We start from the raw sequence: 55,511 nt of genomic DNA on the forward strand, positions 1-55,511 counted from the left end.
CTTCGACCAGGACGATTCCCCGGTTGAGCGCCCTGTGACACGCACGGTCATGTCCGGCGCCATGATCGGTAAGGGCTCGTACCGGCACTTCATGCAGAAGGAAATCTTCGAGCAGCCGGTTGTCATAGGGGACACGCTGCAAAGCTATGTGGATCCCTTGAGTCGCCGGGTCACCCTGCCGGAGTTGCCCTTTGACTTTGCCCGGATTCCCCGCCTGACGGCCAGTGCCTGCGGAACCGCATTCTATGCGGGCATGGTCGGCAGGTACTGGTTCGAACAGGTCGCGCGCCTGCCCATGGATATCGATATTGCAAGCGAGTTCCGTTATCGCGAGGCGCCGCTGCCCGAGAACGGCGCCGCACTTTTCATCTCCCAGTCAGGCGAGACCATCGATACCCTCTCGGCCCTGCGCTACACGCGCACCCAGAAGCAGCATATCCTGTCCATCGTCAATCAGCAGGAAAGTGCAATTGCACGGGAATCCGACGCGGTCATGAAGACCCTGGCCGGACCCGAGATCGGGGTGGCCTCGACCAAGGCCTTTACCACGCAGCTTGTGGTCCTGGCCTGCCTGGCCCTGGCCGCCGGGCGCGCGCGGGGCTGCCTGTCGGCCGAGGCGGAGGCCGAGTTGACCTCGGCGCTCATCGAGGTGCCGGCGCAGGCTTCCTATTTCCTGGAACGTGAAGCCCAGCTGATCGACATTGCGAACGAGATGGCCGAGGCCAGCGATATTCTCTATATGGGCCGCGGCAGCATGTATCCTCTGGCGCTCGAAGGAGCGCTGAAGTTCAAGGAGATCAGTTACCTGCATGCCGAGGGCTATGCTGCCGGCGAATTGAAGCACGGGGCCATGGCGCTGATCGACGAGCATGTCCCCATCGTGGTCTGTGCGTCGAGCGGACCCCTGTTCGACAAAACGGCCGGCAACATCCAGGAGGTGATTGCCCGCGGCGGGCGCGTGGTTCTGATTTCTGACGAGCAGGGCATCGACGCCATCGGCGAAGGCGTGACCCATGCGGTTCAGGTGCCGGAGGTGTCGCCCTTCGTGGCCCCGATCCTCTATGCCCTGCCGCTGCAGCTGCTGGCCTATCACACGGCCGTCATCAAGGGCACGGACGTGGACCAGCCGCGTAACCTGGCCAAGAGTGTGACGGTGGAATGAGGTCGGGTTACAGGTGTGGGCATTGCTGCCTGGCAGCAACGTGGTAAAACCACCTCCGAATATTGAGTGCCGACTATCCGGAGAATACAGATGTCCGCTGGCGAAGAAACGCGTATCGAAACCGATTCCATGGGTGAGCTGGCCGTTCCGGCCGACCGCTACTGGGGAGCGCAGACGCAGCGTTCGCTCCAGAATTTCCGTATCGGAGGTGAGAGGATGCCCGAAGGTGTCGTGCGCGCCTTCGGAATCCAGAAGCTGGCCGCAGCCCGCACCAACATGAAGCTGGGGGTGATGGATGCTAAGATCGGCGAGGCGCTCTGCCAGGCGGCGGAGGAGGTTGCAGCCGGCAAGCTGATGGATCACTTCCCGCTGGTGGTCTGGCAGACCGGGTCGGGTACCCAGACCAACATGAACAGCAACGAGGTGATCGCAGGCCGCGCCAACGAGATCCTGACCGGCAAGCGTGGCGGCAAGGAACCTGTGCATCCCAACGACCATGTGAACATGGGGCAGTCTTCCAACGACTCCTTCCCGACGGTCATGCACATTGCCGGCGTCATGGCGTTGGTCGACACGACCCTGCCCAAGCTGCGCCGCCTGCAGGAGGGCCTGGAAGCCAAGTCGAAGGCCTTTGATCAGGTTATCAAGATCGGCCGTACGCACCTGATGGATGCAACACCGCTGACCCTGGGCCAGGAGTTTTCCGGCTATGCACAGCAGGTGAAGTACACCATCGCGCGTATCGAGGGCACGCTGGATCGCTTACTGGAACTGGCGCAAGGCGGCACGGCCGTTGGCACCGGCCTGAACTCCATCGAAGGCTTTGCTGAATCATTCGCTTCAGAAGTGGCTTCGATCACGGGGCAGCCTTTCGTCACGGCGGCCAACAAGTTCGAGGCTCTGGCCGCTCATGACGCCGTGGTCGAGGCGTCCGGAGCGCTCAACTCGGCAGCTGTCTCGCTGATGAAGATCGCCAACGACATTCGCATGCTGGGCTCGGGCCCACGCTGCGGGTTTGCCGAATTGCTGCTGCCGGCCAACGAGCCTGGCTCCTCCATTATGCCGGGCAAGGTCAACCCCACCCAGGCCGAGGCGCTCACCATGGTCTGTGCCCAGGTGATGGGCAACCACACCACGGCCAGCGTGGCGGGGTCGAACGGCCACTTCGAATTGAACGTCTTCAAGCCGGTCCTGATCTACAGCCTGCTTCAATCGGCACAGCTGATCGGAGACGGCGCCGAATCCTTCCTGGACAACTGCATTGCCGGCATCGAGGCGGACGAAAAGCGCATCGAGGACCTGATGTACCAGTCCCTGATGCTGGTGACGGCCTTGAATCCGCACATCGGTTACGACAATGCCGCCAAGGTGGCCAAGAAGGCCTATGCCGAGAACAAGACTCTAAAGGACGCCACTGTCGAACTGGACATGCTGACGGCCGAGCAGTTCGACGAATGGGTGCGACCCGAGAACATGATCGGCCCCCGCCAAGCCTGATCCGGACGTTCCCAGATCTGGCCAGACGCTCCATGAGGCGTACAGATGTGAGACGCACGGATGGATGAAGACGGTGGCATTCGGAAGCGTTCGGTGACCTTGGCGGGTCACCGGACCTCCATCTCGCTCGAGGAGATCTTCTGGCGTCAACTCAAACAGGCGGCGGAAGACGAGGGAGTTTCTCTGGCGGCATTGGTGGCGCGTATAGACCTGCAGCGCCTGGAGGGGGAACAAGCCGAGTCCAATGCCGATGCATCACGCCGGCCGGCCGTTGGCCTGTCGTCTGCCCTGCGGGTTTACGTGGTCCAGCGGCTCTGCCGGCAAATGAGGGAGAGGACCGGCGAGGGGACGTGAAGGCGCATCACTGCGTTGCGTTAGCAGCCTCGTTCTGAATCGTATTACCTCTGAGATTCTGCCCGAACCTCTCCCAACTGTGGTCAGGTGCACCTAGCGGGCCGGTGATCTCCAGCTCTGAGGCGGGTGTATCCTCACCTTTCTCATAGAGTTGGGCCAGCGCCTGTATCCGGCGGCGTGGGAGGTCGGCCAGCAGGCCACTCAACGCAAGGCGTCGCCGTGGTCCCTGGAATTGTAGATTGTCACTGGTCAGGCGGCCTGATTCGATGCGGATCTGACCGTCCACTGAAGCCGGCAGTTCCACGAGACGGAACAGACGTTCCATCCCGCCTGCTTGCCCTTCAGGTTCGGGGTCCGTGCCATTATTTTGCGACTTATCCTGTGGCAGGCGACCGGAGAGCTCCATTTCCCCCGAAAGGTTACGCACCATGCGAGAGATGGATTCCCCCTCCGTTGTCAGGGACAGGGGCAGGTCGAATGTGCCGTCGGCGGGAAAGCTGCCCAGCAGGGCCTTGGCGAAATACCCCATCGGCATATCCTTGAGCGCGCCATTCAAGCTGGCCTGATAGCTGCCGATGGCGTCGCCTATCAGGCTGCCATTTGCCGCGAAGGTTCCGCCCAGTACGCGGCCTCCCAGGGCCTCGACCTGCAGTTCGCTGTCCTCCAGAGCCATTGAAAGGGTCAGGTTTTCAAGAGACTCCCAAGCCGTGTCCAGGTGATCCAGGGACAGATCGAGGCGCCCTTGGAGTGCCCTCGTGAAAGTCAGGGGCAAGGGGCGCTCGTAGGTGTCATTCCCGGAAGGCAGGAAGGCGCCCAGATCTCCCAGGGAAAGTCGTTGTCCCCGCACTTCGAGGTTCATCTCGGGGCGCCGGCGAGAGAAGATCCATTCGCCTGCCAGATCCAGCGGATCTCCAGCCAGGGAGAGTTGGCCTTCCGGTAGCTCGATGGCACGTGGCGAGGCCGTGGCCTGACCACTTGCCAGCAGTGACGGCAAGTTCTTGTCTGGCTGGCCCAGCAGTCCTGGCAGGACTGCTGACTCCTGTGGGTGCTGGAAGTCGAACCGAAACTCGGTTACCGGGTAGCCGATATCGAGATCCTCGGTCGTGCCTTCCAATTCCAGTTGCGCTCCGGCGCTTTCCAGTCGCGTGTCGTATGCCCAGGTCCCCTGGTTGAGAGAAAAGTCACTGGTGGCATGCAGTTCAGGCAGGCGGCGCAGGACATCGTCCTCTGACAGGTCCAGCCAATCGCCAAGCTGTGGTCCCGAGAGCCCGTCCAGGTCCAGCTTGCCATTGGACAGCCCCATGCCGGTTTCGTCCTTAGTCACCAGTCCTGCCAGGAAAAGCGAGGCATTTGCCAGATCCATGTCGCTGTTGACGGAAAGGGAATTCAGTGGGCCGTCAAGTATCCCGCTGGCATGAACAGGCCCCAGCCTCTGGAAATAGGCTGTGAAGGGCAGGTCCATTCGGCCGGCAAAGCGTCCAGGGTTCTGCAAGGTCAGATCAAACTGCATGCCGATCAGCTGGGGCGTGGACTCCAGCCTGTCCATACGGCCCGACAAGCTGGCTTCCAGGCTGTTGAGGTTGCCAACCTCAAGTCTGTCGAGGGTCAACTCACCCCCTTGGAGGCGACCGCTGAGTTGCAGTCCGGATAGCCGTTGGCCCAAATAGGTCAGGCGCTGTGCCTTCAGATCAAGATTGGCGTCGAAGCGCGTGAGCATTTGTCCGAGCGAAGACAGCTCCTCCAGCGCGCCACGGTTTGTATCACCTTCGCGATCCGGAGACCCATTGCGGGACAGGTAGCCATCAAGGTTCAGGCGGTCGACTTCCAGACCCAACCCCAGACCGAGGCGTTCCCGCAGGGCAATGGCAACACCACCCGTAAAACTGCTGACATCCAGATCAAGTTCCAGATCGGTCAATTGAAGCAGATCATTGCTGTATTGGAAGCCAGAGTTCAGCTTGGCGTGGCGCAGGCGTTCCCCAGGCACGGAATCGGTATCCAGTGACAGCCAGTTCAGGAACTGGCGCAGATTGCCGGTCTCCCCCTGGATGTTCCCATCAAATCCCACGCCCTGTTCGCCGGGGGCCAGCGTACCGCTCAAGTGAAGGCGGGTGCCTCCCGGAGCCGAGGCCTGCAAGCGCTCGACCAGGGCGGAACCGGGGGCCAGCGTTGCGTCCAAACGCAGATCCTGGACCAGATCATCCCTCATGCCGAGACTGTCCAGATTGATGCGAACCCGCCCGTCAATGTTCCGTTCCAGGAGTCCAGCCAGCAGTTCCCGCCCGCGCCCCTCAAGCCTTTCCTGCCAGGCCGGAAACTCTATGCGCCGGATGTCCAGCTGCAGGTCTACGGCAGGAATTGCTGAAAACCGGATCTGTGCCTGGCCCGTGGCATCCACGCCTGCCAGGCGCAGGCGCCCGTCCGTCACCTCCATCTCGACGAAATCGCTTTCGATCCTGCTTTCCAGATTAAATGGTAAGTCGGCGCTGCTGTCCGGAGGCGCACTTCCAAGCAAGCCTTCCAGGCTGTTGCCCTGCAGGTTCAGTTGCGCGGACAGGCGTGTCTCGTTGTCGGCAAAGGTGGCATTGCCGCGAAGGCGTCCCTCGGATTCTCCAAGCCCGGCACTGGACCAGGACAGATCAAAGGCGCGTTGCTGTCCCGTGCTGGCTGCGCCGATTGCAAGAGATGCCTGGTGGCTGTGCTCTTGCCAGCGGCCTTCGCCCTCGAAGCGCAAAGGTGTGCCGCCTTCCGGAACGCGTGTCGTCATGTGGATTTGGTCGGCCAGTATGTATGGTTCTTCCTCGGAACCCACCAGCAGGATTTCGCCTTGCGATATCTCGAGCTGGAGCGGAGCCAGGCTTTCAAGCTTGTTCAGCCAGGTTTCGGTGTTGGCCAGATCCTGCCCGACTTTACCGGTTTCGGGTGAGACCAGGATCAGGCGCGGCTGGCTGAGGGAGGCCCGTTCCAGACCGGATTCACCGGATATCAGGGCCGTCAGCGAGATGTCCAGCTGGGCGCTGGGAATGTCCATGCGTGGGTGACTTTCCGGGCCGCCCTGGGTTGGATCGATTCGCACATCTGCCAGCTGCAGGCTAGGCCTTGGCAGCAACGAGAAGGAAACGTCCCCGGATATGGTGACGCCTGCATCCAAGTTCTCTGCCAGCTCGGCCGCGATGGCCTGCTTGCGCGCCTCTTCATCAATCACGAAAGGTGCCGCTACGGCGCCCGCCAGCACAAGGCCGCCGATGACCGCAAGACACCACAAGACAGTCTTCAAGTTCCTATTCCCGTAATCCCCCTCAGCCCCGTCAACCGGGCCCCCAATGCGGCACAGGGTAGTGTTTCCCCCTGTTCGAGGCAAACGCAAGCATGCGTGAAGCCTGTCCTTTTCAGTCTGGAAGCTTTTGCTTAAGAAATTGCTGCGGCGTTTTGGAAAGGGGAGCTCAGAATGAATAAATTGGCTGAGAGGATCAGGCTGGATGTACTGACAGGTGATGACCTTGAACGGCATCTCTGGGATCTGGCCCAGTTGCGGATCGAGGTTTTCCGCGAATACCCCTATCTATACATCGGTTCGATGGAGTACGAGGCTCGCTACTTGCGCGCCTATCAGGAGGCCGAGGAAAGCGTCATCATCGGTGCCTTCGATGGCGAACGTCTGATTGGCGCGGCCACAGGCTTGCCCCTTTTGGAGGAGCCGCCAACCATGACCGAACCGTTCCGGGCAAAGGGACTCGAGCCGGAGCAGTTCTTCTATTTCGGAGAATCCGTCCTTCAGGAGAGTTATCGGGGCCTGGGAATCGGGGTGCGCTTCTTCCATGAGCGGGAAGCCTATGCCCGCTCGCTGAACCGTTTTGCGTACTGCTGCTTCTGCGCGGTCGAGCGGCCCGCGGATGATCCACGCCGTCCAGCGGATTATCGATCCCTGGACGGCTTCTGGAACAATCGGGGGTATCGGAAAGTCGAAGATATGACCGTCAGCCTGTCCTGGCAGGACGCGGATGAAGCCGCGGAAAGCCTGAAGCCCATGAGTGTGTGGATGAAGGCGCTTTAGCAACCCGCTCCAGCGGGTTTTCTCAAGGGTGCCGGTTCAGACTGTCTGGCACACCCACAAGATCGGCCAGGCGGTGACCTTCACGCAGCAGCAGGGACAGGTTGGAATCCCGTACCGTGGGCAGCAGGTAGCGCGCCTTGCGGATGCGGTCATAATCCAGATTGGCCGTGATCATCTCTTCGCCGTTACCCGCCTGGGCCAGGATTCGCCCGAAAGGGTCGATGATGCGTGAGCCACCCCAGAAGCTGAGCTTGCCTTCCCGGCCCACGCGATTGGTCATGACCAGCGGCATACCATAGGTCATGCCATAGAAGCGGGCGGCAATATCCCAACCCGCAGGATTGTCGAAATCGCCGCCAACGGCTTCCACGGCCGATGATATGGGGGCGAACATCACCGTAGCTCCATGCAGGGCGGCCAGGTGCACAAGGGGCGGATTCCAGAGGTCGGCGCAGATCAGGATCGAGCCGCGCCATTTGGCATCGCTGTGATGTGCCGGGAAGGTATCCACATAGCGTCCCGGCGCAAAATGCTTCCCGTCCTCCAGGTTGCCGTAGGTCGCCAGATTGACCTTTCGGTGCAGGAACAGTCGCTTGCCCTGACGTACAGCTATGGATGAGTTATAGAACTGGGCCGCCGGGCCTTCCTCGATCAAACCGAATACGGTGCACATCTCGCCACTGGCATCGGCCAGTTTCTGGACGATTTCATCCTCGCGATGTCGGGAGACATCCAGGGTTTCCGTCCCGGCAGAGTGGCCTGTGAGGGACATTTCAGGGAACAGCAGGACGTCGTTTCCCTCCGCTCGCGCCTTGTGAATGTACTCCAGATGCTTGTCCAGATTGACGGAGGGGTCTCCGGGGATGCTCTCTGTCTGTGCGGCAGCCACTTTCAGGTTCATGGCACCTATCTCCTGCGCCGGCTTGGGGGGTTAAATAAAAACGCCGGGCACCGGCAAAAGCCGGGCCCGGCGTGTGGGGAGGAGGGCCCGATTCAGATCAGGCCTTCTTCCTTCAGGTAGCTTTCGGAGACGTCCTCGATTGTTTCACGCTCCACATCAACGCGTGCGTTGAGGCTCTGCATGACATCGTCGGTCAGCTTGCCCGAAAGTTCGTTCAGGATGCCCTCCAATTCGGGGTTGGCGTCCAGCGTTTCCGTTCGGATGACCGGGGTCAGGGCATAGTCCGGGAAGAAATCCTTGTCATCTTCCAGCACCACGAAGTCGAAGGCGGCAATTCGACCATCCGTGGCGAAGACCAGTCCAACCTCGACCTGTTCTTCGTTGAGCGCCTGATAGGTCAGGCCGGATTCCATGGTCTTCAGGTTTCCGCGTGGATAGTTGAAGTCATATTCCTCCTGAAGTCCTATCAGGCCATCCGGACGCCGCGGGAACTCGGCGTTGACGGCGAAGTCCAGTTCCGCTCCGTCATTGATCTTTGCGGCCAGATCACTGATCGAGGATATGCCGCGTTCTTCGGCATCGGCCTCGCGCATGGCCAGGGCATAGGTATTGTTGGCGTCCGAGGGCTGCAGCCAGGTCAGGCCCTGTTCGGCATCCAGCTCCGAGACGCGCTCATAGGTTTCCTCTGGGCTCAGGCGCTCCTCGACACCGTTGTAGGTGATCAGGGACGTGCCCGTGTATTCCCAGTAAAGGTCGATCTGACCGTTTTCCTGCGCGGAGCGCAGGGCCGTACTGCCCAGCCCGTCGCGCTTGTCGACGTCATAACCATTGGCTTCCAGCAGCTGTGTGGTCATCTCAGCCATTAACAGCTGTTCGGTGAAGTTCTTTCCGCCGACCACGATCTCCTGGGCCTGAGCGGCCAGGGGCAGGGCAGTGACGGCGCCGGCCAGAGCCAGGCCCTTGATTAGATTGCGAAACATCTCTGTTCTCCTTTGGTTTTGTGGTTCGGGCCGCCCCCGGATCTAAGAGACCGACCTTTATTGCTACTCCGCCCGCAGCTTGCTCCACAGGCGGTCAACGCAAGGGATTCACACCGCGTGGAATGGCCCAGAGCTGTATCTGGGACACGATGAAATCCACGACGACAGCCAGGAACGCAGTTGCCACCGCGCCGGCCAGCATCATCCCGGTATCGTTCAGGGCAATGCCCGTGAAGATCAGCTCTCCAAGACCTCCGCCGCCGATCAGGAAGGCCAGCGGTACGGTGCCCACATTGATCGCCAAGGCTGTGCGGATACCGGCAAAGATCACGAAGAGCGCGTTGGGCAGCTCGACCTTGAAGAGGATGCGCGCGGGGCCCATGCCGACGCCCCGGGCTGCCTCGATCAGCGCGGGCTGCACGCCCTTCAGGCCGATATAGGTGTTGCGTACGATCGGCAGCAAGGAAACGAGCCAGAGTCCGAAGATCGACGGTGTTGTCCCGATTCCCAGAAAGCTCATGGACAGGGCCAGGACTGCCAGGGTGGGAATCGTCGCGCCGATGTTCAGGCCCTGCATCAGCGTTTCGGAGATGTGGCGCATTGAAGGGCGGGAAAGCCAAATGCCAAGCGGCACGCCGGTCAAGACTGCTAGGCCACCGGATATGAGCACCAGTGTGATATGCTGTCCGGTCAGGTACTCGATGTCCGGCCAGTACAGCATGATGTCCTGAAGCCATCCGGTTTCGGAGACGATCAGCCCCAGGGCAAAGGCCAGCACGAGCAGCAGTCTTCGCCCGATCTTCCCGACCCAGGCGCCAGTCTTGCTGCCTATGGTGTTGGTGCTTGCCATCAGCCTGTCGCGGCCCCCTGGCCCTCGACAGCTTCGTCGCGGTAGGTCTCGCCCAGCAGGTGCGTGATGCCTTTCAGACTGATGTAGCCCTTGTAGAAACCCTCACTGTCCACGCAGGCAAGCCAGCTCAGATCATGGGCGAACATGGCCGAAACCGCGGAACGCAGATCGGCATCGATGTCGATGGTTGTGGGCAGGGAGGAGCGATGCTCGTTGACCCGGCCCTTCTTGCCCTCGATCTCGGACAGGCGCAGGCAGCCCCGGGCGCGTCCCTGCGGGCCGACCATGACGATCGAGATGTGACCGTTCTCCTTCATCAGGGCAACCGCATCTTCGAGCGTGTTTTCGGCCCGTACGATGGGCGGATTGTGCTCCATGGCATTGCGTACCTTGATCAGGCCCAGACGCTTGAGCGTACGGTCCGAGCCCACGAAGTCCGCAATGAAGGAATTCTTCGGATGGGCCAGAACATTGTCGGGGGTATCCGACTGGATCAGCTTACCATCGCGGAAGATGGCGATACGGTCGCCCATCTTGACCGCTTCGTCGATGTCATGGCTGACGAAAAGGATCGTCTTGCGCATGCTTTCCTGAAGCTTGAGGAACTCATCCTGGATCACTTCGCGATTGATCGGATCGATGGCCCCGAAGGGCTCGTCCATCAACATGACTGGGGGGTCAGCGGCCAGGGCACGTGCCACGCCGACACGCTGCTGCTGGCCCCCGGAAAGTTCCTTGGGGTAGCGCTTGAGGAAGCTGTCCGGGTCGAGCGCCACCATCTCCATCAGTTCACGGGCACGCTTGCGCGACTTTTCCCTGGTCCAGCCCAGCAGGTCCGGAACAACGCAGACGTTTTCCTCGACCGTCATGTTGGGAAACAGCCCGATCTGCTGGATGACGTAGCCGATATTCCGCCGCAGCTGAACCTCGTGATAATCATCTGTGTCCTTGCCCTCGATGAAGATCTTGCCCGAAGACTTGGAAATGATGCGGTTGATCATCTTCAGCGTTGTCGTCTTGCCGCAGCCGGAGGGGCCCAGCAGGACGCAGATTTCGCCTTCCGGTACTTCCAGGGAAACATGATCGACAGCGGTCACTGGCCCATTCGGCGTGTCGAAAACCTTGGTCAGCTTGTCCAGTGTAATCACGAGTGCGATACCTCCTGGGTCCTTTAAGTGCGCAGGCCGGCTGGACTGAGCCTCTTGTTCAGCCAGAGCAGGGCGAAGTCCGCTATGATTGCCAGGATGCTCACGGCCAGGGCACCGGTGATCAGCTGGCGCGGATCGGTCTGTGAGATCCCGCGACTGATGAAGGTACCCAGGCCGCCCGCCCCGATGTACGCCGCAATGGCCATGATGCCGATATTCATCACCACGGCGATGCGAACGCCGGTAATGATGATCGGAACGGCAATGGGTATCTCCACGCGGCGCAGGCGCTGGACGCCCGTCATGCCCATGCCGCGCGCGGCTTCACGCAAGGCGGGGTCCACATTGTTGATGGCCGTATAAGTGTTGCGGATAATCGGCAGTTGGGAATAGAGCATGACCGCGATGATCGCGGGCACGTAGCCAATGCCGTGACCAAACGGAGACAGCAGGGGAATCATGATGCCGAAGAGTGCGATCGAAGGGATCGTCATGATGATACTGGCGATATAGAGCACCGTGTCGGCCACGCGCCGATTCTGTGTAATGGCGATACCGATGGGCACACCGGTCACGATGGCCATGCCTACGGCAATGGCGACCAGCACCGTGTGTTCCACGGTTCGCTCAATCAACACATCCCAGTTGGAAATAATGAAGTTGATTACTTCCAAGTAAGCCTACCGGTTCTTCAGTCACGGTGCTCAGGCACCGATTTTGTTATGTCGATATATACGAAACGCTATCCTATTAATAAATAAAGTTCAGGGAAATATAATATCTATTTATAAATGTAATAGCAGCTATTGCAGCTACGTTTCTGGCGGACTGGCTGAAAATCTTGCCATGGATGAAGCCAAGTGCAGCCTGGTTCCAGGTTACTTTCTGTTGTCAGCGGCACTTGCGGTTTCCGTCACAGACGGTGAAGGCGCATGGTGTTGAACAACGGTGTCCGCGATCATGTCAGCCAGTGTATCCAGGGCCAGGGAGGTGCCCGCTGGAGAGCGATGCAGTTCGACGACGGCGGGTTTCAGGGGCGGCAAGCCGGCGGTATCCTCCAGCGCGATGCAGCCTTCGGGAATGGAGCGGTCGGCCTTGATGGAGACGGCCAGGCCAGCGGTTAGGGCCAGGTTGATCCCGGTTGGACTCTGGCTGGTCCAGGCGATCCGCCAGCGTTTTCCGGCTTTTGAAAGTAGGGACAAGGCCTGGGCGCGATAGACGCAGCCTTCAGGATTGAGGGCGAGGGGAATGGGATTCATGCGATTGACCTTCAGGTCTGGCGAAGCGACCCAGACCAGGGGCTGGGTGGCCACCGGTGTGCCGGTCGGCGTGGCCCGATGCCGAATGCAGAGCACCATGTCCAGAAGGCCATCCTGTAGTGCAGCCACCAGTTCGGTGCTCTGGTCGCAGGTGATTTCGATCTGCACATCGGGAAAGGTCTCGGTGAAGGGCGCCAGGATATTCGGCAGGTAGGCTTGGGCCTGTTCGTCGGTGATGCCAAAACGGATCGTCTCGCTGCTGTTGCGCTGGCCGACGGCAAGCTGAGCCTCTTCCTGCAGGCGCAGCATTCGCCGCGCATAGGGCAGGAAGGTTGCCCCAGCGGGCGTCAAGGCCACCGAGCGACTGGTTCGCTGGAGCAGGGAATCATTCAGTTGGTCTTCCAGTCGCTTGATCTGAAGGCTGACGGCCGATTGCGTGCGGTTCAGCGACTTCGCTGCGGCACTGAAACCGCCGCTTTCCGCGACGGCAACGAAGGTGCGCAAGAGTTCAATGTCCATGCCGTGCTGGTCCTATGGCCTCTTATCAATCATGAATCTCAATTGATCTTATAGTAACAAATCGTTTCTGTAATCAATTGCGGCTGCCTATACTTCCTGCAAGTCATCTTCAGGCCATACAGCAGAGGAGCTGCCGGCCAACCCGGCAGAAACATCGAGATGCTTGCCAATGATTCTTCCGTAACCCCGCAGCCTGCAGCCAGTCATGAGGATATGCCGGTCGTCGACCTGGACAGCTATCCCATCGATCGGCTGGACAGCCCCGAGGGACAGGACCTGCTGCACCGCATCCGCGGCGAGTTGGCCCAGACGGGCTGTGCCATCCTGCGTGGATTCGTACGTGAAGACCTGCTTTCCCGTATCCGTCAGGAAAGCGACGCCTTGGCGCCGCAGGCGCATATCAACGACACCCAGACCAACCCCTACAGCTCGGATGGCGACCCTTCTTTGCCGGCCGATCATCCGCGGAATATCTTCATGGACCGTTCCAACGGCTTCGTCGGCGGGGATCTGATCGGCCAGGAGACCGCCATTCGCCGTCTCTATCACGACAAAAGCGTGCAGGACTTTCTGGCGCGTGTGCTGGATATCGATGAACTTCATGAATATGCCGACCCCCTGGGCGGGCTGGTCATCAACGTGCTCAAGCCCGGCTGCCAGCATCCCTGGCACTACGACACCAACGAGTTCGTGGTCTCGATGTTGACCAAGGAACCGGAAGGCGGCGGCCTGTTCGAATACTGCCCGCAGATCCGTTCGCCCGAGAGTGAGAATTACGAGGCGGTCAGCCATGTCCTGCAGGGCGATCAAACGCGGGTTCATACGCTGGAGTTGCGTCCTGGCGACCTGCAGATCTTCTACGGTCGCTATTCACTGCACCGGGTCAGCCGCGTGGAAGGCCAGCAGGACCGCCATACGGTGATCTTCAGCTATGCGCGCGAGCCTGGCATGATCGCGCGTGCCGAACGCACACGGCGCATCTTCGGGCGCGTTGCACCGATCCATGAACAGCAGGCCAGCGAAGGTCCCGCCCGCAGCGACAATCTCCAGGACTGATTCCCGATGAACGAGTCTTCCCATAGGACCTTTTCCACCGACCGCCCGGACCGCCCCCCAGTGGTGTCCAGCACCACGCCCGAGCTGGGCGATTCCATACCCACGGCCTTCGATCCCCTGCGCCTGCGCGCGGAGCGATTGGCTCGGCTACGCGCCATGATGGCCGAGCAGGGCTATGCCGCCGTGGTGCTGTTCGATCCCAACAACCAGCGCTATGCCACCGGTTCGCGCAACATGTTCGGTTATTTCCTGCGCAATTCCACGCGCTACATCTATGTGCCGCTGGAGGGGCCGGTGATCCTCTTCGAGTATCCGGGCAGCGCGCATGTTTCCACCTGGCTTGAAACCATCGACGACCACCGCACGTCCAAGGTGGTCTGGTCCTCAGTGAACCAGCGCGATGGTACCTCGGCCCAGCCCTTCGCCCAGGAGATCGCCGCCCTTTTGCGCGAGCACAGCGGTGGTGATGGCTTGGTGGGCGTGGATCGCTGCTCGCACATCCTGGCCCTGGCGCTGGAGGCCGAAGGTTTGGCCGTCCGGGACTGCCAGCAGGATGTCCTGCACTGCCGCCGAATCAAGACGCGGGACGAGATCGCCTGCCTGGCCCAGAGCATGGCGGCCAGCGAAGCCTCGGTCGCGGCCGTGGAAGCTGCGATCCAGCCGGGCGTCAGCGAGACGGACCTTTTTGCCACGATGTACGGCAATGTCATCGCCCAGGGTGGTGAGTTCATCGAGACACGTCTCTTGTCTTCGGGCCCGCGCACAAACCCCTGGTTCAACGAAGCCAGCGGGCGTCTGCTGCGGCCGGGCGAACTGGTGGCGCTGGACACCGACACCATCGGCTGCCACGGCTATTACTCGGATTTCTCGCGCAGCTTCTTCTGCGGCCCGGGCCGGCCCACGGGCTATCAGCAGAGCCTCTACCAGATGGCCTGGGAGCAGGTGCAGCACAATATCGACCTGCTGCGCCCGGGGCTCAGCTATCGCGAGCTGTCCGAGAACTCCTGGCCTATCCCTGAACGCTTCTTCGACCGACGCTATCCCTCGGTGATCCATGGGGTAGGCATGCACGGCGAAACGCCGCTGGTCGCTCATCCCACGGATTTCGACGCCTTCTCGGGCGACGGCATCCTGGAGCCCGGCATGGTGGTCTCTGTCGAGAGCTACATCGGCGAGGTGGACGGCCCCGAAGGCGTGAAGCTGGAGGAAGAGGTGGTCATCACCGAGACCGGCGCCCAGCTCATCTCGTGCTATCCCTTCGACGAGGCGTTGCTGGGCCGGCAGGTGTGATTGAACTGAATAGGGTCTGAACCAGCCTTCCTGCTGTTTCTGAAGTGACCCCTGCCTTCACACGGCAGGGGTTGCTAGTTCATTGATCAAAATTATTTCATCTCATTCATGATCCGGATGCTGGCGGCTGGCATAGGTCTTGAGGACCTCAGGTGGCGTCGTGGCTTCTGTCGTCGAGCGGGGGAGCTGGTCGATCAAGTCGATCCAGGACAGGCGTCCTTCACAGCCGACCTCCTCTTCTGGCTGGACAAGGTTCGGCTCATCCAGGCTGGCGAGGGTGATGTCGAGCTTGTCCGAGCCGACATAGCGAAAGTGCAGTGGTGTACCACAGGTGCTGCAGAAACCGCGCTCGACGGCTTCGGACGACCTGAACCAGGAGGGTTCTTCGCGGGTCCAGGCGAAATCGTGCATGGCCACTTCGGCGAATGCCATGAAGGGCGCTCCAGAGGCTTTCTGGCACATGCGGCAATGACAGACGTGTGGCCGTTGCGGGCTTGCGAAAAGCCGGTAGCGGACCTTTCCGCACTGGCAGCCGCCGGTAAGTGGGTCCTGTTTCAAGTTGCGCCCGTCCATTGTCGCCTCACCCGTTTCCGCTCGAGCTATCAATAGTATACAGCTGCACACTCTGGATCAGGTGAACCACGAAGCATGGTTCATTCTAGCCGGCCTGCATATTCAAGTCATTGTCTTGAATGGTGGGCGCGGCTGGGATTGAACCAGCGACCCCTGCCGTGTGAAGGCAGTGCTCTCCCGCTGAGCTACGCGCCCTATAAGATAGGATGGGGCTGTTTAATGGCGCCGTTGCTGGCTGTCAAGGCGCGCGGCCGCCTACTCGCCGGCGGCTGGCGCATGGGGGCGCATCTTCAGTTTCAGCTCGACGATCTTGCGCATGCTCAGCCCGGTGATCTCGGCGATTTCGGACAGCGGGAGGGCGGTTTCCCGGATCAGGGCCCGGGCAAAGTCCTTGCGCGGGCGCTGACGCGTGCTGCTGCGATGATTGCCGGCACGCCACAGCCGTTCGGTGCGGCGTTGCTGCTCTTCGGCCTCCTGCTGCTTCTGGACCTCCTCACGCCGCTTCTGGCGCATGCGGCTGGCCGCAGCGTCATAGGCATAGGCGGCATAGGTGCGCCACATCCAAGCCTGGTTGGCGCGGCGCTTTCTTGCATCTGCCTCGCGGTCCTCGCGGGCGCGCTGTTCCACAGGATCGTCCTCGAAGCTGTCCTGGCGGCAGGCGCGGGCGGCTTCTTCGAGATCCATATTGAGCGAAGACGCAAGACGCTTCGCCGCTTCCAGCGCAGCCGATCGCTCCCCCTCATAGGGACTTTCGGACGCGAGGGTCAGCAGCTTGCGAAATCTTTCGCGTTTGTCGGTTGTGAAGCTTTCACTCATCGTAGGCTCAGTTTAACCCGAATGGCCCGGTGGGCTGCAACAGGCATGCATGTCGTGGGTAACGGACCGGCAGAGCTGTCGCGGCAGAAGTGTTGAGACTGCGGCCCGAGCGTGGCAGCGTGCCTTCCCGTACAACAGAACAACTGAAGGATAAACACCCATGCGTCTTGAGAACAAAGTCGCTCTCATAACCGGGGCCGCAGCCGGCATTGGTCTGGCCTGCGCCAGGAGCCTGGCCAAGGAAGGGGCCAAGGTTGTCATGGCCGACGTGGCGGCCGAGCGCGGCGAGGCCGCTGCCGAGTCGATCCGTGGTGATGGCGGAGAAGCCATTTTCGTCACTTGCGATGTCGGTGACAAGGCAGAGGTCGAGGCGCTGGTGGCGCGCGCGGTCGAAGCCTTCGGCAAGCTGGATATCGCTATTGCCAATGCCGGAATCGTTCATGCCTGCGATTTCCTTGAGCTGGAGGAAGAGGACTGGGATCGCGTCCTGCGCGTGAACCTGAAGGGCGTCTTTCTGACCGGCCAGGCCGCGGCCCGCCAGATGGTGAAACAGGGGACCGCGGGCACAATCATCAACATGTCCTCGGTCAATGGTGTCATGGCGATTCCCACTATCACCCCCTATGTGGTCTCCAAGGGCGGCGTGAACCAGCTGACCAAGTCGATGGCCCTGTCGCTGGCCGACAAGAACATTCGCGTGAACGCCATCGGACCGGGTTCGATCCATACCGAAGTCTTCGAAGCCGTCGCCAACGATCCGGCCAAAATGGAGGGTATCCTGTCGCGCACGCCGATGGGCCGCGTCGGGGATCCCTCGGAAATCGGTTCGGTCGCCGTCTTCCTGGCGAGCGAAGAGTCCAGTTACATTACTGGCCAGACCATCTATCCCGATGGCGGTCGCCTGGCGCTGAATTACACTGTGCCGGTCAAGAAATAGACCGCAAACATATTGCGAAAAGCAGGAAGGGCGGCCCTTTGAAGGCCGCCCTTCCTGATTCAGCCATAGAGGCTCTGCGCCTTATTCAGGCAGCTTGAATATACTGTAGTCGTGACGGTTGGCATCATCGCTCTCGGCTGGCTCTTCCTGACCTTCGGCTTCGAAGGGTTCCACCGCCTTCGGCACGCTCTTGCCGCTGCGCGCGGCGTCCTTCTGTGCCTTCTCGATCATGGCATTCAGCTCTGACTGAGTGCAGAGGCCAAGCAGGACAGGATCCTTCGGACGGATGTTCGAGGCATTCCAGTGGCTGCGGTCACGAATGGACTGGATCGTGGTCTTGGTCGTGCCGATCAGCTTGACGATCTGGCTGTCCTTCAGTTCCGGATGATTGCGCAGGAGCCATGCGATGGCGTCGGGCTTGTCCTGGCGCTTGGCCACCGGCGTGTAACGCGGACCCTTGGAACGCTTGGAAGGTTTGGGCAGGTCCTGAACCAGCATGCGCAGGCGCCGCTTGGGGTCCTGCTGCGCCAGTTCGATCTCTTCCTTGGTCAGCTGGCTGTTGGCCACAGGGTCCAGGCCCTGGATTCCGGCCGCGACCTCGCCATCGGCAATTCCCTGGATCTCCAACTTGTGAAGGCCACAGAAGTCGGCAATCTGCTCGAAGGTCAGACTGGTATTCTCAATCAGCCAGACCGCCGTGGCTTTTGGCATAAGGGGCTGTTGCTGCATAAAAACTCTCCTTCGACAACGAAGCTGGTGCCCTCCGTCGCCGCATCGCCCCGAAGGCGACGTTTTCAAGGTGTCAGGAAACTTCTACACTGCGGTATATAGAACGCCCTATCCGATGGTAAAAGCCCTAAAACACACTTGAGGATGCAGAATCTCAGCTTTCGCTTCGGACAGAGAGCATGATCTTGCCGATATGCGTGCTGGATTCCATGAGGGCATGGGCCTCACTGGCCTGTGCCAATGGGAAACTGCGATGGATGACCGGTTTCACGCGCCCCTGCTCCAGCAGGGGCCAGACACGGCTTTGCAGTGCGGCGGCAATGGCGGCCTTGAAGGTCACATCACGTGCACGCAAGGTTGAGCCGGTGATCGTGAGGCGTTTCATCATCACTTTTCCAAAGTTCACCTCGGCCTTCGGTCCACCAAGAAAGGCGATGAAGACCAGCCTGCCTTCGGGTTTCAGGCAGTTGATGTTGCGCGGAATATAGCTGCCGCCAACCATGTCCAGAACGACATCGACACCTTCCTTGTCGGTTTCCTGCTTGATGACCTCGACGAAGTCCTCGCTTCGATAGTTGATCGCCTTCTTCGCGCCCAGTTCCTCGCAGAAGCGGCATTTCTCCTCACTGCCGGCAGTTACGTAGACTTCGGCCCCGAAGGCCGATGCCAACTGTATGGCTGTGGTCCCAATCCCAGAAGAGCCGCCATGTACCAGGAGTTTCTGTCCGGGTTCCAGGCCGCCGCGGTCGAAAACATTGGACCAGACCGTGAAGAAGGTTTCGGGCAGGGCCGCCCCTTCGAGGAGGGAGAGGCCCTTTGGAATCGGCAGGCATTGCGCCGCCGGGGCAACGCAATATTCGGCATAGCCGCCGCCGGTCACCAGTGCACAGACCTGGTCCCCGATCCGGAAGGACTCGACGCCCTCGCCGCAGGCGACAATGCGGCCCGACATTTCCAGACCGGGCAGGTCGGATGCGCCAGGAGGAGGGGCATAGGCGCCCTGGCGCTGCATGACGTCCGGGCGATTGACGCCGGCTGCGTCCACTTCGATCAGCACTTCGCCCTGACCGGGCTGGGGTACGGGGCGCTGCGTTGCCTGCAAGGCTTCGGGCCCGCCCGGCTCTGCAATTTCGACGGCGTTCATCTGGGCGGGTATCTGGATCTGAGTGGAGTCTGTCATCTTTGGTCTGGCTCCCTGCTGGAGTCTCCTCCATTGAAGAGAAACACGGTTCTGTGTTGAAATCGATCAGGCTTCGAGGTGGTGGTCAATGGTTTGGAGATGAAGGATGGAGATGGATCCGGAAGAAGAGGTGCCGCGGCGCAGCTTACCTGTCGGACGCGATCTGGAATTGATGGGCATCGCTGAGCTCAAGGATTATCTTACTGAGCTTGAAGCGGAAATGGAGCGAGTCAAGGAGAAGATCTCCGCCAAGGGTTCGCATCTCAGTGCAGCGGCCGAACTGTTCAAGACCTGACACGCGGGGTTCTTTCCCGAGCCTTCATGAAGAGCAGCCAGCCCAGCGGGCCGGCCAGGAGCACTAGAACCAGCCAGCCCAGGCGGGGACTCAGCGGGCAGCCCGCTCCCTGCGGGGCACGCCAGGGACCGCCCCTTGAAGACAGCGTCACATGGACGAGCGGCAGCAGCCAGCCGAGCGTCAGTATCGTCCAGGCAACCAGACTTTCCATCATGACAACAGGATGACTCTTTCCTTCGTCCTTGACCAGAGCCCGTCGAGAAGGCTGTTCTGGTTCTGACCTTCAAGCGAGCAAGGACAGTCAGGAAAGGAGTGACGCGTGGTTAAGGGCAAGACAGTGCTGGTAACCGGTTCCACCAGTGGCATCGGCAAGGGAATTGCCGAGGCATTCGCCATGGAGGGAGCCAATATCGTTCTCAACGGATTTGGTGACCCGCAGGAAATCGAGAAGCTGCAAGCGGACTTGCGGTCACGCCACGGCATGGCCGTCGGATACGAGGACACGGACCTTACGGATGGCGAGGCGATCGAGGAGATGATGCGCCGTGTCGAAGCCGATTTCGGTGGCGTGGACATCCTGGTGAACAATGCCGGTATTCAGCATGTGGATTCCCTGGAAGACTTCCCGCCAGAGAAATGGGATACAGTCCTCTCGCTCAATCTGTCATCCGTATTCCATACCACCCGGCTGGTGCTGCCCTACATGCGCAGCCAGGGCTGGGGACGAATCATCAACATAGCCTCTGCCCATGGCCTCGTAGCGTCCGAGAAGAAATCCGCCTATGTAGCTGCCAAACACGGCGTCATGGGGTTGACCAAGGTGACAGCCCTGGAAACGGCCAACAGCGGAATTACCTGCAATGCCATCTGTCCGGGCTGGGTGCTGACCCCCCTGGTACAGAAGCAGGTGGATGCCATTGCGGAAAAGCAGGATGTCGACCAGGAGGAAGCCAAGAAGATCCTCCTGTCCGAGAAGATGCCGCATCATCAGTTCGTGACTGTCGAACAGCTTGGGGCAACGGCCCTGTACCTCTGTTCGCCGGCGGCCGACACCATGACGGGTGTACCCGTGACCCTGGACGGAGGGTGGACGGCGCGCTGAACCAGGCCGGGGCTCATAGGATCGGTCTTTCAGTAGTGGATTTCCATAAGCAGTCCGCGCTGGTCTCGTTCCGTGGATCCTGTGGGCACCCGCCGCCCTTTTCCGGAGGCATGCCAGGCGGCCGCCAGGGCGCAGGCCGCCGCGTCGAGAAAGTCATCCATGGCCGCCAGCTTGCGCGGCAGGTGGGGCAGGCTCTCCCCGACGCCCGTCATGCCCGCCTCTGCCAGCAGGTCCAGGCGCTTGTGCTGTCCGGCAGCAGTTTTCTTGCCGGCCACCGCTTGCCAGTCATTCAGGCGGTGGAAAACCAGTTCAGGATGAGCCTCGATGACCTGTGCCTGGCGCGCGGGTGTCAGAATCGCGTCAAGGCTGCGCAGCGCCGGGTGGAGGTTCCAGGCCTGCTTGCTCAAGCCGTGTCCATCCTCCCGGGCCAGCCGATTGGCCTGTGTAAAGGTGTTGCACTCAAGCAGGGGGCGTCTTAGGTCCAGAAAGATTCGGCTGCGCAGACGACCGGGCAGCAATGCGCGGGCCTCCAGGTCGCATTGCCGTCGGCCGTGATTCGGCAGGCCGATGGGCATGTCGACGGCGAGCATGGCGAATCGATCCGGCAGGTCGTTCGGCAAGTCCGTTAGAAGTTCAAACTTCAAGTTTCTCTGTTCATTGTCGAAGCAGCAGAGAATCCACCCGCCACGACAGCCATCAAGGCCAGCATATCTGCTGTCTTTGATCATCACTTTGTGTTAACCTTATCTTAGTATTGTTGTTGCAGTATGGATATCGCAAGCGGGATCCGGCCAATAGTATTTCCGCTTATCATTCTTCGATTGCGAGTCTCCCTGTGCAACTTGCCGCCGATCCTTTCGGCGGCATTTTCTTTGGTTGCAGCCGTTCGCTTTCAACCCTGCGCCTTCTGCCAGTTCTACTGTTCCCCCAAGAATTCGTTGCATGCAGTCTGAGTCTGTCTGCGATGAGTCGAATGCAATCTTAAGGCTTGATTCTTTGCCTCGGTTGTCTTTAGGGTTCGTTTCCAGGCAAGTTGCACAGGGCAAGGCTTAAAAGAAGAGGGCCGCAGGTCTCCGACGAGACCTGCGGCCCTCATAAATTTCAAAGCCTTGCCCCTTGCCTTGCACTTCCCCTGGAAGGTCCCCGCTCAACGGCGTGACCTTCCCGCGCGCGGGTCCAGAGCGTCCTGCAGGCCATCCCCCAGAAAATTGAAGGAAATGACCGTCAGAAAGATCAGCAGGCCCGGCCAGATGGCCAGCAAGGGAGCCTGCCAGATGAGTTCCTGGGCCCCGGTCAGCATATTGCCCCAACTGGGCAGGGGCGGCTGGATACCCAGACCCAGAAACGACAGGGCCGATTCCAGCAGGATAATGTTCCCGATCGAAAGCGTCGTCGCGACGACAAGGGGCGAGAAGACGTTGGGCAGTATGTGTCGGACCATGATGCGCAACGGCCCGGCCCCCAGGGCTTCTGCGGCAATGATGAATTCCCGGCGTTTCAGGCTGAGCGTGGCTCCGCGCACAAGGCGTGCAACCGTGGTCCAGCCGAAAAGCGCGATCAGGATGACAATGCGGTAGAAGCTCAGCAGGGTGGAGTCGGCAATGTCGCGCGGCACCCCCAGCTTGGTCGGGTCGATGGCGGCCATGATGATCAACAGCGGCAGCAGCGGCAGGGCGATCACCGTGTCTGTCAGCCGCATCAAAACGGCATCAAGCCGTCCGCCCAGATAACCGGCCAAGATTCCCAGGGTGGTGCCGATGACAGCGGCAAACAGCGCGGCCATGAGGCCCACGGCCAGGGAGATTCGCCCGCCATAAAGCAGCCGGATCAGGGTGTCGCGGCCCAATTCGTCGGTGCCAAAGGGATGTTCAGGTGAAGGCGGCGCATAACGGGCCAGCAGGTTGACCTGCTCCATTTCGTGGCCCAGCCAAACCTCGAACAGAGGGGCAGCGGCGCACGCCAGTGCAAAGAGTGTGAGCAGGATAAGCGACAGCACAGCCGGCCGATGGGCCAGGAAACGCCGCCAATAGGAAATACCGGCACTGCCGATGGCATGCCTCTGGCTGGCCGAGAGGTTGCTTGACTGGCTCATTCGTATTGGATCCTTGGATCCAGCCAGCCATAGACCAGGTCGGCCAGAATATTGGCCAGCAAGACGGTACCTGTTGCCAGCAGCAGTCCGACCAGGGCCAAGTTGTAGTCGTTACCCATGACGGCGTCATAGATCGTCTTGCCCATGCCCAGCCAGCCGAAGATGGTTTCTGTGATCAGCGCCCCACCGAACAGAGTGCCCATGTCCAGGGCAAGAATCGTGACGACCGGTATCATCGCGTTGCGCAGAACGTGGCCATAGAGAATGCGGTTTTCGCTGAGTCCCTTTGCACGGGCCGTGCGCACGTAATCCTGACGCATGGCCTCGCGTACGGAGGCACGCACATGACGCAGCAGCGTGCCGATGCTGGTGATGCTGAGGGCTATGACAGGCAAGACCATATGATACAGCCTGTCCCCAACACCACCATCACCGGTTCCGCCGGCCGGAAACCAGCCCAAGTGTACTGCGAACAGCAGGATCAGCAGGATGGCCATCCAGAACGAGGGTAGGGACAGACCGGCGAAGGCCAGCAGGTTGATCCCGATGTCAGCAGTGCTGCCGGGCTTGCGCGCGGCGAGTAGGCCGGCTGGCAGGGCAATGACAAAGGACACCAGCAGGGCCGCGAACATGAGAAGCAGTGTATTGCCCAGGCGCGGCAGGAGCACATCGGTGACCGGGACGGCAAACAGCCTGGAGTATCCGAGATCGCCGGACAGCGCCGCCGTCAACCAGTTCCAGTAACGTTCGTGAAACGGGCGGTCGAGGCCGTAGAGCGCCTTCAGGCGCTGGGCGTCCGCGGCAGTGAGATTTGGATCGGCCGAGATCATCAGGTCAACGGGATCACCTGGCATCAAGGCTATCAGCCCGTAGATCAGAAAGGACATGGCCAGCAGGACGAACAGTGCTTCCAGCAGGCGTCGTGCGAGAAAGGCACCCATTCAACTGTGGTCCTTCATGCTGTTTGACGAACCTGTCATGTTCCCTGCCATGTTTTCAGTCGGATGCCCGATGCCAGTCCTCAACCCAGAGGGTCGAGGTGCCCATGTGTCCGGTGGGCCGCAGTCCTTCAAGCCAGTTCGGCAGGATGAAGCTGTTGGCGCGCCAGAACAGGGGCAGGGCGGGCAGTTCCTCGGCATAGAGGGTTTGCAGCTCGCCCCAGAGCTCACGTCTCTTTTCGCGGTCAAGCTCGACCTCGATCCGGTCGATCAGACTGTCCATGCGTTCGTTTGCGAAGCCGGTGAAGTTCTGGCCGACCCAACCGTTGTCGGCGGTGGGGATCTCTTCAGAATGCAGGGTGGTGCGCGGTACGCTCTCCGGGCTGGAAATCCAGGCGAAAAGGGCCATGGCATCAAATTCGCGCTGGTTCAGCGTCTCGGCGAAGAGCACCCGCGGGGGCTGGTTGCGGATGACCAGTTCAACACCAATGGCCTGCCACTGACTCTGCAGGACCTGTTGTATCAACTCACGTGTCCGGTTACCGGCCGTTGTCATGATCTCGAAGCGCAGAGGCGTGCCCGCTGCATCATGGCGCACGCCATCGCGCACCTCGCTCCACCCGGCCTCTTCCAGCAAGGCTGCGGCCTTGTCGGGATCGTAGCTGTAATCCCGGACGTCCTCCTCGAAGACCCAGTCCAGCGGGCTGACCGATGTCAGGGCCACCGGCTGTTTGCCCTGGAAGAGCTGCTCGTTGATGGCCTTTCTGTCCAATCCATAGAGCAGAGCTTGGCGCACGCGCCGGTCGGCCAGGATGGGGTTGTCCAGGTTCAGGTCGATATGCTCGTAGATCAGGCCCGGCTTGAACAGGATGTCGTAGCTGTCGCCGTGCCGCTCTTCGAAGGCCAGGGCCTGGTCGATGCTGAGGCCCAGTTCGCCTGCGATCATGTCGATGGAGCCCGACAGCAGGTTGGCTTCAAGAGCCGTGGTGTTCTCGAAGATCCGCACCACGATCTGCTCGAAACTGGGGTCTTTCCCGGCCCAGTGTTCGTTCCGCTCCAGAATGATGCGGGCACCGGGTTCCAGGTTGCTGACCCGGTAGGGTCCAAGTGAGAGGCCGGGGTTTGTGGGGTCGCTGTCGAATGCGGTGCGGTTTCGATATTGGGCCGGGTTTTCCTCGAAGATTTCGCTTTCGATATGCGCAGGCAGCAGGCGGTAGTCGGCAAAGGAATTGTAGGCGAAGGTCACTCTGTCCAGATGGAAGGTGAAGGTCTTGTCGTCATGAACGGTGATGTCCTCGATTCGCCGATAGAGTTCAGCGTTGCTGATCCCGGAATCCGGATGACTCCCCACTTCCCAGGTGAAGACCACATCCTCGCTGGTAACCGGTGTACCGTCCCCCCATGCAAGTTCGTCCTTCAACTGAAAGGTGACCTCCAGGCCATCGCGGTCTTCCGTGCGAGAAACCCTCTCGGCGCCGCCATTCTCAAGCGTCGGCAATTCACTGCACAGGAAGCAGGTGACCTGCCAATCATGGTCGTAATGGGACAGCGGGCGCGAGGTCATGCCGTTGACGTAGCTCTTGGCCAGCATGCTGTCGATATTGGGGTTCAGGGTCGAGGGGTACTGCGTGATGCCGATGGTCAGGGTCTCCGCCAAGGCTGCCACGGGACCACAGACAGACAACGCCGCCGTCAGGAGCAAAGCGGCCAACTTCATGAAAAATCGCATTTATCCCTCCCATCCAGGTTCGCGCAGCCTAACGCAGGATGAAGTGCAGTGCGAGATGTGATGCGCCGCCGTTAGAGCACTGCTCTGCCCCGGAAGGTCTGGCGATCTCGGTTGTCGGGAAGTCTGTTGCGGTGGGTGATGCATTTGCGGCATGTTTGCCGTCGGCCATGATCGCGCTCAGGTGGCGTTCCATGGCCATGTTCCACGATTGTATGGTCTTGCTACAGGATAACCCATGAATCTCTATACGATGCTCCAGCGCCGCCAGTCGGAAGGGCGCCCGATCCGCGTTGGCCTGATTGGTGCCGGCAAGTTCGGTTCCATGTTCCTCGCTCAAGCGCGTGTCATTCCGGGCATGCATCTGCTGGCGATTGCCGACCTTTCGCCGGAGCGTGCGAGAACAGCCCTGAAGACGACCGGATGGGATGTCGATGCCGTTGTCACAGGCTCCTTCCAGGATGCCCTGTCTACAGGCCGTACCTGTATCACCGACACTGTGGACGACCTGATCCGTGCGGATGGACTGGATGTCGTGATCGATGCGACGGGGCATCCCACAGCAGGACTGGAGCATGCACTCCTGGCGGCCGAGCAGGGCCGGCACATGGTCATGGTGAATGTCGAGGCCGATGTCCTGGCCGGAGCTCGTCTGGCTGCGCAGTTCCGCAAGGCGGGCCTGGTCTATTCCATGGCCTATGGTGACCAGCCGGCGCTGATCTGCGAGATGATCGATTGGGCGCGCACTTGCGGCTTCCGTGTGGTGGCGGCCGGCAAGGGGACGAAGTACCTGCCGGGCTATCACGCTTCCACGCCCGATACCGTCTGGCAGCACTATGGCCTGACGCCGGAAGAGGCCGAGAAGGGCGGCATGAACCCGCAGATGTTCAATTCCTTCCTGGACGGTACCAAATCGGGTATCGAGATGGCGGCCGTATCCAATGCGGCCGGTTTGACTGCGCCCAGAGACGGCCTGCTCTTCCCGCCAGCAGGTGTTCATGACTTGCCAAAAGTGCTCAAGCCGCGCGATCAGGGAGGTGTCCTGGAGCAGACCGGCATGGTCGAGGTGGTCTCCAGCGAGGAGCGCGATGGCCGTCATGTCTTCGGCGACCTGCGCTGGGGCGTCTATGTGACCTTCGAGGCCATGGATGAAAGCGGTGCTGGCGCTGACTATGTCCGCCGCTGTTTCCGGGAGTACCAGGTGGTGACGGATCCCTCCTTCCGCTATGCCACGCTGTTCAGGCCGACACATCTGATCGGACTGGAACTGCCGGTCTCTGTCGCCAATGCAGCTCTGCGCGGTGAGCCCACCGGCACATCCGAAGCCTTCAACGCCGATGTGGTTTCCGTCGCCAAGCGCGGCCTGGACGCCGGTGAGATGCTGGATGGAGAAGGCGGCTACACTGTCTGGGGCCGTTTGATGCGTGCCCGGGATTCCCTTGAGAAGGGTGGTCTGCCCATCGGCCTGGCACATGGCGTGAAGCTGACGCGGGCCGTGGCCGAGGGAGAGGTTGTCACCTGGGCGGATGTGGAAGTGCCCGACGGTCGTGCTGTGCGGATAAGGCGCGAAATGGAAGAGAGTCTTTACGACAAGCAGCAGAGCTGCAGTCTGACTCCTGTCAGGGCGAGCCAGTGGAGAAGCAACTAGTTGAAGCTGCCCAGGTGCAACTTGAATACCGGGACCTGAGGGAACAGGCCTGTATGCTGTCGCGCAACGAAGGCTGGCCGCCTTCGACCGGCAGGCCGCTTGTGACAATAGGCTGCAGCTGATGGAGTGGCTGCTCGCGCGTGGAGAAGGACGAATCCTCTTCTCTGGAGGCGATCTTCAGGGGTGTGCCATGGTACGGCGCTTCGGACTGGGGCACCAGATCGGCCCTGCGGTCGCCAGGCACGAGGATCATGCCCTGGCGCTGGTGAAGGCCTTAAGTCATGATCTTTACGGCAAGTTCCAAAGACTCGACGTGGTGCGGGACAGTCGACTGGATGACTGGGCCCTGCAGCAGGGGGTGCTTCATGTGGCAAGCGTGACACGCATGGTTCTGGGGCCGGCAGTGGGATCCCGGCCCGCAGATGGTCCCCGTCTACACGCCCTGGCCAGTCAGGCACTGGGATAGGTGCAGTCCCAACAGGTTTGTGCAGAACCTTGTTTCTGTCATGCCTTCTCGGCCTTGGGTTGGCGTAGACTGAGCACAGGTGAATTCGACACAAGGCGGGTGCGGGCAAGCAGTTTCCTGTCGGAAAGGGGGGCGTCGATTGGTGTCAGGCACCAAAGGCAACGCATGGCCGATCGCGGCAGGCGCGCATTGCAGTGCACACAATTCTTCATCAGGTTTCGTATCGGGTTCATGGCTTTATCCCATTCGCATCACAAAGGTAACCGTTAAGGCATGTCTGAGGGCTGCCCGGGACAGAGCCTTGTGAACCTTACCTGTTCATCACCACTCCGTCCCGGGGGAGCCAAGCATTTGCTGGTCCAGAGTCCGCATTAAGCTGTTCCTTTACGCCCGGTCTGAATCTGGTTGAGTAACCCGGGTAATCTTAAGTTTCCGCACTTCTCCATTGCGCGTCTGCCAGTTGATTGCGGACCCTTCGGCCAGGCCAATCAGGGCCGCCCCGATGGGGGTGAGCACCGAGATGCGCTGGGATGCGATATCGGCATCATGCGGAAAGACGACGGTGACGGTTTTCTCGCTTTGGCTGGTCTCGTCATGATAGGTGACGCTGGAGCCAATGCTCACCACCATTGGCGGCAGTTCACCAGGTGAAACGACGGCCGCTCGATTGATCTCGTTCAGCAGGCGTTCAGCGACGTCTGGTTCCCGCACGGAAAGGGATTCCGCCAAGCCGTAAAGCCGCTCCACCTGTGTTGCGTCAAGCAGCACGGGAGGATCCTCGAGGTTGGTTAAGTTCCGGTTTTGCGTATTCATCATTATGACCCTTCCGTCATGTCATCCCTGTTCCATAGGTGTTCACCCATGGCTTTCACTATTCATCTTCGTGCTGGGCTTCGGGTTGATAGGCAACGCGGTGAAGGGCAACCCGTCCCAGGCGTCCATCTGCCCGAAGCAATGGCACTTCCTGCCCGCTGCGGAGCCCGAGCAGTGTCGCGCCCAGCAGGGAGGTTACGGACAAGCCCAAGCCTGTCGTGACGTGACTTTCCGAATGAAGCAGGACCCGGGTTTCCTCGGGCCGCCCGTCTATCGAAAAGGCGATGCGACTGCTTCCCGTTGCAATATCGGGGCTTATGTCATCGGGCATGACAAGCTGGGCATCGGACAGTTTGGCCCGTATCAGTGCCAATGCCAGAGAGGAGATCGCCTGCACCAGGTCTGGCCTGGTCAAATGGCGCTCCAGCAGCATGTAATCCTTGCTGGTTATCTGGCACTTCATTGGCCGCAATGCCCCGGCCGGACTCCATAATCCGAGGTCTGGAAGGCTATCAGCGTTGAGGGAATTGGATATCTGGCTGCCCGCGTCACGACGCGCGCAAGTCTTCTCTGAAATCACTGTGTGCATGACGTCCCACCGCAGAACGACCGGAATCGTTCTTCTCAAGAATTCCGAAGGGGATGTGGGGTTGCCCCGAGCGGTGGGAGAGCACGTCTGCCCTTAGCCCGCCCGGGGCTGAGAGCCTTCGAGCAGGGTGCCTGCAAAAAGCAGGAACCTGTATGATGAGACGTGCTTAACCATGATGATGAAAGGCTAGGCCGGCCGTCTGGGAAAGTCAAACGCCATATTTACATAGTTTTTGTGATAAAAGCACAGCGCGCAATGGTGGGGCAGGCGCGGTCGATATGCAGGCACCCCGATAAGTGGTGCTCCCATTGCCTGGGCCCCGAGTGCGGCCTGTGCTCAGCCTGATACCGGAACCGGCGCCTTCAGTGCCTCTTTCAGGTCGGCGATGATATCTTCCACCTCTTCCAGGCCGACCGAAAGCCGGATCAGTCCCTCCGTGATGCCATGGGCGGCCCGCTCTTCTGCGGTATAGGTGGAATGGGTCATGCTTGCAGGATGCTGGATCAGGCTTTCCGCATCGCCCAGCGAGACGGCCCTTCGGACCAGCTGCAGCCTGTTCATCATGGTTCTGCCGGCCTCCAGTCCGTCCTTGAGTTCGAAGGCGATCATCCCTCCGTAGCCGGGCATCTGCCGACGGGCCAGAGCATGTTGCGGGAAGCTTTCAAGGCCGGGATAGTGAACCGTGGAGACGGCCGGATGCCGCTCCAGCATGTTGGCAACCTCCATGGCGTTCTCGCAATGCCGGTCCATGCGCAGCTTGAGCGTTTTCAGTCCGCGCAGCACAAGCATGGCGTTGAAGGGGGCCATGATGGCGCCGGTCATGTCCTTCATGCCGATCACGCGCACTTCTCCGATGTCTTCGGTGCGGCCGACGGCGAGGCCGCCAACCAGGTCGCCGTGTCCGCCCATGTATTTCGTTGCCGAGTGCACGACGATGTCGGCGCCCAGCTCGATGGGGCGGGTCAGGACCGGCGTGGCATAGGTGTTGTCCACCACCGTTCGTGCATCGTGCTTCCGGGCGATGGTGCAGATTGCTGCGATATCGACCAGCCGCATGTTCGGGTTCGCTGGCGTCTCGAAATAGACGATTTGCGTCCTGGACGAGATTGCTGTTTCCAGCGCTGTCGGGTCAGTCAGGTCCACATGCGTGACGGTAATCCCGAACTTCTCGAGCCCGTGACGCAGGAAGGAGAAGGTGCAGCCATAGAGCGTTTCATCGGTAATCACCTCGTCTCCTGGAGACAGGAAGGTCCAGAGAACCGAGGTGATGGCCCCCATGCCCGAGGCGAGCGCGAGCCCGGCTTCAGCGCTTTCCAGCGCGGCCACACGACGCTCCAGCAGGTCCAGCGTGGGGTTGGAGATGCGCGAATAGATATGGCCCTGTGCTTCGCCTGCAAAGAGCGCAGCACCCTGCTCGGTCGTCTCGAAGGCGAATGTGGATGTCAGGTGAAGCGGCGGCGTCAGGGCGCCTTCGTTGTCCTGAGGATCATACCCAAGATGGATGGCGCGGGTGGCGAAGCCGGCGGGCTGGTTCGATTTCATGGGCTGTTCCTTTGATGCTTTCACGCGCCAGTATTGCAGGATTCTGCTGGTGAAGGTGGTCAAAATATGTCAATAAACTATTTACTATTGGCATAATTCACTAGTAGAGATGGTAATTGAAAGCGCTGGATGCCAAGGATTTGCGGATTATCCGCGAGCTGCAGAAAGATGGCCGCCTGACGAACACGGAATTGGCCGCACGGGTGAACCTGTCGCCCACGCCTTGCCTGCGGCGTGTTCGGCTGCTGGAGGAAGCCGGCGTCATCACCGGTTATTCGGCCAATGTGAATCCCAGGACCTACGGGCTGACGATCACGGCCTTCATCCGCATTTCCCTTGAACGCCATGACCACGAAGTCGTGCAGCGCTTTGAGGAGCGGGTGCGCAGCATCGAGGAAATCCTGGATTGCCACCTGCTGACGGGGGAGGCCGACTACCTGCTGCGTGTCATGGTCACCGACCTCGAGGCCTACGAGGACTTCGTAAGGACCCGCCTGCATGCCATCCAGGGCATCAGTTCGATCACCACAAGCTTCGTCTATGGGACCGTCAAATCCTCAAGGGTCTTCCCCAAGCCATGATTGCGAACTGTGGCTGCGCATGTGTTGGTGAAGACTTTTCTGTACGTGCAGGAGGGATGAAGGCAAGCCCATGAATGTCAACTGGGATCGAGTCACTGATCTTCTCGAACAGCTCTACGAAGCCTCCAGTGAGTTGGAGACCTTGTTTCCTGGCAGAAAGTTTACCTTGGATGGCCATCTTGTTGGAAGCATTGGTGAAGTTGTCGCTGCCTACATGTTCGACCTTGAATTAATGCCGGCTTCCAACTTTGGATATGATGCCATCGCTGCTGATGGCCGCCAGGTAGAACTCAAGCTGACGCAAGGGACTGTCGTCGGATTTCGGCATCAAGCAGAGCATATCATTGTACTCTATCGCTCAAGCGCTGGACCAGTTCAGGTCGCTTATAATGGCCCAGGAGAACAGGTTTGGCGTGCGGCAGGTTCAATGCAGCGCAATGGTGCACGACAAATCTCTGTCAAACGACTTAGAAGTCTCGATGAAAGCCTTCCAGAAAATGAGAAATTACCGCTTCTGAGGCCACCACCTGTTTGAGATTGAAAGAAATCAGCGTGGTTCAGCCAGGTCGAGCACGGCCTGGGCAAAGGCGTCCGGTGACTCTTGAGGCGGGTTATGGCCGGTGCGGGGCAGGACGCGGCGTTCGTAGTGTCCTGTGAAATGCGCAGCGTGATGATCCCGTTCCTCCCATGGGTCCACGTCGTCATCCGCGCCTTCAAGCACGATGGTGGGTACGGATATGGCGGGTTGACGGGCCAGCTTCTCTTCCAGGCTGTCCAAGGCCGGATCGCCGGAGACAAGGCCGTAGCGGTGGCGATAGGAATGGATCACCACCTCGACGAAATCCGGGTTGTCGAAGGCGGACGCACTGCGGTTGAAGGTTTCCTCACCGAAGCTCCAGGTGGGTGACCAGAGTTCCCATAGCAGGCGCGCCAGGGCGTGACGGTTCGTGGCCAGACCGGCGCGGCCCCGCTCGGAGTGGAAGTAGTATTGATACCAGAAACGCCGTTCCTGCTTCGGCTCAGCGGGGCTCGCAGCAGTTGCGATGTCCTGGATGTTATAGCCGGTGCCACAGCTGATCAGCCCCCGGGCGCGTTCAGGCCAGAGGGCGGCTACAACGCACGCGGCACGCCCACCCCAGTCATAGCCAGCCAGGATGGCCTGGGGAATCTCCAGTGCGTCCAGAAAGGCACGCAGGTCATGCCCCAGTGCCGCTTGCTGGCCTGAGCGGGGCGTGTCCTTCGACAGGAAACGCGTTGGTCCATAGCCGCGCAGATAGGGGATGAGACAGCGAAAGCCCTGTTGCGAAAGCTGTGCGGCCACATACTCGTAAGAGTGGACGTCATAGGGAAAACCATGCAGCAGAATGACAGGCGGGCCGTCTGCTGGGCCCTGCTCCAGGTAGGCAACCTCGAGCACCCCGGCTGCAACAGACTTCATTGCCCCGCCTCCTGGTTGATCTCTTCACGCAGTGTCTTCCAGCGTTCCAGGCTTTCCGGCGGCCAGTGTGCGCTGCGGCGATAGTACTGGAGCATTACGGGAACGCCGTCTGGCAAGGGCAGCCAGGGCTGCTTGGACTCCGTGTAGATATGGATGTCGGGTGGGAAGCGATCTGGGTCATCCAGGGTTCCGACACGCAGGAAAGCGACCTTCTCGCCTGCGCCCGCGTAGTGGCTCCAAAGGGCCACGCGGCAGTCGGGACAGCGCAGGATTCTTTGACCCTTGCCGCTTTCGGAAGGGGTTACCTTTGGTTCGGGTCTGGCTGCCTGCAGTTCCAGATGTGTGCTTTCAATGAGTGCGTTGATGGCCAGTGCGCTGCCGGTTTCGCGCTGGCACCAGCGGCAATGACAGCCATGTACGAAAAGCGGCAAGGCCGTCATGCGGTAGCGAACCCTGCCACATGTGCAGCCGCCCTCGAATCCTGCTGTGCTGCCCGTATCGCTCATGTCCCGCTGCCCTTTCGGTCGCTGTCCAGCCATTGCAAGGAAAGATTACCCCGCACCACAGGCCTTTGACCAGTCGTGGCGCCTCACAGTTCTCAGGCCATGCGCGTCAGTAGTACCTTGATGCCAGCCGAGGCGAAGGCCAGGGCGAAGAAGGCCTGGAACCAGCGACGCAGGCGCAGGTATGCACGGACGACCGGTGGTATCGAGAACAGCAACGCATAGCCGTGAAAGACCAGGAAGCTCTGTAGACCGATGGCGGCAATCACCAGGGCCAGGTCCTGGGGTGTTGCACTGGGCGGGATGGCGATGGAGTAGAGGGAGCCAAAGAACAGGGCGGCCTTCGGGTTGGTCAGGTGAATGGCCAGGCCCTTGCCATAGGCCCGACGGTGCGAGCTCGAAGGTGGTGCGTTTGTCTGGGGTTCATGATCCGTCATCGCATTCCTGGCAGCAACAGCTGCAAGGTAGACAAGATAGCCTGCACCGATATAGCGCAGGATTTCCAGCGCCCAGGCATTGGTCAGCATGATTGCGCCCAGCCCGAATGCGGCACTGACGGACCACAACATGGAACCCGACATGACTCCCGAAGCCAGAGCCAGGCCGAACGTGCGTCCCGAGGTCATGGACGTGCTGGCAATGGCAAGAGTGGCTGGACCGGGACTGAGCGAGGCGATCAGGGCTGCGCCCAGGATCAGGGTTAACTGGATGCTTTCGGTCATGGCTCTGCTCTAGTGGTTGATTTCGGTCACCTGCCGGGTTGGGTTATTCCCCCTCGTGCGCTTTCGACCAGCCGTCGGGATCCTTCAGGAAGGCTTCAACCTCGCGGATGCCCGCTTCATCCAGGTAGTTACGCTCGGCCGCCACCTGCAGAGCGTCATGCCAGGTGCAGAGCGCGTGCAGACTTACACCCTGCTCTTCCAACTTGGCGATACCTTCGGGGAAGATGCCGTAGTGAAAGATGACGAAGGTATGCGCCACCGTGGCGCCGGCTTCGCGCAGGGCTTCAACGAAATTCAGTTTCGAGCCGCCGTCGGTGGCCAGATCCTCCACCAGCAGGACGCGGGCGCCCTCCGGAAAGGTCCCCTCGATGCGCGCGTTACGCCCGAAACCCTTGGCCTTCTTGCGAACATAGACCATCGGCAAACCCAGACGTTCGGCGATCCAGGCGGCAAAGGGGATGCCTGCTGTCTCGCCCCCGGCCACGGCATCGAAGGCTTCCACGCCCGCTTCCTGCATCAGGCGTTCCACGGCCAAATCCATGAGGGCCGCACGAGCCCGGGGAAACGAGATGATCTTGCGGCAATCGATATAAACCGGACTGCGCCGGCCGGAGGTAAAGGTAAAGGGCTCCTGCGGGCGGAAGTGGACCGCCTTGATCTCCAGCAGGGTGGAGGCGGTCAGGCGAGCGTAATCTGTCAGCTGAGTCATGAACTGTCGGTTCCCTTGCGTGTCATCTGCTAGATAGCTGTTTCGAAACGGCAGGACAATCACACAGGACAGGTAAGCGCGTGCATTGCCATTCTACAGGCGGCAGACTCCCCATCTTTGGTGCAGCCACTCCTGCAAAGGCACAAGGACATGCAGAACAGATCCTCCCCCGGACAAAGCCTGGGCGCCATCCGCGAAACCGGCCCACTGGTCCACAATATCACCAATCTCGTGGCCATGGATCTTGCGGCCAACAGCCTGCTGGCGATCGGTGCCTCACCCGTGATGGCCCATGCTGCAGAGGAGGTGGAGGATTTCGTCTCTCTGGCAGGGGCGCTGACCATCAACATCGGGACCTTCACCGTGGACTGGCAGGAGGCGGCCGTCAGTGCTGCCGTCCAGGCACTGGGCAGTGAGACGCCCTGGGTGCTGGATCCGGTCGGCTGTGGCGCCACGCGTTTTCGCATGGAGAACACGCAACGGCTGCTGAAAATCCGGCCAACACTTCTACGCGGCAACGCTTCCGAGGTTTCCGCCGTGGCCAATCATGCCTTGCGCAGCGGCAAGGGTGTCGATGCCACGCAGTCGGTTCGCGATGTCGAGGAAGATGCAAAGCGCCTGGCACGCGAGGTGGAGGTGGTCGTTGCCGTTACCGGCGAAGTCGATTTCGTCACCGATGGTCAGCGGGCCTTGCGTGTGTCGGGTGGACATCCCTTGTTGACCCGGGTCACGGCTACCGGTTGCGCTCTGAGCGCTTTGAGCGGCGCCTTTCTCTCGGTGGAGGCGGACCCACTTGTGGCCACGAGTCATGCATTGGCCTGCATGTCCGCTGCTGGCGAAATCGCTGGCAGTCAAGCCCAGGGGCCCGGATCCTTCCGGGTCCGGTTGCTGGATGCGCTCTATAGCATGGCTCCCGAAAAGCTGGATGAATTGGCCGCGATAGAATGGATGGAGGAGCAGGAATGACACGCCCTGATTTCGATCTTTCGCTCTACCTGGTAATCGGTCCGGATGACGTACGTTACCACAGCCTCGAGGATGTGGTTGCCCTAGCGGTGAAGGGCGGAGTCAGCCTGGTCCAGTTGCGCGACAAGACAGCGGACAAGCAGCAATTCGTGGAGCTTGGACGCAGCCTGCAAGGTTTGCTGAAGCCTGCGGGATTGCCGCTGATCATCAATGACAGGGTCGAGGAAGCCATGGCGTTGGGGGCCGCAGGTGTGCATGTGGGCCAGGACGACATGCCGGCGCGGCTGGTGCGCCAGGTCGTGGGGCCCGACCGGTTGGTGGGCCTGTCCAGTTCACGCCCGAAGGATGCGCAGGCGGCAGATCCTCAGGTGGTGGACTATCTGGGTGCAGGTCCCGTGAACGTGACCAGCAGCAAGGCGGATGCCAAGAAGCCGATTGCCGCAGAGGGCGTGGGCGCAATCTGTGAGGCGACATCCCTGCCTGTAGTGGCGATCGGCGGAATCCAGGTCGCGGATGTGCCAGCGCTTGTGCGCGCAGGCGTTTCCGGGGTTGCCGTGGTCTCGGCCATTTGCAGTGCAAAGAACCCCGAGTCTGCAGCGCGTGAACTGCGTCAGGCCGTTGATCGGGCGAGGACCTGACGCCAAGCCATCATCCGAATTGAAGAGCGTTCAACCGGGCTCGCAGACCATTTCCGCCTGGGGATTGCGTACCAGGGTGCGAAAGATACTGCTGGATATGATGCCCAGCACAAGCCAGAAGGCCGCGGACGTGCTAAGCGATGCCAGGAGGAACTGTTCGGAGAGTTCCGGCGGTATGCCGCTTTGCGCCGTTGGAACAACTGGGGCGCCATAGAGATGCGGAAGGGCCAGGAGGATCAGGCCCACTGGCTTGAGCCAATGAGGGCGCAGAAGAAACAACGCCAGCAGACCAGCCGAACTGGACAAGGCCGTGACCAGGAACCAGGACTGTCGTTCGAAGAGCGGTGCCTGTTCCACGCCGGGCAATGCTGGTGGAACTCCGATCGCAGGGAGAAGACTCCAGGCCAGGAAACCGCCAGTTCCCCAAAGCAGCCCATGCCAGGCACGCGTACGCCCCAGCAGGCTCATGCCAGCGGCAATGACCAGACCGAAGCCGATACCGGTCATTCCATTGGACAGGAGCGTAAGCAGGCTTTTGCCAAAGACACCGGCCTGGTCCCGATCATGCAGGATGTTGTCGTGCATGCTGAGGGTTTCGTTGGCGCCAAAACCAGCTTCATAGAGTTCAGCCTGATGAAGCAGGGGCATCAGGGTCGCCAACTGCAGGACGGTGATAGCAAGCCCGGCTATAGAGCCTGCGACCAGCCCGGTAATGAGAATGCGGCTAAGCACAGGCGTATCCTTCCATGACGCAAGTTCTTAGCATGACGGTAACGCTCTCCGGCACGATGAATCAATCACGGTTGATCCTGTGCGCGCAAAGGACACAGCCTGTGTCCATTCATCCGGATTTCCGATTCGGGTGGGCCCGAACGACTCAATCCTGTTCGTTACAGGAAAAGCGGGATTTGGGATGCAGAAAAGGCTGTGGCGTTTCTGTGTCAGCCACGTGGCAATACTGGACTTCTTCAAGATAAATTGTTGTTTTTCTTTGCCTTGAGGACGTCCAAAGTGGGAAAAGCGGGATCAAGCCTTGAAGGTTGCCTTATTGCGGCCAAATGTAGGTGCGAGAAACAAGCAGGATTACAGTCGATCCTGACGATATTATTGAACGAAGGAGCTTGACCATGAAGAAGATCGTTCTGGCCCTCACAGCCGTTGCTGGTCTGACCCTCGCAGGGTGCTCCGGCATGTCCACGACCGAACAGCGCACCTTGAGCGGCGGCGCGGCTGGTGCGGCCGGCGGTGCTGCCCTTGGCGCGATTACCGGCGGTAGTGCCACCACGGGCGCCTTGTTGGGCGGCGCACTGGGCGCTGGTGGCGGTTACCTCTATGACCAGGCTGAAGAAGACTGAGCCTGCCCCCTCAGTCTCTTCCATGAACCGGGAAGCCATATGGCTTCCCGGTTTTTTTTACGTCTCCGAACGGGTCAGGCTTGCTGTTGCCCGGTGGGTGATGCGGGCTCCCTGGGTGTTTCCAGCGGCGCTGTGGAGGCAAAACGCTTCTGCCAGAAGAAAAGGATCAGCCCTATGGAGATTCCGAGGATATCGGTGACCGTGCCACCCGAAATCATGGAGATCGCGCCAATCAGCAAGGGCACCCGCACATAGGTCTTAGCATGGCCGAAGTACCAGGCTTGTACGGCCGAGGCCAACAGGAAGATGCCGATCAAGGCCGTTACCATGTTCTGGGCAATCGTCTGAGCGTCTGCCTGCAGCAGCAGTCCTGGTGCATAGAAGAACATGTAGGGCACGATGAAAGCCGCCAGGCCGAACTTGAAGGCTGTGACGGAGGTTCGCATGGGATCAGAACCGGCGATCGCGGCGCCTGCATAGGCCGCCAGCGCAACCGGTGGAGTGATGGCCGAGATGACCGCGTAGTAGAATACGAAGAAGTGCGCGGTCAGTGGATCGATTCCAAGGCGGATGAGGCCAGGGGCGATGACAGAGGCCGCCACGGCATAGGCGGCCGTGGTGGGCATGCCCATGCCCAGGATGATGGAGATCACCATCGCAAAGCCCAGGGCGAGAAGCTGGCTGGTATCTGCCAACTGCAGCAGCATGGATGAGAAACGCAGGCCGACCCCGGTCAACCCGATCACACCGACGATGATACCGGCGCAGGCGCAGACCGCAATCAACTGGATGGCCATCCGCGAGGCCCGGTTGAGCGCATTGATCGTGCGAATCGGTCCCATACGGTGGGTCGTCAGCCAACTGACCACCACAGCCGCGATCAATGACATGGTTCCTGCCCGGATGACGGAGTAGCCCGACAACAACGTATAGATCAGGATGATGATGGGGATGAAGAGGAAGATCTTCTTCAGAATTTCGTTCAGCCGCGGCAGAGCTGATGAGGGGAGGCCTTTCATCCCCAGTTTTTGCGCCTCGAAATCCACCATCAGGAAGACCGCTGCGAAATAGAGGATCGCAGGGATGATGGCCGACATCATCAATTCCGTGTACTTGATACCGGTGATTTCAGCCATGATGAAGGCACCGGCCCCCATGATCGGAGGCATGATCTGCCCTCCGGTGGAGGAGGCGGCCTCGATCGAGGCTGCGGACTGTGAGCGATATCCGACCTTCTTCATCAATGGAATGGTCAGTGATCCCGTGGCCACCACGTTGCCTGCCGAGGTGCCGTTGATCATGCCCATTAGTCCACTGGAGAAGACCGCCACCTTGGCCGGTCCACCCCTTGTGCGTCCGGCGATGGCGAAGGCAAAGTTCACGAAGTACTCGCCAACCCGGGACTCCTGCAGAAAAGCGGCGAAGATGATGAAAAGAATGATGTAGGTCGAGGAAACGGCGACAGTGGGCCCCAGGATGCCGTTGTCCGTGTAGATATAGGTAAAGAAGCGCGAGGCTCGATAGCCGCTGTGTTCGAGAATTCCCGGCAGGTATGGGCCGAGGAAGGAATAGGAGATGAAAACAAGCGCAATGATGATAAGCGGCAGTCCCGCCACACGCCGGGTCAATTCCATGATCAGGATGATGCCGGTCAACGACATCCAGAAATCCGGTGGTGTGGGCATGACACCCGCCCGCGACTGCAGGGCCGCCAGATTGATCAGCAGGTAGACACAGACCAGAACGCTGCAGGTCGCGAGGATTACGTCATACCAGCCGAAATACTGCGCCTGCGGCTTGAACAGCCAACTGCTGATGATCGCGATGATCGCCGCAGCGAAAGTGCCGATGCTGGCATATTCCCAGACCCAGGGTGGCGGGGCCATCTGTCCCTGCACCAGCACGATATGAGCCGCGTAGGCGGACAGGACGACAGCCATCAGAGTCAGAAGAGCGGCGATGGCACCTGGCAGGATTTCAATCCTGGACGGAGACCACCCGATGTTGCCACCGGTTTCCGTGTCCTGGAACTTGCGTGCGGCCATCAGAATGAAACCGATCACAAGGGCGCCCGCGATATGGGTAATCCGGAAGGACCAGGTCTCCATCGGAAACATATTGAGCGTGATCAGGTGAAAAGCGGCATAGCCGACACAGGCGGCAAAGATGAACCAGCCCCGCCAGCTTTTCAGGTCGCGCTCATTGGCAACCACAACTTCCTCGTCGATCTTCTCGACGTTGAGCGTTTCCACCACGTCCGACGGAGCGGAGCTTTCCGTTTGGAGCTGATTGTCTTCCCGGGCCATCTTGATCTTGTTCCAGTATAGCGGCGGATGCGGATTTCTGGAATTTGAACACTTCCAGACTGGAATAAAGAAACCAGCCGGAAGCCTTGGCTTCCGGCTGGTCGAAAAAGTTTACTTCATTTCTGGTGGAATGAGATCCTCGTCGATCTCGTAGCCCTTTTCCTGGAAGTACTTCACGGCACCCGGATGGAAGAACATGAAGCTGTTCTTGTCATAATGCTCGGGCAGGGTCTCGGCTGATGCCTTGTGGACCTCCATCATGCGGTCGTTGTTGTCGAGCACAACCTTCATGATCTCGTAGCCCAGGCTTTCCGGGATGGACTTGTTCGCAATGGCGAAGTTCCACATGGCGACTGTGTCCTGGTCTTCAGGTACGGCGTCGTAGGTGTCGCCCGGAATGGTGAAGGGGGCCAGCGAGGGGTTCTCGTCCAGAAGGGTCTGAATCTCATCGTCAGTGAAGGCGAAGATGTTCACGTCGCGCTGTGCGGCCACTTCGCTGAAGGCTGCGATCGGGACCCCGGCGCCAAAGGCGAAGGCGTCGATCAGACCGTCCTGCAACTGGCTGCCCAGATCGCTGGCGCCGCCATACTGCGGCTCGAAATCAACGCCGAGCTGCTCGAGGAAGCGCGGAAAGTAGGTGCCCGGCGTACCGCCACGCGGTCCCACGCCAACGGTCTTGCCGTTCAGGTCCTCGACCGAGTCAATGTCGGAATCGGCAAGAGCGATGATCTGGAACGGCGTTTGGTACATCGGGAAGAGGGCGCGGACGTCGCGCATCTCGACACCCGGAGCAATCTCATTCTCGCCGACCCAGGCGTCATAGCCCGGTCCCATGGTGGTCATGCCGAACTCCAGGTCACCGGCGTTGACCAGGGCCATGTTCTGCACAGGACCACCGGTGGCCTCCGTTGCGGTGGTGATGTCCAGTGATTCCTGCACGAGGTCGGCCCAGCCGGCCCCGTAGATGAAATAGGTGCCGCCCTGGCTGGCGGTGCCGACGGTTACGGAGTCCGGCCAGTCATCCTGAGCGACGGCGCTCGTCGCCATGGCACCGGCCATGGCAAGCGCCGCGCTGGCGGTTCCCAATTTTGTAATCCAAGAGAATGTCATGTCTTTGGTTCCTCCCTTATTCGAACCAGTGTATGCGGGTCCAACACGGCCCGGACCGGCGGCAGGAAGTGGTTCGATTGCAAAGGGATTCTGGAGACTTTTCTCGAGAGCGGACACTGCTGGACGCTACGAGTGCCTTTGTGGCCCGAGCCGGGCGATTCTGGCAGGCCAGCCAGCTAAACTCCCTGTTGCAACCGGTCTTGCTGCCGGTAAGCCTTGGTACCCAGATATGACAAAAACATACAGTTGTACGCAGGGAAAGCAAACTAAAGTTATTGTCACACGACGCCATCCAGTTTGCTCGCAAAGTTTGGGAAATATGGCTCTGGCTGCCTGTCGTGTTTCTCATGAACTCTGGAAAAGCGTGCTTGCCGGCTTTTCGCGTCCAGGCTTATAGGATATTCCGGGCTGGGGAAGTCATCGGGAGTCGTCAAAGCTGTGAGCAGTGTTACCGCAAACCCATCCGTCAACCTTTCGGCCGATGTATCCAAGGCGCGCTATATCGTGCTGGGCAATGAGAAGGGCGGTTCGGGCAAGTCGACCACCGCCATGCATTTGGCCGTGGCTTTGATTCATGCCGGCCGCAAGGTGGGCATCATCGATCTGGATGCGCGCCAGGGAACCCTGTCCCGCTATGTCGAGAACCGGGCTGCTTTCGTGGAGTCCGAAGGGTTGCCGCTTGAAGTGCCACCGCTTGAGAAGGTGCTGGGCTCGACCCTGGACCGTCGCGAGGAAGCCCGGGCAGATGAGGAAGAGCGGCTGAATGCCGCAGTGGAGCGCCTTCAGGACTGTGATTGCCTGGTCATCGATACTCCGGGCAGTGATTCGCACCTTTCGCGCCTGGGGCACATCCTGGCGGATATCCTGATCAGCCCACTCAATGACAGCTTTATCGACCTGGATCTGTTGGCACGACTGGATGCGCAGGGGCGCAAGATTCTGGGGCCCAGCATCTACAGCCAGATGGTCTGGGAACAGCGCCAGAAGCGTGCGCGCCAGGGTGGGCGGCCGGTGGACTGGGTGGTTATGCGCAACCGCCTGTCCCATCTGGATGCGCGCAACAAACAGCGAATTGGCCAGCTGTTGGACGAGCTGTCGCAGCGCATCGGTTTTCGCCTGGCGCCCGGGTTCGGTGAGCGTGTCATCTTTCGCGAACTCTTCCCCCAGGGATTGACCTTGTTGGACCTGCGGGAAACCCACAGCAGCCTGACCATGAGCCATGTGGCGGCGCGCCAGGAAGTTCGCGAACTCTTGCGCACCATCGGTGTAACCCAGGAGAGTTGATCCGGCTTGATTTCCTGTGGCGCCGAATTGATCTAAATGATCAAGATGGAAATGCAGGTCATCGTGGAACAGCAAGCAGGATCTCATGGCAGATAAGGGCGCAGGTAAGGGCAACGTCACGAAACAGGGCGAAAGCACGCCTGACCGCAACCGGGAGGTCGATGATTTCCTTCGGAAAGTCAGGGACTTGCCGGCCCAGGGAAAGGGTGCGGCCGGAGGTCAGCGAGGTCGGTTGATCTTTTCGCTGGATGCAACAGCCAGCCGTCAGCCCACCTGGGACCAGGCCATGGACCAGCAGGCCGAGATGTTCAGCCAGGCCGGCAGTCTGGGAGGGCTGGATGTCCAACTGGCGTTCTACCGTGGTTTCGGGGAATGCAAGGCCAGCCGTTGGCACTCCGAGCCTGCCAGCCTGCTGAAAGCCATGACCGCCGTGCAGTGCATAGCTGGCCGTACGCAGATCGCCCGCTTGTTGCGTCATGCACGTAGCGAGAATGCGAAGAAGAAGGTCTCCGCTCTGGTCTTCATTGGCGATTGTGTCGAGGAAGACGTGGACGAACTGGGACATCTGGCCGGCGAACTGAAACTCGTCGGTGTGCCCTGTTTCCTGTTTCAGGAAGGACACGATCCCACGGCCACCCAGGCATTCTCCCAGATCGCAAAGCTTTCGGGCGGTGCTCACTGCCGTTTCGATGCAGGATCCGCCCGCCAGCTCAAGGACCTGCTGGGTGCCGTGGCGGTCTATGCCAGCGGGGGCATGAAGGCTCTGTCGGATCGTTCCCGGCAGCAGGGTGGTGCGGCACGGCAACTTCATGAGCGTTTGCGTCTGGCCGATCACAGCCGCGAGTCGTGATGCTGGGCTGGGTCATTCTGATTGTCTGCGGTCTTGCGGGGGGCTACCTCCTGCTGCGCTGGTTCGTGAATGCCTCACCCGGGCGCGTGAAAACGGCACTTCTGTGGACGGCCGCTCTGATCGGCACGGGCCTGATGCTGTTCGCCCTCTGGGGTGGATTGCGCCAGTTGATTGCCCTGGCACTTCCTTTCCTGATGCCCCTGCTGTTCCGCCTGCCTAGCTTGCTGCGTCGCATGAAGTGGCCGGGCGGTGGGCAGGGCCCCGGCCAGGTCTCGACAGTCGAGACACGCTTCCTGCGCATGACTCTGGATCATGACACGGGAAGCATGGATGGCGTTGTACGCGAGGGAGAGTACCGGCCCCAGCGCCTGTCCGAAATGAGCCATCAGGATCTCATTGCCTTCTGGGAAGAGGTCCGCATAGCGGATGAGGAATCAACGGCCGTCCTGGAAAGCTACCTGGACCGTGTCCTGGGTGAGGATTGGCGAAACCAAAAACGCGGGCGGGCCGCTGGCGAGGACCAGTCGCATCCTTCGAATGGCTCGGAAATGTCACTGGAGGAGGCCTGGCGTATCCTGGAGCTTGACCCTGGTGCCGACGAGACGCAGGTGCGCGCGGCTCATCGCCGTTTAATGCAGAAATTTCATCCGGATGCAGAGGGATCAAACTACCTGGCCAGCAAGATCAACCAGGCAAAGGATGTGCTGCTGAAGCATCTCAGGGGCAAAGCTTGATCTTTTCTTGAGAAAGTTGTGTGTTGAACAGTGCTCCTGCCGCCCTTTATTCAGAGCAGGTGTTGTTAGAAGAGGATCCGAGCAAGCCATGCCAAAACCCATTCGCAAGGCCGTGTTTCCCGTGGGCGGTCTGGGCACGCGCTTTCTGCCGGCCACCAAGGCCCTGCCCAAGGAGATGCTGCCCGTCGTGGACAAGCCCTTGATTCAGTATGCGCTGGAGGAGGCACGCGCTGCCGGTATCGAGGAGTTCATCTTTGTCACAGGACGCGGCAAGGCCGCCATAGAGGATCATTTCGATCATTCCTATGAGCTCGAGGAGACTCTCGAGGCGCGTGGAAAGCAGGCGAGCCTGGAGATGATTCAAGATACGGTGATGAAACCGGGCCAGGTGGCCTACATACGCCAGCAGCAACCTCTGGGTCTGGGGCATGCCGTGTGGTGTGCGCGCGCCCTTCTGGGAGATGAACCCTTTGCTGTTCTGTTGGCCGACGATCTGGTCCAGGCGCCCAGATCCTGTCTGGCGCAGATGATCGAGGTCTACAACGAAGTTGGAGGCAATGTGGTCGCGGTGATGGACGTGCCGGAGCAGCAGACCGACCGCTATGGCATCCTGGATGTGGTCAGCGATGACGGTCGAATTGCCGAAGCGCGCGGCCTGGTGGAGAAGCCCAAGCCGTCCGAGGCGCCCTCGACCCTGTCGATCATCGGTCGCTATATCCTGCAGCCCCAGGTGATCGACGAGCTTTCGCACCAGGACAAGGGGGCAGGCGGCGAGATCCAGCTGACCGATGCCATGGCGCGGACCATCGGGCCGGTGCCTTTCCATGGCCTTCGTTTCGAGGGAACACGTTTCGACTGCGGCAGCAAGGAAGGTTTCCTGGAGGCCAATATTGCCTTTGCGCTGGCCCGCGACGATCTGGGAGGTGCCATGGACGAGATCCTGCGGCGCTATCGCTCTGATGAGAGGGAAATGGCATGACGGGAGAACGGTTGGCCGAGCCTTCAGGACATTCATTCAACCCCAGCATCCTGCGTGAATACGATATACGCGGCCTGGTTGGAGAGACGCTCTTCACCGAGGATGCCCGCGCTCTGGGCCGGGCTGTTGGCACGAAGGTTCGCCGCAATGGAGGCCGGCGCGTCGTTGTCTGTTATGACGGGCGCCTTTCCTCGCCCGAGCTGGAAGCGGCCCTGGTTGCCGGTGTTCTGTCCAGTGGCGTTCATGTGGACCGGATCGGGCTGGGGCCCACGCCCATGCTGTACTATGCTGTACATGCGCTGGATGCCGATGGCGGCGTCATGGTGACCGGCTCCCACAATCCTCCGGACTACAACGGCTTCAAACTGGTGATCGGAAAGCAGGCCGTCTTTGGCCAGGATATCCTGGAACTTGGCCGAATGGCTGCAGGCGGCGACTACCTGCAAGGTGAGGGAGAGGTCGAGGACCACGAACTTCTGGAAGCCTATGTCTCGCGGTTGTTGCGCGATTACGAGGGGCCGCAGAACCTCAAGGTCGCCTGGGATGCGGGCAACGGCGCAGCCGGGGTGGCCATGGAACGGCTGTGCGAACAGCTTCCGGGCGAACATATCCTGCTCAACCAGCGCATCGATGGCGCTTTTCCGGCGCATCATCCCGACCCGACGGTCGCGGACAACCTGCAGCAATTGATCGCAACAGTGCGAGATGAAGGCTGTGACCTGGGCATCGCGTTCGATGGTGATGGCGACCGTATTGGTGCTGTGGATTCCCAGGGGCGTATCCTGTGGGGGGATCAGTTGATGCTGCTGCTGTCCCGGGACGTCCTGAAGGCACAGCCGGGAGCAACGATCATAGCGGATGTGAAGGCCAGTCAGATCCTGTTTGATGGAATCGCCGCCCTGGGGGGACAGCCCCTGATGTGGAAAACCGGACATTCCCTGATCAAGGCCAAGATGCAGGAAACAGGTTCGCCCTTTGCAGGTGAGATGAGTGCCCACCTGTTCTTTGCCGATCATTTCTATGGGCACGATGATGCGCTCTATGCTGCGGTACGCCTGTTGTCGGCACTGGAAACCTGGGGTGACAGCCTGGCCGCGTTTCGTGATTCCCTGCCATCGGTTGTCAATACACCTGAATTGCGATTTCCCTGTGCTGATGATCGTAAGCAGGCCGTAATCCAGGAGGTCAAGGAACGCCTGGAAGAACGCGATGATGTCGAGGTCAATGCGATTGATGGCGTACGTGTCAGCGAGGATGGCGGCTGGTGGCTGCTGCGGGCGTCGAACACCCAGGATGTCCTTGTCGCTCGCTGTGAAGCTGGCGATGAAGAAGCGTTGGAGCGTTTGAAGAAACGGCTGGCCGAACAACTTCACATCAGCGGAGTGGAAATTCCGGACAGCTAATTTCGCCAAATCATATAAAAAGCTCGTTTAATGATTCCTAAACCTCTGCTTCCTAGGATTCGGGTTACGAAAACCGAGTTTTAGACGGGGAAGTCATGAGCGAGCTGGATGGAAACCATCAGGCGGGAACACTGATCGACCGTGTTGCCGAAATCGCGGGAGGCCTGGGGCTGGAATTGACGGACGTTGCCGGCGATGTGGAGAGCATTGCCCGCAATGTGGAAGAGCAGGCCGGTTCACTCAACGAGCTGTCATCACAGGCCAATCGCGTTTCCGAACGCAATCACCGCATCCTGGAAATGGCGGCCTCGGCCCAGGAAACGGCTTCCAGTGCATCGCAAGAGGTCTCAGGATCGCGAGAGACCATGGACAGCGGATTGGAGAAGATCCGCAGCCTGGTGCAGTCCGTAAACAATATGGAAAGCCAGCTTTCCGGCCTGCAGGAAGCCCTGGACAAGGTTGCACGGGTAGCTGCCGGGATTGACGCCATCGCCAAGCAGACCAACCTGTTGGCGCTGAACGCCACCATCGAGGCGGCGCGGGCCGGGGAGGCCGGAAAGGGCTTTGCCGTGGTTGCCGGCGAGGTGAAGGAATTGGCAAGTCAGACCAGTAAGGCAACCGCAGAAATCGACGAAACCCTCAGCCAACTGACCAGCCAGGCGCAGCACCTTATCTCGATGGGTACGGAAAGCACACAGCAGGCCGAGGCTGTGCGTGAGGGGACAGAAAGCCTCGACGGCTTGCTGGGTAAGCTACAGCAGGCCATGGAAGCCGTGGATGGCCGTGCCGGGGACATTGCCCGGGATGCCGGTGATATCGACGAAGGCTCGCGGCAATTGGCCGAGACCCTGAACGGCATGACCGGAGGGGTTACGCAATCGGGGGAAACTCTCAAGGAAAGCAGGGATCGTATCAACAGCCTGATCTCCACTGGTGAGAACCTGTTGGGCCTGGTGGCGGACAGTCAGGAGAATACCCTGGATCGTCCTTTTATCGAGTTGGCCAGGGAAACGGCACAGTACTGTGCTGATGCGTTTGAAAAGGCACTGTCACAGAACGAGATCCCTCAAGCAGATCTGTTCAGCCGGGATTATAAAACGATTCCCGGAACGAACCCAGAGCAGCACATGGCTCCCTTCACGGATCTGACGGACCGGCTGCTGCCGGAATTCCAGGAAGCAGCCCTTGAGCAGGATGAGCGGATCGTCTTCTGCGCCTGCATCGATACCGAGGGGTATATCCCGACGCACAACAGGAAGTTCTCCGCCCCCCAGGGCAACGATCCCGTTTGGAACAATGCCAATTGCCGCAATCGACGGCTGTTCAACGATCGCGTGGGTCTGGCAGCCGGCAGGAATACAAAACCTTTCCTGCTGCAGACCTATCGCCGTGACATGGGCGGAGGGCAGTTCGTCCTGATGAAGGATGTTTCAGTTCCAATATATGTCGGTGGACAGCACTGGGGTGCACTGCGGCTGGCCTACAGGCCCAACAACTGAAGCATTCAGCGACGGCAAAACAAAATAGGCTGCCAGCAGTGTGATGCCGGCAGCCTATTTTCGTTGGCACTTGGGCCGAGTCTGGGTCCCTGTTACAGGAACCTCAGCCGCCCGAGGGATTTACCACCAGACAATCCATTCCTTCGGAAGACAGCGACTTGCAGGCCCCCTTGGCCTGATTCTCCGCAAGGCCAATCAGACGGGCGCGATAAAGCGCACCTTTTGTGCCCTGGGTGCTGCTGACAGCGACGTGCTCAAGGGACAATCCACGGATCCGTTCGGCAGCTTTTCCAGCCATGTCTTGCGCTGACTGGGAACTGCGGAAGGCACCGACCTGGATCGCCCAGATGCCGGAGGTGGAGGCATCGCCTTCGGCATAGGTGGCATCGCCAGTCGAAGCTTCGGCCTTTGAAATGAGGGACAGACCCGAGGAGGTGCTCTTGTTATCCCTGTCGGCCGCCTGTGTCGAAGCGACCGCAGAGGCAAGCTGGATGGGTTTGGGTGCTGCCGGGCCTGTTGGCGTGATCTGGTTGGCGACACGAAGTTGCTTAGCCTTGTCAAATCCGCGATTCAGCAGCGTCACCATGTGATCATCACGTGTGCGCGAGGTGCGGCCTCCAAAGACAACCGCAATGATCCGGCGCCCATTGCGCACGGCCGAGGCCGCAAGATTGAAGCCCGAGGCGTTGATGTATCCGGTCTTGATACCATCAACCCCGTCATAGCGTTTCAGCAGCTTGTTGGTGCTGTTGATGGTCTGTCCGCGATAGCTGTATTGCTGGGTCGAGAAATACTTGTAGTGATGCGGAAAATGGTCGAGCAGGGCCTTTGAAAGATAGGCCATGTCGCGCGCCGTGGTGATCTGTCCTCGGTCCGGCAGGCCGGACGCATTGCGGAAGGTGGTATTGCGCAGGCCGAGCTGTTGCGCCTTGCGAGTCATCTGCTGGGCAAAGTCCCACTCCGTTCCGGAAATGCTTTCGGCAATGACCACCGCCACGTCATTGGCCGAGCGCGTCACAAGGACGCCAATGGCGTCCTTCAGGCGAATGGTCTCGCCAGCGCGCAGGCCCAGTTTCGACGGCGGCATGCCAGCGGCACGCGGTGAAACCGTAAGGGGCTGATCAAGGGTCATGTTTCCCTTGTCCAGCTGCTCGAACACCATATACAGCGTCATCATCTTGGTCAGCGAGGCAGGATAGCGCTGAGCATCGGCACTGGAAGAGTGCAGGACTTTGCCTGTCTGGTAGTCCATGATGATGGAGGCGTATTTCGGATTGGCCTGGGCGGCCGCGGAAAGCAGGAATACCGCTGCGAATACGCAGAGAAATCTAGCTGCCAAGTGTGTGAATGATGTGGAAATCATTGAGACGGCCCCCAAAGAATAGCTTATAGTCCCCTGAATCACAGCGATTCTATGCGATGGAGTCGCGGCTGTCCAGAATTTCAGGTGAAAAGCTATCAAAAAGCATTCTTGCCTGTTCTACAGACGAAGTCAGAATCAGGGAAGCTTTCTGTACAACGACCGATGCTGGCAGCCATGCGGTCGATCGCCGCAGCTTCACGTCCAGAGACAGCTGCGTGAAATGGCAGTGCTAACTTCGAGGTTATGCTGCACTGCACAAAATTCCCTTGACTTACTGAGTGCCATCCTTATCTTACCGGTATGTTGCATCGCAACAAAGCCATGTGTTGATCAACTCTGACGAGCTGCAATTCATGGAGTTCGACAGAGTAACGTCACACGAAACATCAGGAGTATAGAGATATGACCACAAAGAAAACCGCCTCGGCGCAGGAAGCGTTGAAGCCTGTTGAGGCCGCCGTCAATTCCGGTAAGGAAACTGTCGATGCGGTTCTCAAGGTCAGCGCCGACGCCGCAACGAAGCAGTACGAGCAGGCCTTCTCCATGACCAAGGAACAGGTCGAGAAGTCCTCCAACATGGCCTTCAAGAACTACGACGAATTCCAGGATCTCGGCAAGGAGAACCTGAATGCCGTCGTGAACTCAGGCACGACCTTTGCGAAGGGGTTCGAGGCCATCAGCAAGGAAATGATGGCGTTCACCCAGTCCAATATGGAAGCGGGCCTGGCCATGACCAAGAAGATGCTTGGTGCCAAGAACCTTCAGGAATTCACCGATCTGCACGGCGAATACAGCCGTGGCCAGTTCGACAAGTTCCTGGCGGAGACCGCAAAGCTGAGCGAGATGTCGATGCAGACGGCCAACGAAGCTGTTGCACCGCTTCAGACGCGGGCCCAGGCGACCATGGAAAAGGTCATGAAGCCGGCCGCATGAATGCCCGGTGACATGACGTTCTGACAGCGGGGCCCGGCAGCGATGTCGGGCCCCGTTTCGTTTGATGGCGCCCGAGGAATTTGCCAGACTCCCTCTTGTCATGACGAATATGAAAGAGTGCCCTCTTGACGCCGCATTCTTCTTTCCAAGTTAATCAGTAGGAAAAGCTTTTTGTGCTATGATCACCGGAAACGAAGGCAGTTGGTTACCTTGCATGTATCAGGAAGCCGTTATGAGTGCGAATGACGGAAATGATGGAGACGACGACGGCTCCACCGACGTGGTCGTAAAGTCCAGGACAAAGACCAAGAAGCCGTCGCTCTACAAGGTTCTGATGCTGAATGACGACTATACGCCGATGGAGTTCGTCGTTCATGTCCTGGAGCAGTTCTTCTCGAAAGGTCGGGAAGAGGCCACGCAGATCATGCTTCAGGTGCACCGCCGGGGTGTCGGCGTGTGTGGTGTCTTTACATATGAAGTAGCGGAAACCAAGGTTACACAGGTGGTCGATTACGCGCGCAAGCACCAGCACCCCCTGCAGTGCACGCTGGAAAAGGAGTAGGCCTCTAATGCTCTCGCCAAATCTCGAAAAAACGCTGCACCGGGCCCTGGCCCTGGCCAGCGAACGCCGGCATGAATATGCGACGCTGGAGCATCTGCTGCTGGCCTTGAGCGAAGACAGTGACGCCCTGTCCGTAATGCGAGCCTGTGGCGTGGATGTGAATCAGTTGCGCAGTGATGTCGGTGACTATATCGACAACGAATTGGCCAATCTGATCAACCTGCAGACGGAGGAGAGCAAGCCTACGGCCGGTTTCCAGCGGGTCCTTCAGCGGGCTGCCATTCATGTGCAGTCCTCGGGACGGGCGGAAGTCACAGGCGCCAACGTCCTGGTGGCCATGTTCTCCGAGCGTGAAAGCCATGCGGTCTATTTCCTTCAGGAACAGGACATGAGCCGGCTTGATGCCGTGAACTACATCAGCCACGGCATCGCCAAGGTCTCCGGCAAGGAAGAATCCAAAACCGTTCACGGCGCGGAAAATGAGGCGCAGTCCGAAAAGGTGGTTCAAAAGGGCCGCGAGGCGCTGGACGCCTACTGCGTCGACCTGAACCAGAAAGCCAAGGACGGACGTATCGATCCGCTGATCGGACGTGATGCCGAAATCGAGCGCACCATCCAGGTGCTGTGCCGCCGCACCAAGAACAATCCACTTTATGTTGGGGATCCAGGTGTGGGCAAGACGGCCATAGCCGAGGGTCTGGCCAAGCGCATTGTGGACGAACAGGTGCCTGAAGCACTGAAAACCGCCACGATCTTTGCCCTCGACATGGGCTCGCTGCTAGCCGGGACGCGCTACCGCGGTGATTTCGAAGAGCGGTTGAAGGCCGTGATGAACGAGCTGGAACAGCAGGATCATGCCGTTCTGTTCATCGACGAGATCCATACCGTTATCGGTGCCGGGGCGACCTCGGGTGGGGCCATGGATGCCTCGAACCTGCTGAAGCCTGCGCTTCAGAACGGAACATTACGGTGCATCGGATCCACGACCTACAAGGAATACCGCAGTTACTTCGAGAAGGATCGCGCCTTGGTGCGGCGCTTCCAGAAGATCGATGTCCATGAGCCGACTGTCGATGATGCGGTCAAGATCCTGCAGGGCCTCAAGCCTTATTACGAGAAGCACCACAGCGTGCGCTATACGCAGGATTCCCTGCGGACGGCCGTAGAGCTGGCGCATCGCTATATCCATGACCGCAAGCTCCCGGACAAGGCCATCGACGTGATCGACGAGGCCGGTGCGGCGCAAAGTCTTCTGCCGGATTCCCGCAAGCGCAAGACGGTGGCCGTCAAGGATATCGAGGCCGTGGTCTCCAAGATCGCGCGGATCCCACCGAAGGCCGTCACCAAGGACGACCGGGAATCCCTGCGGACGCTGGAACGCGACCTCAAGACCATGGTGTTCGGGCAGAACAAGGCCATCGAATCCCTGTCTGCGGCCATCAAGCTGTCGCGTGCCGGGCTGCGCGAGCCGGAAAAGCCCATCGGCAGCTACCTTTTTGCCGGTCCCACAGGTGTCGGCAAGACCGAAGTGGCGCGTCAACTTTCCCGCACACTGGGCATCGAGCTCACTCGCTTCGACATGTCCGAGTACATGGAGCGGCATACCATCAGCCGCCTGATCGGTGCGCCGCCGGGCTATGTCGGTTTCGATCAGGGCGGTCTCTTGACTGATGCCGTGGACCAGAATCCTCACTGTGTCCTGCTGCTGGACGAGATCGAGAAAGCGCATCCCGATCTCTTCAATATCCTGCTGCAGGTGATGGACTATGGGAAGCTTACGGACCACAACGGAAAGACGATCGACTTCCGCAACGTCATCCTGATCATGACCACGAATGCCGGGGCTGCCGAAATGGCGAAGCCCGCCATCGGTTTCGTGTCCAGCAATCGGACCGACGAGGATCTGGAGGCCATCAACCGCCTGTTCACACCGGAATTCCGCAACCGCCTGGATGCAGTTATCTCGTTTGCCGGACTTTCGGAGGAAATCGTTGCCCAGGTTGTCGACAAGTTCGTCATCCAGCTGGAAGCTCAGCTGGCCGACCGTGGTGTGACCATCGAGTTGAGCGAGGAGGCCCGCAAGTGGCTGGCTAAGAAGGGTTATGAGCCCTCCTTCGGTGCCCGTCCCCTGGGCCGGATCATCCAGGAGAACATCAAGACGCCACTGGCGGAAGAACTGCTGTTCGGCAAGCTTGCCAAGGGCGGTTATGTCCGCGTCGAGGTCAAGGATGACCGCCTGACCTTTGCCTTCGAGGAGCCACAGAAAGGCGGCGGCAAGAAGTCTTCGGGCCCAAACGGAGGCAAGGACAAGGCCCCCGTTTTGGTCGAGTAGCCTGAAGCCTGCTTTCCTGTAACGGGATCCAGTTCTACGGCGGGCCCGGAGCAAACACTCCGGGCCCGCTTTTTCATGCGCTGTCGTTGCTGGGCGATTTACCTGACAAAGCCCGCTCCTCGATCAGGCTGTAGACGGCGCGCAAGGCCATGGCTTCACCGCCGGCCGGCCGGCCGGGGCGGTCGCTCTGGTTCCAGGCATAGACATCGAAGTGCACCCAGGGTGTTTCCGGCGGAATAAAGTGTTCCAGAAACAGGGCCGCCGTGATGGCGCCGGCAAAGGGGCCTTCCGAAACGTTGTTCAGGTCGGCGACCTTGCTTTTCAGTTTCTCACGGTAGGGCTGGTGTAGGGGCAGACGCCAAAGGCTATCCTTCTGCCTTTCGCCATGCTGCGCCAGAGAGGACGCCAATGCGCCATCATTGCAGAACATGGCAGGCAGATCGGGACCGAGGGCCACGCGTGCGGCACCGGTCAGCGTTGCAAAGTCGAGCAGCAGGTCGACCTTCTCGCTGCCCGCCTCGCAGAGTGCATCGGCCAGTACCAGCCGGCCTTCGGCATCCGTGTTCCCGATCTCCACGCTCAGGCCCTTGCGTGTCTGTATGACATCCAGGGGTCGGAAGGCATTTCCGGACACCGCGTTCTCCACCGCAGGAATGAGGACGCGCAGGCGAATGGGCAGCTCAGCCTCCATGATCGTGGAGGCAAGACCGAGCACATGGGCAGCACCGCCCATGTCCTTCTTCATGATTTTCATGCCCTCGGCCGGTTTCAAGTCCAGGCCGCCCGTGTCGAAACAGACGCCTTTGCCGACAAGAACCACCAGTGGCGCTGTCTTGTCTCCTCCGGACCAGCGCAGGTCAATGAGGCGCGGAGCGCGTGTGGAGGCACGGCCCACTGCATGAATGGCGGGATAGTTCTCCTCCAGCAAAGCTTCTCCCTCGACGACCTGCAAGGCGGCTCCGTGTTCGCCTGCTAGCTGGCGGGCGGCTTCCTCCAGCTCCTCCGGACCCATGTCATTGGCGGGAGTGTTGATCAGGTCGCGGGTCAGTCCGATGCCACGGGCCAGGCGTTTTACCGCCGCGCTATCGCAATTCTGTGGCCAGACCAGGGAAGCGGACAAGCGGTCCACCTTGCGATAGTGGTTGTAGCTGTAGCTTCCAAGTGCCCATCCAAGTGCGGCGGCATTCGCACTGTCCCTGTCGAGGGCAGGCTGTATTTCATAGGTTCCGGGCGGCAGGGATTTCGGCAAGGCGCCGTAGGACCATATATCGTCCAAAGCCTCTACGCCGGCCAGCATCTCGTTCATTTGGCCATTCCTGCCAGGCAAGGGACAGAAGCTGCCGCTCTTTGCGCTGAACCCGTTTGCTGTCACCCAGGCACGCACCTCGTCCGGCTGATCGGCCAACCAGCTTTCCAGGCTGTCCGCATTCAGGATACGCAAGGCGATGGCGTGGCCAGAGGAATCGGCAAGGGAAGCAAGCATGTGATTTGTCATCGTGATCGGTTCACCAGAAGCGAGTTGAAGAAAGAATTGCGGAACCAAGCTCGCACGGGCAGGCTCGACATCCAAGCAATCTGCACCAAGTCTTCACGAGCGTTTCATGGATACTACACTTGTCATCGGAAACAAGAACTACTCCTCCTGGTCCCTGCGTGCCTGGCTGCCGCTTCGTCAGGCAGGGCTTTCCTTTTGCGAGGAGGTGATTCCTCTGCGCCGGGAAGATACGTCAGAACAAATTCTGTCCTGGTCGCCCAGCGGCAAGGTGCCGGTGTTGCTTCATGAGGGACGCACTGTCTGGGACAGCCTGGCCATCGGTGAATACCTGGCGGAACTTTACCCCCAGGCCGGTCTTTTGCCTGCCGCCCGCGCTGCGCGTGCGCGTGCGCGCAGCATCATTGCTGAAATGCATGCCGGCTTCGGTGCCTTGAGGAAAGAATGTCCGATGGACATGCGCGCGCATCGCCCAATCGATCTGTCCGCGGAGACAAGGCGTGATGTGGAACGTATCAGTGCCATCTGGGAGGCCTGCCTGAAGGAGGCTGGCGGCAGAGGTTTCCTGTTCGGTTCGCCGGGGCTCGCCGATGCCTTCTATGCGCCCGTGGTCAGCCGCTTTGCCACCTATGGCATCATGCCGGGGCCGCTCGGCCAGGCTTACATGGAACAGATCCAGGATTGGCCCCTCTATCAGGAATGGCTGAATGCTGCCCGACAGGAAACCTGGAGTTTCAACCTGACGGCCTGAGATCACGCCGCCTGAGCCGATGATCTCTGGCCGTTCGTTTTCGGCTTGTCTGAGCTTGCCCGATTGATGGTTCTCTCGATTTCCTCGGGGCTGCCGAAAAGTTTCCCATCAAGGTTGTCGTAGCGCGGGTCGAGCGCAGTGAAGCGAAAGCGCTCACCTTCGCGGATTGCAAGCCCGACCCCACGTTCGTCGGTTTCTATCAGAAGGGCACCTGTGTTTCCGAATACCTGCATGAGTCTGTCCTCGCTGGATGGCAGCGCCAGCCCTGTATGGCTGGCGACGCTGGTGGATTGCCACTCAGACTACAGCAAGCTTCATGATGTTATGATGTCATCCGCATGATAATGCGTTGAAGGTGCCGTGGGGGTGCCTCAGCTTTCCTGGCGAACTCAGCGAAATTTCAGAGTACGCAGGAAGAAGTTGGAGGTGCGCTGCAAGCTGTCGTCGAATGTGTCGCCACGTAGCGTATGGGCCTGTCCATCATA

The 55,511-nt window shown here is 60.0% G+C and carries 58 protein-coding genes and 1 tRNA gene (2 of these 59 cut by a window edge); 26 read left to right on the forward strand and 33 right to left on the reverse strand.

What is annotated here, in order from left to right; genetic code table 11:
• The 3 genes from glmS to G502_RS0113490 all read left to right on the forward strand — a co-directional run.
• Positions 1–1,162, forward strand: the 3' portion of a protein-coding gene (glmS, locus tag G502_RS0113480) for a glutamine--fructose-6-phosphate transaminase (isomerizing) (RefSeq protein ID WP_022729204.1). 662 nt of this gene lie to the left of the window's left edge; the window shows 1,162 of its 1,824 coding nt (coding positions 663–1,824); the start codon falls outside the window, past its left edge; the stop codon is at positions 1,160–1,162.
• Between the two features lie 90 nt (positions 1,163–1,252).
• Positions 1,253–2,659: a class II fumarate hydratase gene (gene fumC, locus G502_RS0113485; RefSeq protein WP_022729205.1), complete on the forward strand. Its 1,407-nt coding sequence runs from the start codon at positions 1,253–1,255 to the stop codon at positions 2,657–2,659.
• Positions 2,660–2,719: 60 nt separating this feature from the next.
• Complete coding sequence (locus tag G502_RS0113490) at positions 2,720–3,013, forward strand: ribbon-helix-helix domain-containing protein (RefSeq protein WP_022729206.1); 294 nt, start codon at positions 2,720–2,722, stop codon at positions 3,011–3,013.
• A gap of 7 nt (positions 3,014–3,020) precedes the next feature.
• On the opposite strand, the gene G502_RS0113495 is transcribed toward G502_RS0113490, so the two are convergent.
• Positions 3,021–6,290 (reverse strand): AsmA-like C-terminal region-containing protein, encoded by a 3,270-nt coding sequence (locus tag G502_RS0113495; protein ID WP_162140985.1) that lies wholly within the window; start codon positions 6,288–6,290, stop codon positions 3,021–3,023.
• 171 nt (positions 6,291–6,461) lie between these two features.
• On the opposite strand from G502_RS0113495, the gene G502_RS0113500 reads away from it, so the two are divergent.
• Positions 6,462–7,067, forward strand: a complete 606-nt coding sequence (locus G502_RS0113500; RefSeq protein WP_022729208.1) for a GNAT family N-acetyltransferase — start codon at positions 6,462–6,464, stop codon at positions 7,065–7,067.
• A 22-nt stretch (positions 7,068–7,089) separates the two neighbouring features.
• Here the strand turns inward: G502_RS0113500 and G502_RS20240 are convergent, their stop codons facing one another.
• The 6 genes from G502_RS20240 to G502_RS0113530 all read right to left on the reverse strand — a co-directional run bounded on the left by G502_RS20240 (position 7,090) and on the right by G502_RS0113530 (position 12,724).
• On the reverse strand, positions 7,090–7,968 hold the full coding sequence (locus G502_RS20240; RefSeq protein ID WP_022729209.1) for a nitrilase-related carbon-nitrogen hydrolase: 879 nt from the start codon (positions 7,966–7,968) through the stop codon (positions 7,090–7,092).
• 92 nt (positions 7,969–8,060) lie between these two features.
• The gene (locus tag G502_RS0113510) at positions 8,061–8,948 is read right to left on the reverse strand and encodes a glycine betaine ABC transporter substrate-binding protein (RefSeq protein ID WP_022729210.1); all 888 of its coding nucleotides are present in this window, start codon (positions 8,946–8,948) and stop codon (positions 8,061–8,063) included.
• A 94-nt stretch (positions 8,949–9,042) separates the two neighbouring features.
• Positions 9,043–9,798 carry an ABC transporter permease gene (locus G502_RS0113515; protein ID WP_022729211.1) on the reverse strand — a complete coding sequence of 252 codons (756 nt, stop codon included), beginning with the start codon at positions 9,796–9,798 and terminating at the stop codon, positions 9,043–9,045.
• On the reverse strand, positions 9,798–10,946 hold the full coding sequence (locus G502_RS0113520) for an ABC transporter ATP-binding protein (protein ID WP_022729212.1): 1,149 nt from the start codon (positions 10,944–10,946) through the stop codon (positions 9,798–9,800). Before G502_RS0113520 ends, G502_RS0113515 begins: the two co-directional genes overlap by 1 nt.
• 23 nt (positions 10,947–10,969) lie before the next feature.
• Positions 10,970–11,584, reverse strand: coding sequence for an ABC transporter permease (locus G502_RS0113525; protein WP_281170030.1), 615 nt, complete (start codon positions 11,582–11,584; stop codon positions 10,970–10,972).
• Between the two features lie 240 nt (positions 11,585–11,824).
• On the reverse strand, positions 11,825–12,724 hold the full coding sequence (locus G502_RS0113530; protein ID WP_022729214.1) for a LysR family transcriptional regulator: 900 nt from the start codon (positions 12,722–12,724) through the stop codon (positions 11,825–11,827).
• Positions 12,725–12,883: 159 nt separating this feature from the next.
• Between G502_RS0113530 and G502_RS0113535 the strand changes: the two genes are divergently transcribed.
• Entirely contained in the window at positions 12,884–13,780 is an 897-nt protein-coding gene (locus tag G502_RS0113535) for a HalD/BesD family halogenase (protein ID WP_022729215.1), read from the forward strand.
• A gap of 6 nt (positions 13,781–13,786) precedes the next feature.
• Positions 13,787–15,070 (forward strand): M24 family metallopeptidase, encoded by a 1,284-nt coding sequence (locus G502_RS0113540; RefSeq protein ID WP_022729216.1) that lies wholly within the window; start codon positions 13,787–13,789, stop codon positions 15,068–15,070.
• A 102-nt stretch (positions 15,071–15,172) separates the two neighbouring features.
• Here G502_RS0113540 and G502_RS0113545 read toward each other — a convergent pair whose 3' ends face one another.
• The 3 genes from G502_RS0113545 to G502_RS0113555 form a co-directional block, all read right to left on the reverse strand.
• The gene (locus tag G502_RS0113545) at positions 15,173–15,643 is read right to left on the reverse strand and encodes a GFA family protein (RefSeq protein WP_022729217.1); all 471 of its coding nucleotides are present in this window, start codon (positions 15,641–15,643) and stop codon (positions 15,173–15,175) included.
• A 120-nt stretch (positions 15,644–15,763) separates the two neighbouring features.
• Positions 15,764–15,838: transfer RNA gene (locus G502_RS0113550), tRNA-Val, on the reverse strand.
• Positions 15,839–15,898: 60 nt separating this feature from the next.
• Positions 15,899–16,459, reverse strand: coding sequence for a DUF2786 domain-containing protein (locus G502_RS0113555; protein WP_022729218.1), 561 nt, complete (start codon positions 16,457–16,459; stop codon positions 15,899–15,901).
• Positions 16,460–16,619: 160 nt separating this feature from the next.
• On the opposite strand from G502_RS0113555, the gene G502_RS0113560 reads away from it, so the two are divergent.
• Entirely contained in the window at positions 16,620–17,396 is a 777-nt protein-coding gene (locus G502_RS0113560) for an SDR family NAD(P)-dependent oxidoreductase (protein WP_022729219.1), read from the forward strand.
• 81 nt (positions 17,397–17,477) lie between these two features.
• Here G502_RS0113560 and G502_RS0113565 read toward each other — a convergent pair whose 3' ends face one another.
• Both G502_RS0113565 and G502_RS0113570 read right to left on the reverse strand, forming a co-directional pair.
• Complete coding sequence (locus tag G502_RS0113565; RefSeq protein WP_022729220.1) at positions 17,478–18,125, reverse strand: DUF1013 domain-containing protein; 648 nt, start codon at positions 18,123–18,125, stop codon at positions 17,478–17,480.
• Between the two features lie 154 nt (positions 18,126–18,279).
• Positions 18,280–19,305: an NAD(P)H-quinone oxidoreductase gene (locus G502_RS0113570; RefSeq protein WP_022729221.1), complete on the reverse strand. Its 1,026-nt coding sequence runs from the start codon at positions 19,303–19,305 to the stop codon at positions 18,280–18,282.
• A 106-nt stretch (positions 19,306–19,411) separates the two neighbouring features.
• Between G502_RS0113570 and G502_RS0113575 the strand changes: the two genes are divergently transcribed.
• Positions 19,412–19,600, forward strand: coding sequence for a DUF1192 domain-containing protein (locus tag G502_RS0113575; protein WP_026989478.1), 189 nt, complete (start codon positions 19,412–19,414; stop codon positions 19,598–19,600).
• On the opposite strand, the gene G502_RS20245 is transcribed toward G502_RS0113575, so the two are convergent.
• Complete coding sequence (locus tag G502_RS20245; RefSeq protein ID WP_022729223.1) at positions 19,590–19,814, reverse strand: hypothetical protein; 225 nt, start codon at positions 19,812–19,814, stop codon at positions 19,590–19,592. The two genes, G502_RS0113575 and G502_RS20245, sit on opposite strands and share 11 nt — an antisense overlap.
• Before the next feature lie 105 nt (positions 19,815–19,919).
• Here G502_RS20245 and G502_RS0113585 point away from each other — a divergent pair, with 105 nt between their 5' ends.
• Positions 19,920–20,702: a 3-hydroxybutyrate dehydrogenase gene (locus G502_RS0113585; RefSeq protein WP_022729224.1), complete on the forward strand. Its 783-nt coding sequence runs from the start codon at positions 19,920–19,922 to the stop codon at positions 20,700–20,702.
• Positions 20,703–20,731: 29 nt separating this feature from the next.
• Here G502_RS0113585 and G502_RS0113590 read toward each other — a convergent pair whose 3' ends face one another.
• The 5 genes from G502_RS0113590 to G502_RS22300 form a co-directional block, all read right to left on the reverse strand.
• On the reverse strand, positions 20,732–21,430 hold the full coding sequence (locus G502_RS0113590) for a DUF429 domain-containing protein (RefSeq protein WP_022729225.1): 699 nt from the start codon (positions 21,428–21,430) through the stop codon (positions 20,732–20,734).
• A gap of 419 nt (positions 21,431–21,849) precedes the next feature.
• Positions 21,850–22,794, reverse strand: coding sequence for an ABC transporter permease (locus tag G502_RS0113595; protein WP_022729226.1), 945 nt, complete (start codon positions 22,792–22,794; stop codon positions 21,850–21,852).
• On the reverse strand, positions 22,791–23,735 hold the full coding sequence (locus tag G502_RS0113600) for an ABC transporter permease (protein WP_022729227.1): 945 nt from the start codon (positions 23,733–23,735) through the stop codon (positions 22,791–22,793). Before G502_RS0113600 ends, G502_RS0113595 begins: the two co-directional genes overlap by 4 nt.
• A gap of 55 nt (positions 23,736–23,790) precedes the next feature.
• Positions 23,791–25,461: a peptide ABC transporter substrate-binding protein gene (locus G502_RS0113605; protein WP_022729228.1), complete on the reverse strand. Its 1,671-nt coding sequence runs from the start codon at positions 25,459–25,461 to the stop codon at positions 23,791–23,793.
• Positions 25,462–25,489: 28 nt separating this feature from the next.
• On the reverse strand, positions 25,490–25,654 hold the full coding sequence (locus G502_RS22300) for a hypothetical protein (protein ID WP_155957857.1): 165 nt from the start codon (positions 25,652–25,654) through the stop codon (positions 25,490–25,492).
• Positions 25,655–25,696: 42 nt separating this feature from the next.
• Between G502_RS22300 and G502_RS20250 the strand changes: the two genes are divergently transcribed.
• Both G502_RS20250 and G502_RS20255 read left to right on the forward strand, forming a co-directional pair.
• Positions 25,697–27,106, forward strand: coding sequence for an NAD(P)H-dependent oxidoreductase (locus tag G502_RS20250; RefSeq protein ID WP_022729230.1), 1,410 nt, complete (start codon positions 25,697–25,699; stop codon positions 27,104–27,106).
• Between the two features lie 73 nt (positions 27,107–27,179).
• Complete coding sequence (locus G502_RS20255; protein ID WP_281170031.1) at positions 27,180–27,572, forward strand: hypothetical protein; 393 nt, start codon at positions 27,180–27,182, stop codon at positions 27,570–27,572.
• Positions 27,573–27,610: 38 nt separating this feature from the next.
• Here G502_RS20255 and G502_RS22305 read toward each other — a convergent pair whose 3' ends face one another.
• The 4 genes from G502_RS22305 to G502_RS0113635 all read right to left on the reverse strand — a co-directional run bounded on the left by G502_RS22305 (position 27,611) and on the right by G502_RS0113635 (position 30,516).
• Complete coding sequence (locus tag G502_RS22305; RefSeq protein WP_155957858.1) at positions 27,611–27,805, reverse strand: hypothetical protein; 195 nt, start codon at positions 27,803–27,805, stop codon at positions 27,611–27,613.
• Between the two features lie 151 nt (positions 27,806–27,956).
• Positions 27,957–28,388: a nucleoside diphosphate kinase regulator gene (gene rnk, locus G502_RS20260; protein WP_022729232.1), complete on the reverse strand. Its 432-nt coding sequence runs from the start codon at positions 28,386–28,388 to the stop codon at positions 27,957–27,959.
• Positions 28,389–28,443: 55 nt separating this feature from the next.
• Positions 28,444–28,848 (reverse strand): GreA/GreB family elongation factor, encoded by a 405-nt coding sequence (locus G502_RS21575; RefSeq protein ID WP_022729233.1) that lies wholly within the window; start codon positions 28,846–28,848, stop codon positions 28,444–28,446.
• A 462-nt stretch (positions 28,849–29,310) separates the two neighbouring features.
• A complete protein-coding gene (locus G502_RS0113635) occupies positions 29,311–30,516 on the reverse strand; it encodes a methionine gamma-lyase (RefSeq protein ID WP_022729234.1) in 1,206 nt (401 codons plus the stop codon).
• Between the two features lie 116 nt (positions 30,517–30,632).
• On the opposite strand from G502_RS0113635, the gene G502_RS0113640 reads away from it, so the two are divergent.
• Both G502_RS0113640 and G502_RS22310 read left to right on the forward strand, forming a co-directional pair.
• Positions 30,633–31,097, forward strand: coding sequence for an Lrp/AsnC family transcriptional regulator (locus G502_RS0113640; RefSeq protein WP_022729235.1), 465 nt, complete (start codon positions 30,633–30,635; stop codon positions 31,095–31,097).
• Between the two features lie 70 nt (positions 31,098–31,167).
• On the forward strand, positions 31,168–31,632 hold the full coding sequence (locus G502_RS22310; protein WP_155957859.1) for a DUF6998 domain-containing protein: 465 nt from the start codon (positions 31,168–31,170) through the stop codon (positions 31,630–31,632).
• A 12-nt stretch (positions 31,633–31,644) separates the two neighbouring features.
• Here the strand turns inward: G502_RS22310 and G502_RS0113655 are convergent, their stop codons facing one another.
• The 4 genes from G502_RS0113655 to G502_RS0113670 all read right to left on the reverse strand — a co-directional run bounded on the left by G502_RS0113655 (position 31,645) and on the right by G502_RS0113670 (position 34,469).
• On the reverse strand, positions 31,645–32,535 hold the full coding sequence (locus G502_RS0113655; RefSeq protein ID WP_022729238.1) for an alpha/beta fold hydrolase: 891 nt from the start codon (positions 32,533–32,535) through the stop codon (positions 31,645–31,647).
• Positions 32,532–33,041 carry a GFA family protein gene (locus G502_RS0113660; RefSeq protein WP_022729239.1) on the reverse strand — a complete coding sequence of 170 codons (510 nt, stop codon included), beginning with the start codon at positions 33,039–33,041 and terminating at the stop codon, positions 32,532–32,534. Before G502_RS0113660 ends, G502_RS0113655 begins: the two co-directional genes overlap by 4 nt.
• A gap of 92 nt (positions 33,042–33,133) precedes the next feature.
• Positions 33,134–33,760: a LysE family translocator gene (locus G502_RS0113665; protein WP_022729240.1), complete on the reverse strand. Its 627-nt coding sequence runs from the start codon at positions 33,758–33,760 to the stop codon at positions 33,134–33,136.
• Positions 33,761–33,803: 43 nt separating this feature from the next.
• Positions 33,804–34,469 (reverse strand): orotate phosphoribosyltransferase, encoded by a 666-nt coding sequence (locus G502_RS0113670; RefSeq protein ID WP_022729241.1) that lies wholly within the window; start codon positions 34,467–34,469, stop codon positions 33,804–33,806.
• A 150-nt stretch (positions 34,470–34,619) separates the two neighbouring features.
• Between G502_RS0113670 and thiM the strand changes: the two genes are divergently transcribed.
• Together thiM and thiE are read left to right on the forward strand one after the other, a co-directional pair.
• Complete coding sequence (thiM, locus tag G502_RS0113675) at positions 34,620–35,435, forward strand: hydroxyethylthiazole kinase (protein WP_022729242.1); 816 nt, start codon at positions 34,620–34,622, stop codon at positions 35,433–35,435.
• A complete protein-coding gene (gene thiE / locus G502_RS0113680; protein ID WP_022729243.1) occupies positions 35,432–36,073 on the forward strand; it encodes a thiamine phosphate synthase in 642 nt (213 codons plus the stop codon). Before thiM ends, thiE begins: the two co-directional genes overlap by 4 nt.
• Positions 36,074–36,103: 30 nt before the next feature.
• Here thiE and G502_RS0113685 read toward each other — a convergent pair whose 3' ends face one another.
• Complete coding sequence (locus tag G502_RS0113685) at positions 36,104–36,805, reverse strand: CbtA family protein (protein ID WP_022729244.1); 702 nt, start codon at positions 36,803–36,805, stop codon at positions 36,104–36,106.
• 395 nt (positions 36,806–37,200) lie between these two features.
• Between G502_RS0113685 and G502_RS0113690 the strand changes: the two genes are divergently transcribed.
• Complete coding sequence (locus tag G502_RS0113690; RefSeq protein WP_022729245.1) at positions 37,201–37,428, forward strand: YMGG-like glycine zipper-containing protein; 228 nt, start codon at positions 37,201–37,203, stop codon at positions 37,426–37,428.
• A 74-nt stretch (positions 37,429–37,502) separates the two neighbouring features.
• Here G502_RS0113690 and G502_RS0113695 read toward each other — a convergent pair whose 3' ends face one another.
• Both G502_RS0113695 and G502_RS0113700 read right to left on the reverse strand, forming a co-directional pair.
• Positions 37,503–39,734 (reverse strand): TRAP transporter permease, encoded by a 2,232-nt coding sequence (locus tag G502_RS0113695; protein ID WP_022729246.1) that lies wholly within the window; start codon positions 39,732–39,734, stop codon positions 37,503–37,505.
• A 111-nt stretch (positions 39,735–39,845) separates the two neighbouring features.
• On the reverse strand, positions 39,846–40,844 hold the full coding sequence (locus G502_RS0113700; RefSeq protein WP_026989485.1) for a TAXI family TRAP transporter solute-binding subunit: 999 nt from the start codon (positions 40,842–40,844) through the stop codon (positions 39,846–39,848).
• Positions 40,845–41,282: 438 nt separating this feature from the next.
• On the opposite strand from G502_RS0113700, the gene G502_RS0113705 reads away from it, so the two are divergent.
• From G502_RS0113705 to G502_RS0113730, 6 genes are all read left to right on the forward strand, one after another.
• The gene (locus G502_RS0113705; protein ID WP_022729248.1) at positions 41,283–42,128 is read left to right on the forward strand and encodes a division plane positioning ATPase MipZ; all 846 of its coding nucleotides are present in this window, start codon (positions 41,283–41,285) and stop codon (positions 42,126–42,128) included.
• An 85-nt stretch (positions 42,129–42,213) separates the two neighbouring features.
• Positions 42,214–42,978, forward strand: a complete 765-nt coding sequence (locus tag G502_RS0113710; RefSeq protein ID WP_022729249.1) for a hypothetical protein — start codon at positions 42,214–42,216, stop codon at positions 42,976–42,978.
• Positions 42,978–43,712, forward strand: a complete 735-nt coding sequence (locus G502_RS0113715) for a DnaJ domain-containing protein (RefSeq protein ID WP_026989487.1) — start codon at positions 42,978–42,980, stop codon at positions 43,710–43,712. Before G502_RS0113710 ends, G502_RS0113715 begins: the two co-directional genes overlap by 1 nt.
• Before the next feature lie 88 nt (positions 43,713–43,800).
• Positions 43,801–44,691 carry a UTP--glucose-1-phosphate uridylyltransferase GalU gene (galU, locus tag G502_RS0113720; protein WP_022729251.1) on the forward strand — a complete coding sequence of 297 codons (891 nt, stop codon included), beginning with the start codon at positions 43,801–43,803 and terminating at the stop codon, positions 44,689–44,691.
• Positions 44,688–46,094, forward strand: coding sequence for a phosphoglucomutase/phosphomannomutase PgmG (gene pgmG, locus G502_RS0113725; RefSeq protein ID WP_022729252.1), 1,407 nt, complete (start codon positions 44,688–44,690; stop codon positions 46,092–46,094). The genes galU and pgmG overlap by 4 nt, the downstream gene beginning before the upstream one ends.
• 95 nt (positions 46,095–46,189) lie before the next feature.
• Complete coding sequence (locus G502_RS0113730; RefSeq protein ID WP_022729253.1) at positions 46,190–47,593, forward strand: methyl-accepting chemotaxis protein; 1,404 nt, start codon at positions 46,190–46,192, stop codon at positions 47,591–47,593.
• 103 nt (positions 47,594–47,696) lie between these two features.
• On the opposite strand, the gene G502_RS0113735 is transcribed toward G502_RS0113730, so the two are convergent.
• On the reverse strand, positions 47,697–48,956 hold the full coding sequence (locus tag G502_RS0113735; protein ID WP_022729254.1) for a D-alanyl-D-alanine carboxypeptidase: 1,260 nt from the start codon (positions 48,954–48,956) through the stop codon (positions 47,697–47,699).
• A gap of 402 nt (positions 48,957–49,358) precedes the next feature.
• Here G502_RS0113735 and G502_RS20270 point away from each other — a divergent pair, with 402 nt between their 5' ends.
• The 3 genes from G502_RS20270 to clpA all read left to right on the forward strand — a co-directional run bounded on the left by G502_RS20270 (position 49,359) and on the right by clpA (position 52,783).
• Positions 49,359–49,889, forward strand: a complete 531-nt coding sequence (locus G502_RS20270; protein WP_022729255.1) for a phasin family protein — start codon at positions 49,359–49,361, stop codon at positions 49,887–49,889.
• Between the two features lie 232 nt (positions 49,890–50,121).
• Positions 50,122–50,451, forward strand: coding sequence for an ATP-dependent Clp protease adapter ClpS (clpS, locus tag G502_RS0113745; protein WP_022729256.1), 330 nt, complete (start codon positions 50,122–50,124; stop codon positions 50,449–50,451).
• Between the two features lie 7 nt (positions 50,452–50,458).
• Positions 50,459–52,783, forward strand: coding sequence for an ATP-dependent Clp protease ATP-binding subunit ClpA (gene clpA / locus G502_RS20275; RefSeq protein WP_022729257.1), 2,325 nt, complete (start codon positions 50,459–50,461; stop codon positions 52,781–52,783).
• A 73-nt stretch (positions 52,784–52,856) separates the two neighbouring features.
• On the opposite strand, the gene G502_RS20280 is transcribed toward clpA, so the two are convergent.
• Positions 52,857–54,266 carry a leucyl aminopeptidase family protein gene (locus tag G502_RS20280; RefSeq protein WP_040488310.1) on the reverse strand — a complete coding sequence of 470 codons (1,410 nt, stop codon included), beginning with the start codon at positions 54,264–54,266 and terminating at the stop codon, positions 52,857–52,859.
• A gap of 118 nt (positions 54,267–54,384) precedes the next feature.
• Between G502_RS20280 and G502_RS0113760 the strand changes: the two genes are divergently transcribed.
• Positions 54,385–55,026: a glutathione S-transferase family protein gene (locus tag G502_RS0113760; RefSeq protein ID WP_022729259.1), complete on the forward strand. Its 642-nt coding sequence runs from the start codon at positions 54,385–54,387 to the stop codon at positions 55,024–55,026.
• Between the two features lie 2 nt (positions 55,027–55,028).
• On the opposite strand, the gene G502_RS20285 is transcribed toward G502_RS0113760, so the two are convergent.
• Complete coding sequence (locus G502_RS20285) at positions 55,029–55,259, reverse strand: hypothetical protein (protein WP_022729260.1); 231 nt, start codon at positions 55,257–55,259, stop codon at positions 55,029–55,031.
• Positions 55,260–55,415: 156 nt separating this feature from the next.
• Positions 55,416–55,511: the 3' end of a dienelactone hydrolase family protein gene (locus G502_RS21580; RefSeq protein ID WP_022729261.1), read on the reverse strand. It continues 639 nt past the right edge of the window; only the last 96 of its 735 coding nucleotides appear in the window; its start codon lies off the right edge, out of view; the stop codon is at positions 55,416–55,418.

Origin of the sequence: Fodinicurvata sediminis DSM 21159 (assembly GCF_000420625.1) — a bacterium.
Classification (GTDB): domain Bacteria; phylum Pseudomonadota; class Alphaproteobacteria; order Kiloniellales; family DSM-21159; genus Fodinicurvata; species Fodinicurvata sediminis.

Coding starts and splice junctions, on each gene's coding strand:
- fumC (WP_022729205.1), top strand. CDS start 1,253: ATGTCCGCTGGCGAAGAAACGCGTATCGAAACCGATTCCATGGGTGAG.
- G502_RS0113490 (WP_022729206.1), top strand. CDS start 2,720: ATGGATGAAGACGGTGGCATTCGGAAGCGTTCGGTGACCTTGGCGGGT.
- G502_RS0113500 (WP_022729208.1), top strand. CDS start 6,462: ATGAATAAATTGGCTGAGAGGATCAGGCTGGATGTACTGACAGGTGAT.
- G502_RS20240 (WP_022729209.1), bottom strand. CDS start 7,968: ATGAACCTGAAAGTGGCTGCCGCACAGACAGAGAGCATCCCCGGAGAC.
- G502_RS0113510 (WP_022729210.1), bottom strand. CDS start 8,948: ATGTTTCGCAATCTAATCAAGGGCCTGGCTCTGGCCGGCGCCGTCACT.
- G502_RS0113515 (WP_022729211.1), bottom strand. CDS start 9,798: ATGGCAAGCACCAACACCATAGGCAGCAAGACTGGCGCCTGGGTCGGG.
- G502_RS0113530 (WP_022729214.1), bottom strand. CDS start 12,724: ATGGACATTGAACTCTTGCGCACCTTCGTTGCCGTCGCGGAAAGCGGC.
- G502_RS0113535 (WP_022729215.1), top strand. CDS start 12,884: ATGCTTGCCAATGATTCTTCCGTAACCCCGCAGCCTGCAGCCAGTCAT.
- G502_RS0113540 (WP_022729216.1), top strand. CDS start 13,787: ATGAACGAGTCTTCCCATAGGACCTTTTCCACCGACCGCCCGGACCGC.
- G502_RS0113545 (WP_022729217.1), bottom strand. CDS start 15,643: ATGGACGGGCGCAACTTGAAACAGGACCCACTTACCGGCGGCTGCCAG.
- G502_RS0113555 (WP_022729218.1), bottom strand. CDS start 16,459: ATGAGTGAAAGCTTCACAACCGACAAACGCGAAAGATTTCGCAAGCTG.
- G502_RS0113560 (WP_022729219.1), top strand. CDS start 16,620: ATGCGTCTTGAGAACAAAGTCGCTCTCATAACCGGGGCCGCAGCCGGC.
- G502_RS0113565 (WP_022729220.1), bottom strand. CDS start 18,125: ATGCAGCAACAGCCCCTTATGCCAAAAGCCACGGCGGTCTGGCTGATT.
- G502_RS0113570 (WP_022729221.1), bottom strand. CDS start 19,305: ATGACAGACTCCACTCAGATCCAGATACCCGCCCAGATGAACGCCGTC.
- G502_RS0113575 (WP_026989478.1), top strand. CDS start 19,412: ATGGAGATGGATCCGGAAGAAGAGGTGCCGCGGCGCAGCTTACCTGTC.
- G502_RS20245 (WP_022729223.1), bottom strand. CDS start 19,814: ATGATGGAAAGTCTGGTTGCCTGGACGATACTGACGCTCGGCTGGCTG.
- G502_RS0113590 (WP_022729225.1), bottom strand. CDS start 21,430: ATGATCAAAGACAGCAGATATGCTGGCCTTGATGGCTGTCGTGGCGGG.
- G502_RS0113595 (WP_022729226.1), bottom strand. CDS start 22,794: ATGAGCCAGTCAAGCAACCTCTCGGCCAGCCAGAGGCATGCCATCGGC.
- G502_RS0113600 (WP_022729227.1), bottom strand. CDS start 23,735: ATGGGTGCCTTTCTCGCACGACGCCTGCTGGAAGCACTGTTCGTCCTG.
- G502_RS0113605 (WP_022729228.1), bottom strand. CDS start 25,461: ATGCGATTTTTCATGAAGTTGGCCGCTTTGCTCCTGACGGCGGCGTTG.
- G502_RS22300 (WP_155957857.1), bottom strand. CDS start 25,654: ATGGAACGCCACCTGAGCGCGATCATGGCCGACGGCAAACATGCCGCA.
- G502_RS20250 (WP_022729230.1), top strand. CDS start 25,697: ATGAATCTCTATACGATGCTCCAGCGCCGCCAGTCGGAAGGGCGCCCG.
- G502_RS22305 (WP_155957858.1), bottom strand. CDS start 27,805: ATGAACCCGATACGAAACCTGATGAAGAATTGTGTGCACTGCAATGCG.
- rnk (WP_022729232.1), bottom strand. CDS start 28,388: ATGATGAATACGCAAAACCGGAACTTAACCAACCTCGAGGATCCTCCC.
- G502_RS21575 (WP_022729233.1), bottom strand. CDS start 28,848: ATGAAGTGCCAGATAACCAGCAAGGATTACATGCTGCTGGAGCGCCAT.
- G502_RS0113635 (WP_022729234.1), bottom strand. CDS start 30,516: ATGAAATCGAACCAGCCCGCCGGCTTCGCCACCCGCGCCATCCATCTT.
- G502_RS22310 (WP_155957859.1), top strand. CDS start 31,168: ATGAATGTCAACTGGGATCGAGTCACTGATCTTCTCGAACAGCTCTAC.
- G502_RS0113655 (WP_022729238.1), bottom strand. CDS start 32,535: ATGAAGTCTGTTGCAGCCGGGGTGCTCGAGGTTGCCTACCTGGAGCAG.
- G502_RS0113660 (WP_022729239.1), bottom strand. CDS start 33,041: ATGAGCGATACGGGCAGCACAGCAGGATTCGAGGGCGGCTGCACATGT.
- G502_RS0113665 (WP_022729240.1), bottom strand. CDS start 33,760: ATGACCGAAAGCATCCAGTTAACCCTGATCCTGGGCGCAGCCCTGATC.
- G502_RS0113670 (WP_022729241.1), bottom strand. CDS start 34,469: ATGACTCAGCTGACAGATTACGCTCGCCTGACCGCCTCCACCCTGCTG.
- thiM (WP_022729242.1), top strand. CDS start 34,620: ATGCAGAACAGATCCTCCCCCGGACAAAGCCTGGGCGCCATCCGCGAA.
- thiE (WP_022729243.1), top strand. CDS start 35,432: ATGACACGCCCTGATTTCGATCTTTCGCTCTACCTGGTAATCGGTCCG.
- G502_RS0113690 (WP_022729245.1), top strand. CDS start 37,201: ATGAAGAAGATCGTTCTGGCCCTCACAGCCGTTGCTGGTCTGACCCTC.
- G502_RS0113695 (WP_022729246.1), bottom strand. CDS start 39,734: ATGGCCCGGGAAGACAATCAGCTCCAAACGGAAAGCTCCGCTCCGTCG.
- G502_RS0113700 (WP_026989485.1), bottom strand. CDS start 40,844: ATGACATTCTCTTGGATTACAAAATTGGGAACCGCCAGCGCGGCGCTT.
- G502_RS0113710 (WP_022729249.1), top strand. CDS start 42,214: ATGGCAGATAAGGGCGCAGGTAAGGGCAACGTCACGAAACAGGGCGAA.
- G502_RS0113715 (WP_026989487.1), top strand. CDS start 42,978: ATGCTGGGCTGGGTCATTCTGATTGTCTGCGGTCTTGCGGGGGGCTAC.
- galU (WP_022729251.1), top strand. CDS start 43,801: ATGCCAAAACCCATTCGCAAGGCCGTGTTTCCCGTGGGCGGTCTGGGC.
- pgmG (WP_022729252.1), top strand. CDS start 44,688: ATGACGGGAGAACGGTTGGCCGAGCCTTCAGGACATTCATTCAACCCC.
- G502_RS0113730 (WP_022729253.1), top strand. CDS start 46,190: ATGAGCGAGCTGGATGGAAACCATCAGGCGGGAACACTGATCGACCGT.
- G502_RS0113735 (WP_022729254.1), bottom strand. CDS start 48,956: ATGATTTCCACATCATTCACACACTTGGCAGCTAGATTTCTCTGCGTA.
- G502_RS20270 (WP_022729255.1), top strand. CDS start 49,359: ATGACCACAAAGAAAACCGCCTCGGCGCAGGAAGCGTTGAAGCCTGTT.
- clpS (WP_022729256.1), top strand. CDS start 50,122: ATGAGTGCGAATGACGGAAATGATGGAGACGACGACGGCTCCACCGAC.
- clpA (WP_022729257.1), top strand. CDS start 50,459: ATGCTCTCGCCAAATCTCGAAAAAACGCTGCACCGGGCCCTGGCCCTG.
- G502_RS20280 (WP_040488310.1), bottom strand. CDS start 54,266: ATGCTTGCTTCCCTTGCCGATTCCTCTGGCCACGCCATCGCCTTGCGT.
- G502_RS0113760 (WP_022729259.1), top strand. CDS start 54,385: ATGGATACTACACTTGTCATCGGAAACAAGAACTACTCCTCCTGGTCC.
- G502_RS20285 (WP_022729260.1), bottom strand. CDS start 55,259: ATGCAGGTATTCGGAAACACAGGTGCCCTTCTGATAGAAACCGACGAA.